We start from the raw sequence: 57,671 nt of genomic DNA, 5'->3' as shown, positions 1-57,671 counted from the left end.
AGGCATAAAGCCTATATTATAAGGAGGAACGTCATGAAAAAGAAACTGGTAAGTTTATTGCTTTGTACAGTGATGGCTGTATCAGCTTTGGCAGGATGCGGAAAAGCAGACCCAGAGGAAGAAGCGAAATCAAAAGCAGCAGCTCAGGGTGAGACAACTGCATCTTCAGAGGGAACAAAAGGAACAGATGGAATTTTTACTTATGCAATCGGTGGTGATACAGGAAATACATTGAATCCACTGACAGCAGATGACCGTTTTGGTCTGATGACATGTCATCTGTTATACTCACCGGCGTATTATATCTATCCGGATGGAAAGGTAGAATACATTTTAGCAGAAAGTATGGAGGCATCTGAGGATGGCCTGACATACACAATGAAGCTGAAACCGGATTTGAAATGGAGTGATGGCGAACCATTAACTGCGGATGATGTGAAATATACTTACGATACACAGAATGAAAACAGCCAGAATATGTATATTGAAGGAAAACCGATTGAAGTAACAAAAGTGGATGATCTCACATTGGAATTTAAACTTCCGGCAGTTTGTGCAAGTGCATTTGAAATTATGTCTTCTGAGGCAAGCATTCTTCCGAAACATATTTTTGAAGGAAAGAATACATTTGATATTAATATGCTTGAAGAAGAAGTTGTAGGAGCTGGTCCGTATGTATTAGAAGAATATAAGACAGGACAGTACTTAAAGTTTAAAAAGAATCCGAATTATGCAGGCGGAGAAGCTAATATTGATACAGTTGTTTACAGAGTTATTGAGAAAGATGATACAGCAACACTCGCTCTTCAGAATGGAGAAGTTGATGCATGGATCGCACTTCCGGATCTTCTGGACCCGTTTGCAGACAATGAGAATTTTAATATCACAAACTACAGTGAAGGTCGTGTAGCTTATATGCGTCTTAACCCGGTTGCGGAGAGCATGAAAGATAAGAGCTACAGAGAAGGTGTGTTAAGAGCATTGGATCGTGAAGAGATCATGCTTGCAGCATACAGCGATAAAGAGTTCTTTGAACTTGGATACTCTTTCCTTCCATATAACAACGCTTACTACACAGATGATGTTGAAAAATGGGATCAGGATGTGGAAAAAGCAAAAGAATTGACAGCCAATGGTGCAAAAGCTCTTAAACTCTGCTTCGTAGAGGAAGATTCCATCCAGCAGAGAATGGCGCTGACAGTTCAGGCACAGTTAAAAGAAGTAGGTATTCAGGTTGAACTTTGCGGAATGAACCAGGCTGCATATATGAAAGCTGCTTATGACCGTACAAATACAGATTACGATATCTTCTTTGGCGGATATGTTATGGGAGTTGATCCAGACATGTACTCTATGCTGTTTGTGTCTACAAAAGATGATATGATCAACTATACAAGCCCTGAGATTGATGAGTTGTTTGCACAAGGAAATGCCACATTAGATGAGGCAGAAAGAAAAGAAATCTACACAGAAGTACAGAAAAAGGTTTCTGAAGAAGCTATTTTCTATCCATTTGGAACAAACTTAAGAACACTTGTTACATCTGCTCGTGTAGAAGGTGTTGAAGATGCGGGACTTGTTCCGATCTATACATTCGGAGATATGGCGAAGCTGAAATTAAAATAGAGGCAGACGGTAGAAGGGAAGCACAAAGTTGCCTCCCTTCTATTTATGATTAAGAGTAGCTGGCAGGAAAGTGTAGGCGCTTCTGTCAGGAAAAGGAGAAGAAGATGTTAAAATACATTGGAAAACGAATTCTGCAGGCAATACCGTTATTGCTTTTGATTACCGTAATCTGTTTTACATTGATCAATCTGGCGCCGTATGATGCGATTGATTCCATCACGACACCGGATATGACACAGGCAGAGATAGAAGCAAAGAAAGAAGCCTATGGATTAAATGACCCGATGATCGTTCAGTATGGACGGTGGCTTGGGAATATTATGCAGGGAGATTTTGGTTATTCTCTGTTATCTCACACAAGTATTAAATATGATTTAAAAATCCGTATTCCGGCAACAATTCAGCTTGTGCTGCCGGCATATTTAACAGCATATTTTCTGGCAATTGTGCTTGGACTGGTTGCAGGAAGTCATAAAAATAAATGGCAGGATAAAGTGATTGACGGACTTTGTTCTGTGGGAATTTCTATGCCGACTTTCTGGTTTGCAATGATTCTTATGTATTTCCTGGGATATAAATTTAAAATATTCCCGATTATGGGGATGCATACCATTGGTTTGGAACATTCTATTGCAGACTATTTCAGACATTTTGCAATGCCATACATCGTGTTGACAATTGGTTTCCTTCCGGATCTGACAAGATATGTAAGGGGTTCTACAATTGGACAGCTGAAAGAAGATTATGTAATTGTACAGCAGGCATTTGGTGCTAAAAAAGCAGAGATACTTTTGAAACATGTAGGGAAAAATGTACTGATTCCGCTAATTACGAAACTTGGAATGGCGCTTCCGATGCTTGTGACAGGGGCGGTGATCACAGAAACAATCTTTTCTTGGCCGGGAATCGGACCTTATTTTGTGAAGGCAATTCAGGCAATGGATTATCCGATTGTTATGAGTGTGCTTGTACTTTCAGGAACATTGGTCATTCTTGGAAATTTACTGTCAGATATTTTATATTGTCTGGTGGATCCGAGAATTAAATCGATGAAATAGGTGGGAGAAGAGTATGAAGAAAAATAGAAGACTGGAAAATGTCAAATATGAATTTAAAAATAATAAACAGGCTATTTTCGCAGCGATATATCTTGTGGTGATCATTCTTGTCAGCATTTTTGTTGTGTTTATCAATATTGATCCGGATGCTATAGATGTAGTGCATAAACTTCAGCCGCCATCATCAGAGCATTGGTTTGGAACAGATGAAATGGGACGAGACTATCTGATGCGTGTATTATACGGCGGAAGAGTTTCTCTTGTAGTAGGAGTACTTGCAATGTTGACGTCTATTCTCATTGGGATTGCAGTTGGGATGTCAGCCGGATATTTTGGAGGTATAGTAGATAATATCCTTATGAGAATTGTTGATGTATTTTCATCTATTCCGTGGATTATTATGGTTACTGTAGTAGGATTGCTGTTTAAACGGGGAATTGTTTCTATCATTATTGTAATCGGTCTGTTCAGCTGGATGGAGATTGCGAGACTTGTGCGTTCAGAAGTGCTTTCAGCGAAGGAAAGAGAATATGTGCAATATTCTAAATTTATTGGGGTTAATGCAGTTGAAATCATGGTTAAACATGTGCTCCCTTCTGTATTTCCTACAATTATTACAGCGGCGACAGCAGCAATAGCAAGTGCAATCATGGTAGAAAGTTCATTGAGCTTCCTGGGACTTGGTGTTGCGGCTCCAATGTCAAGCTGGGGAAGCCTCCTGCAGAGTTCTCAGCAGTATCTTCAGAAGGCACCGTATATGGCAATTCTTCCAGGTGTGCTGATTATTTTGACAGTATATTCTTTCAATAAGCTTGGAGATGTACTAAGAGTATTTGTAGAACCGAAGATAACGGCAGGTGAGAAAAATGAGTAAAAATGTGTTAGAAATCAATAATTTAAAAACGGTTTTTAAGAGCAGAGGACAGGAAGTGCAGGCAGTCCGCGGCGTGAGTTTTTCCGTAGGAGAAGGAGAGATTGTCGGTTTAGTAGGAGAATCCGGAAGCGGGAAATCTGTTACAATGAAAGCAGTACTTGGCATTCTGCCGGAGAATGCTGAAATTTCCAGTGACAGTCTGATGTTAAATGGAGTAGACCTCTCAAAGTTGAATGAAGATGAATACCGCAAAATGAGAGGGAAAGATATGACAATGATTTTCCAGGATCCAATGACCGCACTGAATCCGCTTGTGAAAGTTGGTAAACAGCTGGAAGAAGTCATTCTTAGACATAGTAACTGCAGTAAGGCTGAGGCAAAGAAAAAAGCAGTAGAAATGCTGGATAAGGTTGGAATCCCAACTCCGGAACAGCGTGTAAAACAGTATCCGCATGAGTTCTCAGGTGGTATGAGACAGAGAGTGCTGATTGCTATGGCGCTGGCATGTGAGCCGAAACTCCTGATTGCTGATGAGCCTACAACAGCGTTGGATGTAACGATTCAGGCTCAGATTCTTGATTTGCTAAAAGAACTGGAAGGAGAATATCATACATCTATCGTTTTGATTACACATGATATGGGCGTTGTGGCAACGGTTTGCAGTAAGATTGCAATTATGTATGGAGGGCTGATTATGGAGGCGGGAACGGCAGAAGAGATTTTCTATGACCCAAAACATCCATATACAAAAGCGCTGCTTCGTGCAATTCCGTCACTTGATCTGAAAGAGGGAGAACGGCTGCAGTCAATTGATGGATTGCCACCATCACTTGTAAATCCTCCAAAGGGATGCCCGTTTGCGGAGCGATGCGAATTTGCAACCGAAAGATGTCAGACAGCCATGCCGGAATACAAACAATTTAGTGAAACACACCGCGCAATGTGTTTCCTGAACGGACAGGAATAGGAGGACGGACAATGAATCAGGAAATTTTGATATCAGCAGAAGATTTAAAAAAATACTTTCCTGTCAAAAAGCTGCTTGGGGGAAAGACGCAGTATGTAAAGGCGGTAGACGGTGTTAACCTTGATATTTATAAAGGAGAAACGTTTGGTCTTGTTGGTGAATCCGGTTGTGGTAAATCTACGCTTGGACGAACATTGATCCGTATGTATGATGTTACCGGAGGAAAGCTTAGCTATAAAGGAAAAGATATTACAAATGCAAAACCGTCTGAAATGAAGGAATTTCAGAACAAAATGCAGATTATTTTTCAGGATCCGTATTCTGCACTGAATCCATTCTGGAATGTAGAAGAAATTTTAAATGAACCTTTGAAACAGATTGGAATGCCAGAAGCAGAACGAAAAGAGCGAATGGAATATCTGCTGAATAAAGTGGGAATGAAGACAGATGATCTTATTAAATTCCCGTATGAATTTTCCGGCGGGCAACGTCAGAGGATTGGAATTGCGAGAGCATTGACCGTGAATCCGGAATTCATTATGTGTGATGAACCGATTGCAGCGCTTGATGTTTCTATTCAGGCACAGGTTGTAAATATGCTGGAAGATCTCCAAAACGAATTTGGGCTGACATATCTGTTTGCAGCACATGATTTATCTATGGTACGATATATTAGTACACGTATTGGTGTCATGTATCTTGGAAATCTTGTGGAAGTAACGACAAGTAATGAGCTTTATGACAATCCGCTTCATCCGTATACACAGGCATTGTTGTCAGCAATTCCGGTAGCAGATCCACGAAAGGCGAAGAAAAGAGAGCGGATTAAATTAAAAGGTGAGTTGCCAAGTCCGATGAATGTTCCGGAAGGCTGTCATTTTTCACCGCGCTGTCCGTATGCGACAGATCAATGCCGGGAAGTGTGTCCAAAGCTGCGTGAAATTGAAAAAGGTCATTTTGTTGCCTGTCATCTGGCGGAGAAAATTTCATAGACAAGAAATGGATGTTTAGCCATGTAGCGAATTGAGCTATATGGCTAAATTTGTCCGAAAATATTGAGAAAAAAAGTGATTTTCCCCACTTGACAGTTTGGGAAAACCATACTACAATAAGAAAAGCGTGCACAGGAATGTTGCGTCATTTTTGTGTGCGAAGCAAAATTAGATTTTGCCAGGCAACCAACAGAAGAACCATAGGAGGTGAAAAGAATGCCAACATTTAACCAGTTAGTAAGAAAAGGACGTCAGACAGCAGTTAAGAAATCTACAGCTCCGGCACTTCAGAAAGGATACAACTCCCTGAAGAAGAAATCAACTGACACATCATCACCACAGAAGAGAGGTGTATGTACAGCAGTTAAAACAGCTACACCTAAGAAGCCTAACTCAGCTCTTAGAAAGATCGCCAGAGTTCGTCTGTCTAACGGAATCGAAGTAACAAGTTACATCCCGGGTGAAGGACATAACCTTCAGGAACATAGCGTTGTTCTTATCCGTGGTGGAAGGGTTAAAGACTTACCAGGTACAAGATACCACATCGTTCGTGGAACACTTGATACAGCAGGTGTTGCTAAGAGAAGACAGGCTCGTTCCAAATACGGTGCTAAGAGACCGAAAGACGCTAAGAAATAGAAAATCACTGATTTTCGGTAACAAATTAAGACAGAATCGTATCACAAACAGAACTATGATTCCTGTAGGTTGCGGGTTGACGCCTGCCGTAAGGCTGGCGGGATAGATAAAGTCCCGCACGAACACATTATCATTAGAAAGACACATGTGAGTACCGATGAATTAATCAGATCGCATTTCTGAATGGGAAATAGCGGAATAATGTTTAAGGAGGGAAGAACCGTGCCACGTAAAGGACATACTCAGAAAAGAGACGTATTAGCAGATCCGTTATACAACAACAAAGTGGTTACAAAGCTTATCAATAACATCATGTTAGACGGTAAGAAGGGCGTAGCTCAGAAAATCGTATACGGTGCATTTGAAAGAGTAGAAGCAAAAGCTGATAAGCCAGCTATCGAAGTATTTGAAGAGGCTATGAACAATATCATGCCAGTTCTTGAAGTAAAGGCAAGACGTATTGGTGGTGCTACTTATCAGGTACCGATCGAAGTACGCGCTGACAGAAGACAGGCTTTAGCTCTTCGTTGGATCACATTGTATTCTCGCAAAAGAGGCGAAAAGACAATGGAAGAAAGATTAGCAAACGAAATCCTGGATGCAGCTAACAACACAGGTGCATCTGTAAAGAAAAAAGAAGACATGCACAAAATGGCAGAAGCAAACAAAGCATTTGCTCATTACCGTTTCTAAATTTTGTGTTACAGAATTCCCGGCTGCGTGCAGCCGTGGAATTACTCTATATCAGAGGGAAATACTCATATAGAGACGTATCGATTATTATAGGAGGAAAAAACCTTGGCTGGAAGAGAATATCCATTAGAGAGAACCAGAAATATCGGTATTATGGCTCATATTGATGCTGGTAAAACAACAACAACAGAGCGTATTCTTTACTATACCGGTGTTAACCATAAAATCGGTGACACTCATGAAGGTACTGCAACTATGGACTGGATGGAGCAGGAGCAGGAAAGAGGTATCACAATTACTTCTGCTGCTACAACATGTCACTGGACACTTCAGGAAAACTGCAAGCCAAAAGCTGGTGCATTAGAACACCGTATCAATATCATTGATACTCCAGGTCACGTTGACTTCACAGTAGAAGTTGAGCGTTCCCTTCGTGTACTTGATGGTGCTGTAGGTGTATTCTGTGCTAAAGGTGGTGTAGAACCGCAGTCAGAAAACGTATGGCGTCAGGCTGACACATACAATGTACCTCGTATGGCATTCATCAACAAGATGGACATCCTGGGTGCTGACTTCTACAACGCAGTAGAACAGATCAAAACAAGATTAGGAAAGAATGCAATCTGCATTCAGCTTCCAATCGGTAAAGAAGATTCTTTCCAGGGAATTGTCGACTTATTTGAAATGAAAGCTTACATCTACAATGATGATAAAGGTGATGACATTTCTATCGTTGATATTCCGGAAGATATGAAAGAAGATGCTGAATTATATCGTACAGAATTAGTAGAGAAGATCTGCGAATTAGACGACGATTTAATGATGGAATATCTGGAAGGTGAAGAACCTTCAGTAGATGCTCTGAAAGCAGCTTTAAGAAAAGGAACATGTACATGTGCATGTGTTCCGGTATGCTGTGGTACAGCTTACAAAAACAAAGGTGTTCAGAAGCTTCTGGATGCTGTAATCGAATTTATGCCATCTCCGTTAGACATCCCGCCGATCACAGGTGTTGATGAAGACGGAAATGAAGTTGAAAGAAAATCTTCTGATGAAGAACCTTTCGCAGCTCTTGCATTCAAGATTATGACAGACCCATTCGTTGGTAAGCTGGCATACTTCAGAGTATACTCTGGTACATTGAACTCAGGTTCTTATGTATTAAATGCAACAAAAGGCAAAAAAGAGCGTGTTGGACGTATCCTTCAGATGCATGCTAACAAGAGACAGGAACTTGATAAAGTTTACTCAGGAGATATCGCTGCAGCGATCGGATTCAAATTCACTACAACAGGTGATACAATCTGTGACGAGCAGCATCCGGTAATCTTAGAGTCTATGGAATTCCCGGAACCAGTTATCGAGCTGGCTATCGAGCCTAAGACAAAAGCTTCTCAGGGCAAACTTGGTGAATCTCTTGCAAAACTTGCAGAAGAAGACCCGACATTCCGTGCTCATACAGATCAGGAAACTGGTCAGACAATCATCGCTGGTATGGGTGAGCTTCACCTTGAAGTTATCGTTGACCGTCTGCTTCGTGAATTCAAAGTAGAGGCTAACGTAGGTGCTCCTCAGGTTGCTTACAAAGAAGCAATCACAAAACCAGTTGATATCGACAGCAAATACGCTAAACAGTCAGGTGGACGTGGACAGTACGGACACTGTAAAGTTAAATTCGAGCCAATGGATGCAAACGGTGAGGAAACTTACAAGTTTGAATCTACAGTTGTTGGTGGAGCTATTCCGAAAGAATACATCCCGGCAGTTGGAGAAGGTATCGAAGAAGCTATGAAAGCTGGTATCCTTGGCGGATTCCCGGTTGTTGGTGTACACGCTAACGTATATGATGGTTCTTACCATGAAGTCGACTCTTCTGAAATGGCATTCCACATTGCAGGTTCTCTTGCATTCAAAGATGCTATGAAGAAAGCAGATCCGGTACTTCTTGAGCCAATCATGAAAGTAGAAGTAACAATGCCTGAAGAATACATGGGAGATGTTATCGGTGATATCAACTCTCGTCGTGGACGTATCGAGGGTATGGATGATTTAGGCGGCGGAAAGATCGTTCGTGGTTTTGTACCGCTTTCTGAAATGTTCGGTTACTCAACAGACTTACGTTCCAGAACACAGGGACGTGGTAACTACTCAATGTTCTTCGAGAAATATGAGCCGGTTCCGAAGTCTGTTCAGGAAAAAGTGTTATCTAATAAGAACGCTTAATAAATTATAATCAACAGGGATTAGCATTTGCGCCGGTCAGCGTAGGCTGACCGAAATCCCTTGATCAGCCTCATTTGCAGGCCTGAATATACAAAATTCAAGAAAACTCTTGAAAAAGTGTATAAGATGAAATATAATCAGAATTAGCTGATTAAATTCAAAAATGTAATTATTATCTGCTCATAAGCAGGTATATTAAGGAGGATTATTCAAAATGGCAAAGGCTAAATTTGAAAGAAGCAAACCACATTGTAACATTGGTACAATCGGACACGTTGACCACGGTAAAACAACTTTAACAGCTGCTATCACAAAAACTCTTGCTGCAAGAGTAGAAGGTAACGCTGCTGTAGATTTCGAAAATATCGATAAAGCTCCGGAAGAAAGAGAACGTGGTATCACAATTTCTACTTCTCACGTTGAGTACGAGACAGAAAACCGTCACTACGCTCACGTTGACTGCCCAGGTCATGCTGACTACGTTAAAAACATGATCACAGGTGCTGCTCAGATGGATGGTGCTATCCTTGTTGTAGCTGCTACTGATGGTGTTATGGCTCAGACAAGAGAGCACATCCTGCTTTCTCGTCAGGTAGGTGTACCTTACATCGTTGTATTCATGAACAAATGTGACATGGTAGACGATGAAGAATTACTTGAATTAGTAGAGATGGAAATCCGTGAATTATTAGACGAGTATGAATTCCCGGGAGATGATACTCCAATCATCCAGGGATCAGCTCTGAAAGCTCTTGAAGATCCTAACAGCGAGTGGGGCGACAAGATCATGGAACTTATGGCAGCTGTTGACAGCTACATTCCAGATCCGGAACGTGCTACAGACAAACCATTCCTTATGCCAGTAGAGGACGTATTCTCTATCACAGGACGTGGTACAGTTGCTACAGGTAGAGTAGAACGTGGTACACTTCATGTATCTGACGAAGTTGAAATCGTTGGTATCAAAGAAGAGACTCGTAAAGTAGTTGTAACAGGTATCGAGATGTTCCGTAAACTTCTTGATGAAGCTCAGGCTGGTGACAACATTGGTGCACTTCTTCGTGGTGTTCAGAGAACAGAAATCGAAAGAGGACAGGTTCTTGTTAAACCAGGCAGTGTAACATGCCACCACAAATTTACAGCTCAGGTTTACGTTTTAACAAAAGATGAAGGTGGACGTCATACACCATTCTTCAACAACTACCGTCCACAGTTCTACTTCAGAACAACAGACGTTACAGGTGTTTGTGAATTACCAGAAGGTATCGAAATGTGCATGCCTGGTGATAACGTAGAAATGACAGTTGAACTGATCCACCCAGTAGCTATGGAGCAGGGTCTTCGCTTCGCTATCCGTGAAGGTGGACGTACAGTAGGATCAGGAAAAGTTGCTACAATCATCGAGTAATTATAATCTGTAATCAGAATATTAACTCAAATATAAGCCCGGGAACTTCGGTTTCCGGGGCTTTATTCTTATTTTTGTTTTTGGTGATTTCTCCATTCTCTTGGGGAGACACCGTATATTGTTTTGAAGGCACGAGAAAAGTGCAGCTGATTCTCGTAGCCAACAGCAGAGCCGATTTCTGCGATAGAAAGTGATGTCAGCTTTAGCAATTCGGCAGCTTTTAACATTCTGTAATGCATCAAAAATTCCTGAGGAGAACGTCCGATGGATTTCTTAAATATTTTCCCAAAATAACTTCGATTAATTCCGCAGACAGAAGCGATCTCTTCGATGGAAATATCGTTTTGAAAATTCTGCTCAATATAGTGGATAGCTTCTTTAATGTAATAGTCGCTCATTTTGCTTGAAGAAATAGATTCGGTCCGTTTCGAGGACTGGATTAAATAATCAAGAAAGAGATATAAATGTCCGATCAAATGGAAAGGAGATTCCTCTGTATGATGTGTGATGTAGAGCATTTCTTTCATCATTTCTTCCCGCAGATCTTTTGAGTGAGAGCGATAAACAGGACTATCCGGGGAAAGAGCGGTTACTTGAAGCATTTCTTTTACTTTCAGACCATCAAATTCAATCCAGACATATTCCCAGGGAAGTTTTTCATCAGCATAGTAAGTTGTGATCTGTCCTGGAAAAATGAGAAAGCCCTGTCCGCTTTTGATGGAATACGTCTGGGTAATCCCTTTTGTATCATCGGCCATCAGTGTTCCGGTTCCGGAAATAATATAGTGGAAAAGATAGTGGTTTCTGGCCACGGGACCAAAGGAATGACCGGGGTCACACTGTTCATATCCATACTGATACATACCAAGATCAATAAAATTTTCATGGGGAAAAATATGAAAAAATGTATTGCTCATAATGGCTCCTTTCAGCAAATATACCTTAATGCGTCTTTAATTGCTATTATAACATAAAAAGTTGTATTGTGGTATAAAACAAGAAAAATACTGCTATTTTCTGATAGCATAAAGGTATGTTACTATTAGTTTGATGAAAACGGAAGAAAAAACAATGCGAAAGGGGCTTGTGATATGTCAAAAAGAAAGGTTGTCGGAAGGTTCTCTCTGATCATGGGAGCTGTGCTTGGAATGGCATGTCTTGTAGGATGTGAAGGGAAAACTTCAAGTGATCAGACAGAAGTCGAGATGGTGTGTTATAAACAGGAAGCGGTAGAAGCATTTGAAAAAATTGAAGAACAATTTAATGAAACGCATGAAGATATCCATCTGACGATTTCTTCTCCGAATGAGGCAATGACGATTTTGAAAACAAGATTTATTCGGGAAGATTACCCGGACATTATCGGAATCGGAGGGGATATTAATTATTCCAATTTTTTGGATGCGGATCTATTTCTTGATATTTCAGAGTTGGAAGAACTAGACAAGGTAAAAGAGTCCTATCTTGAAATGGATAAAGAACTGGAGTTTGTTCCGAGAGAAGGCGTTTATGCACTTCCATATGCGGCAAATGCGGCTGGAATCCTCTATAACAAAGAGATGTTTCGGGAACATGGTTGGGAAATTCCGAAAACATGGGAAGAATTTACTGAGTTGTGTGATCAGATTCAAAGCAGTGGAATACAGCCGCTGTATTTCGGTTTTAAAGATGTGTGGACGTGTCTGGCGCCGTGGAACGCTCTGGCGGTTGGTCTTGCCGATTCGGATACTTGCAGCCAGGTAAATCAAAGTGAGACAACATTTGCAATGGCTTATCGGGAAACAGCTGAGAAAATAAAAGAACTTCTCGCATATGCAGAACCGAATCCGTATGCCTATAGCTATAATGATGCCTGCACTGCATTTGCCAGGGGGGAAGCTGCTATGTATCCGATCGGAAGCTATGCAATTCCTCAGATCCGGTCAGTGAATCCCGAGATGGAGATTGATTCATTTGTGTTTCCGGCAAATTCTTCAGTGGAGGAAAATGTATTGAATTCAGGAATTGACCTTCAGTTTTGTGTTATGAAAAATACAGAACAGAAGAAGGCAGTCTATGAAGTGCTTCGTTTTCTGTATGAAGATGAAGTGATTCAGATCTATTTGGAAGATCAGGGCGGCATTGCCTGTAAAGAAGGTGCATTTACGATTCCGGATGAACTAGAGGGAATGAGAGATTATATCGAAAATGATAAAATGGCAGATTTTCAAGACCATCACTATCCGAGTGAGATGAGTGTGGATGCGATGATCCAGACGTATCTGCTAGATGAAAGTGAGGATGCGACAGATAAATTTCTGGAACGGTTTGATACGGAATGGAAACGCTATAACAGAGATTTGATCCGCAAAGTACAGGAGTATCAAAAAGAGATGGAGGATGCACAATGAAAAAGAAAATGAGTAACCGAGATAAGACATTTCTGGCAATTGTGATACCGGTAGTGCTATTGTTTTTTATGTTCAATACGCTGCCGATGCTAAAAGGAGTTGTTTATAGTTTTACGAATTATAAAGGCTATGGTTCCTATGAATATGTAGGACTGCGGAATTATATCGACTTGTTTACGGATGCGAGAGTAGGCAAAAGCTATTTGTTTACATTTAAATATGCGCTGGTGGGAACGGTTCTTGTAAATGCGCTGAGTTTGATTATGGCTCTGGGACTGAATAGTCAAATTCGTTTTAAAAGTGCGCTTCGCGGTATTTATTTTGTACCGAATATTCTTGGAGGACTTGTGATTGGATATATTTTCAGTTTTATTTTTACATATATCCTTCCGACAGTCGGAGATGCGTTTCAGATCGGATTTCTGCAGGATAGTATTCTTGCAAGTGAAAAGTATGCATGGATCGGTGTGCTGATCGTTGGAGTGTGGCAGGCAGTTGCGATGAATACGATTATTTATATTTCTGGTCTGCAAACAGTTCCGTCGGATGTTTATGAGGCAAGCATGTTGGATGGCGCTGGAAAATGGAAAGAATTCTGGAAGGTGACATTTCCTCTTGTAATACCGTTTGTGACAATCAATCTTGTATTGAGTACGAAGAATTTTTTGATGGTATTTGATCAGATTATGTCTTTGACAAAGGGAGGACCGGCACAGAGCACCGAATCTATTTCTTATCTAATTTATAAAAATGGTATGGATGGAGGTCAGTTTGGATTCCAAAGTGCAAATGCGGTACTGTTTTTTGTTGTCATCGTGGCGATTTCTATTTTTCAGATGACGGTTATGGGGAAAAAGGAGGAACAGTTATAATGCAAAAAAAGAAAAAAGCAAATTGGATGTTAACGATTGTATTGCTGCTTGGAACAGTAACGGTGTTCTTCCCGCTTTATATGGCAATTCTGATTGCATTTAAACAGCCGAGCGAAATGACGAATGATGTGGCCGGGGCACTGGCGTTTCCGGAAAGATGGAGTTTAGAAAATTTTCGTCAGGCGATGGAAGTAACAGATTTTTGGCATTCTCTCGGAAATAGTTTACTGATTACGATTGCGACAATCGTGTTGGCAATTCTGATCCATTCGCTTGCCGGCTATGTGATTGGAAGAGGAATGGCAAAAAAGAAAAGTTTCCGGGTAATTTATTTGTATATTGTAAGTGGAATGTTTGTTCCGTTCTCTATTTTGATGATGCCGCTTGTGAAACAGACGTCGCAGATGGGACTTGGAAATCGTGCAGGAGTAATTCTTTTGTATCTCGTATTTTATATGCCGATGAATGTATTACTCTATACAGGGTATTTGAAAAATATACCGGAGGCTCTGGAAGAGGCGGCAGATATTGACGGAGCGAGCGCCTGGAAAACATACTGGCAGATTATTTTTCCGATGATGATGCCGATGCACGCAACAGTTGCAATCTTGACAGCTCTCGGTACATGGAATGATGTGATGACGCCGCTTGTTATTATGGCGGGAACGGGGCAGAATACACTTCCGCTGGCACAGTTGAATTTCCAGACACAGTTTGGGACAAATTATAATCTGGCATTTGCATCATATATTCTGGCGTTGATTCCGATTCTGATCTTTTATGTAATTTGCCAGAAACAGATTTTAAATGGTGTGGCAAACGGCGCAGTGAAAGGATAGAGATAAGATGAAGCTTGAAAATAAAATTATGTTAATTACATATGCGGACAGCATGGGAAAGAACTTGAAAGAACTGCATCAGGCGTTGAATACCTACTACAAAGATGCGGTGGGAGGAGTTCACATTCTGCCATTTTTTCCATCTTCGGCCGATCGGGGATTTGCACCGATGCGGTATGATGTGGTGGATGAATCGTTTGGAACTTATGAGGAGATTGAGGCAATCGGGAAAGAATATTATCTGATGTTTGATTTTATGGTAAATCATATCTCAGCGTCATCAGAGTATTTCAGGGATTTTGTGAAAAGAAAAGATGCATCTCCTTATCGGGATTTTTTTATCCGGTATGAAGATTTCTGGACAAATGGAGCTCGACAAAAGAACAGTTAGATAAGATTTATAAAAGAAAACCGAGAGCGCCATATCTGGAGGTGGAATTTCAGGATGGGACAAGAGAGAAGATATGGTGTACGTTCTGCGAAGAACAGATTGATCTGGATGTGAGAAAAGAAGCTGTGAAGGCATTTATCAAAGAAACACTGGAAGATATGTGTCAGAAAGGAGCAGCAATGATTCGTCTGGATGCATTTGCCTATGCGGTCAAAAAAGAGGATACGAACTGCTTTTTTGTGGAACCTGATATCTGGGAACTGCTTCATGCAATTGAGAAAATTGTCCAAAAGCATGACGTGGAAATTCTGCCGGAAATTCACGAGCACTATACAATACCGATGAAAATTGCAAGGCAGGGGTTCTGGATCTATGATTTTGCGCTGCCGGTACTGACGCTTCATGGACTTTACAATCATACAGGAGTTTATTTGAAACGATGGTTGGAAATGTGTCCGATGAAACAGTTTACGACTTTGGATACCCATGATGGAATCGGAATTGTGGACGTGAAGGATCTGCTTCCGGATGAGGCGATTGAGACGGTAAAAGAACAAATGTATCGTCAGGGGGCGAATGTAAAGAAAATCTATAGCTCGGAAGCGTACAATAATCTGGATGTGTATCAAGTGAATACAACATATTATTCGGCGCTTGGTAACAGGGATGATGCTTACCTGCTGGCGAGAGCAATTCAGTTTTTTGCACCGGGAATTCCACAAGTGTATTATGTGGGGCTTCTTGCCGGAGAAAATGATCTGGAATTGATGGAGAAGACAAAAAATGGACGGGACATTAACCGTCACTATTATACGCTTGAGGAGATTGGGAAAGAACAGAGCCGTCCGGTTGTGCAGAAATTGAAAGCGCTTATGGAACTTCGGAATACAGACCCGGCATTTCATCTGGAGGGGGAAATTCAGGTAGAAACGGCAGGAGAGCAGCTTGTGATTACGAGAACTTATAAGGAAAATCGGATAAGACTGTCGGCGGATCTAGGATCATATGGGTTTGTGATTACCAGATACGGAGAGTGTTATAAAAATGGAAAGGAAATGACAGTATGGCAATAACAGTAAATGAGCATGTGTTTTCTCTGGAAACAGAAAATACACTTTATCAAATGAAGGCGGATGTATTCGGGGTGCTGAAACACTTGTGGTATGGGAAAAAGACAGAAGAGTGTATGGAATATCTTTTGGATTATCCGGATGTGGGATTCGCAGGAAATATTTATGAAGCAGAACATGACAGAACGTACTCATTGAATACGATGCCTCTTGAGTATGCGGGGGGAGGAACGGGAGATTTTCGGGTACCGGCTGTGACAGTTGTACATAAGGATGGAAGCCAGGCGTTGGACTTGCGATTTCAGAGGTATTCTATCCGGAAAGGGAAATATAGTATTCCGGGACTTCCGGCGGTGTATGCAGAAGAGTCAGAATCAGAAACACTGGAAATTTATCTGAAGGATACAGCGTCCGAGACAGAAGTGGTGCTTCTCTATGGTGTGCTAGAAAAAGAAGATGTGATTACGAGAAGTGTGTTTGTCAGAAATAAGGGGAATACTCCGATAGTGCTTGAACGTGTGCACAGTCTTTGTATGGATATCCCATATGGAGATTGGGAGTGGATACATTTTCAGGGACGACATACGATGGAGCGTCAGACAGAACGGCTTCCTGTGTTCTATGGTATTCAGGAGAGCAGCAGTACGAGAGGGACTTCAAGTCATCAACAGAATCCAGCAGTGCTGCTCTGTGGGAAAAACTGCACGGAAACAGTGGGTGAATGTATGGGGGCGCTGCTGATGTACAGCGGTGGATTCCAGACGCAGATTGAGAAAGATCAACTTGGACAGACAAGAATGGTAATGGGGATCCATCCAGATACGTTTTCGTGGATGCTAGAACCAGGACAGGAATTTCGAGCGCCGGAAGTGATTCTGTCCTATTCAGAACATGGAATGGCAAAGTTATCGCAGCAGTTTCATCATGTAATCCGTCATCATGTATGCAGAGGAAGTTATCAGTTGTCAAAGCGCCCAGTGTTAATCAATAACTGGGAAGCGACGTATTTTGATTTTGATGAAAAAGCAATAGAGCAGATCGCAAAGCAGGCATCGGAGCTTGGTATTGATATGATGGTGCTGGACGACGGATGGTTTGGAAAACGGGATACGGATATATCCGGACTTGGGGATTGGAAGGTAAATGAGAAGAAGCTAAAAGGAGGCCTGGGAGCGTTTGTGAAGAAGATCAATGCAATGGGAATGAAATTCGGGCTATGGTTTGAACCGGAAATGATTTCGGAAGACAGCGATCTTTACCGCACTCACCCAGACTGGGCTATTCGCATTCCAGGAAGAAATCCGATGCGCAGCAGATACCAGCTTGTACTTGATATGGCAAACCCGGATGTGGTGGAATATCTGTATGAGTCTATTAGCAGTATTTTGAGAGAGAACCGGATTGAATATGTGAAATGGGATATGAACCGCAGTATTTCTGACTGGTATACGTCTGTCCTTCCGGCAGAACGTCAGAAAGAGATGCCGCACAGATATGTGCTTGGGGTTTATGAACTTCTGGAACGTCTGACAAGTGAATTTCCAAATGTACTGTTTGAGGGCTGCAGCGGAGGCGGAGGAAGATTTGATGCCGGAATGTTATATTATTGCCCTCAGATCTGGTGCAGTGACAATACAGATGCACATGACAGAACATTTATCCAGTATGGAACAAGTTTCTTTTATCCGGCATCTGCAGTCGGTTCTCACGTATCGGCAGTGCCGAATCATCAGACAGGGCGGATCACGTCTCTTGATACAAGGGGGACAGTGGCAATGGCGGGCAGTTTTGGTTATGAACTTGATCTGAATACGTTGAGTCAAGAGGAAAAGAAGAAGGTTGCAGAGCAGACAGCAAATTATAAGAAATACCAGGACTTGATTTATCAAGGGCGCTATTACCGGCTGAGCAATCCGTATCAGGACGAACTGGCGGCGTGGGCATTTGTCTCGGAAGATCAGTGTAAAGTTCTTGTGCAGGGGGTAGTATTTCGAGCAAAGTCCAATGTCCTTCGACATCGGATCACGCTTCAGGGGCTGGATGAGAACGCAAGTTATCAGTTTGTGAAAGGCGGGACAAAGGAGAAAGCTATCAGTGGAAAAGCGCTTCTGGCAGGAGGTCTTCTTCTTCCTGCTGTGAAAGGCGATGATACAGCGTTTGAATATTATCTGGAGAAAATATAATACTGAGTGGTGATGCAGAGACTGCGGTTGTTCTTTCTTTTTTGGTTGTTATGCGATATACTCGAAGAAAACAGAAATGTAATCGAGGCGGTGAAACGGAATTGAAAGAGATAGAAATGACGGAAACGTATACATTTCAAAGTCCGATAGGATATTTGACAATAGCGACAGAAAAAGACAGCGTAAGCAAAGTACATCTGGAGCAGAGAAACGGCGTGATAAGTGTCAACCAGAAGATCTCACACTTACAGCATTCGGATCTTTTATATGAGACATACTGTCAGCTGCGGGAATATTTTGAAGGGCGTCGCCGGGAGTTTCGGCTTCCTATCCGGGAAGGAGGAACCGATTTTCAAAAGCAAGTTTGGGCTGCGCTTAGGGAAATTCCTTACGGAGAGACAAGAAGTTATCAGGAGATAGCAATGGCAATCGGGAATCCGAAGGCGGTGCGGGCAGTTGGACAGGCAAATAATCGGAATCCACTTCTGATAGTGACTCCATGTCATAGAGTGATTCACAAGAACGGAGATATTTCAGGTTTTGCCTGCGGAGTTGAGGTAAAGAAATATCTTCTGGAGCTGGAAAGAAGACATCAATGATAACGGACAGCATGGGGATGGGCTTATGTATATGAACAGCATGTGGATAGTATAGGGAGAGAGTGTGGATGAAGAAGACAATGAAAGGATGCGTTGTGGATAAATGTATTCGACTTACATCCGTTTTCACAATTTTTGAGGCAATCTACCAGGAAGATTATTATTTTGGCGGGGAAACCCATGATTTTTGGGAGTTTGTCTGTGTGCTGGATGGCGTACTCGGTGTGACGGCAGGAGAAGATGTATTTCTGTTGGAACGAGGACAGGCGGTACTTCACAAGCCGATGGAATTTCACCGGTTATGGGCAGAGCGGAAAACGCGCCCCCATATTGCTGTGATTTCCTTTGCAGCAGATGTGATGCCGGATATGAAAGAAAGACGTTTTGCGCTGAAGGAAGAAGAATTGGATACTCTGAGCAAATTAATGCAGGCGCGGGATGATATTTTTGAAGTAGAGCAAGGCTTACTGATTCATAAGATCAAAGCGGGAGCAGAGATAGAAGCACATCGTTATGTGGCTCAGTTCGAAATGCTTCTTCTGAAAGCGCTGCAGGAAAATACATCGACCGTGTTGCCCTATGTTTCTTCGGGAGCAGAAAATTACCGTAAGATTGTCCAGGTATTAGAAGAACATTTGGAAGAGCGGCTGACACTGGGGAAAGTGGCGGAACTTTGTCAAATGAGCGAGGCTGCGGTAAAGAAGACATTTTCCAGATATGCAGGAATCGGTTTAATGACATACTTTAATCAAATTAAAATCCGGAGAGCGATCCGCTTGCTGGAAGAAGGGAAGAGTGTGAGTCAGACAGCTCAGATGCTTGGATTTGCAGATCAGAATTATTTCAGTACGGTGTTTAAGCGGGTAACCGGGAGTGCTCCGACGAAGTATCTGAAGTAGAGATGGATGACAGGAGAATTTTTAAGCAGCCCCTGTCTGAGAGAAATTTTTCGGAGAAAACTTCAGGTAAATAAAAAGATGTAAAGAAAAAAGAAAAAATTCCTTGACAAGAGAATAACATTATGTTAGTCTATTTTAGAAAGCTGCCGAAGACAGTAGGTGCCGTAAGGCATAAGGTGATGACGCCTACCGAGGAAGATTTGAATTCGATTTATAAGAATTTACAGAACTTCCAGGTCCGAGGGCGTGGAAGTTCTTTTTTTTGGCAGTGCAAAATCTATAAGGAGGTGCACTAATCATGGCAAAAGTTGAGTAAAACAGCCAGTAGTAGCAGCAATTGCAGAAGACATCAAAGATGCTGCATCTGTTGTGTTAGTTGACTACCGTGGACTTACTGTAACAGAAGATACAGCTCTTCGTAAACAGTTAAGAGAAGCTGGTGTGATCTACAAAGTTTGCAAAAACACAATGATGAGAAGAGCTTTTGAAGGAACAGAGTTCGCTGGATTAGACGAGTTCTTAAACGGACCGAGCGCTATTGCAATTTCTAAAGATGATGCAACAGCTCCGGCAAGAATCCTTTGCAAGTTCGCAAAAGATGCGAAAGCATTAGAGTTAAAAGCAGGTGTGGTTGAAGGAGAAGTTTACGATGTAAACGGTTTAACAGAGTTATCCAAGATTCCTTCAAGAGACGAGCTTATTTCCAAATTACTTGGAAGCTTACAGTCACCAGTTACAAATCTTGCTCGTGTTCTTAATCAGATCGCTGAAAAAGGTGGAGCAGAGAATTGTGAAGCAGCGCCGGCAGAAGCAGAAGCTCCTGCAGCTGAATAATTACAAAATGTAATCAATTTAAAAAGAACCCTAAAATTAACGGAGGTAAATAAAATGGCAAAATTAACAACAGCTGAATTTATTGAAGCTATCAAAGAATTATCTGTATTAGAATTAAACGAATTAGTAAAAGCATGTGAAGAAGAATTTGGTGTATCTGCAGCAGCAGGTGTAGTAGTTGCAGCAGCAGGCGGAGAAGCTGCAGCAGCAGAAGAAAAAGATGAGTTCACAGTTGAATTAACAGCAGCTGGTGCTTCTAAAGTTAAAGTAATCAAAGTTGTTCGTGAAATCACAGGACTTGGATTAAAAGAAGCTAAAGAAGTAGTTGACGGAGCTCCAAAAGCAATCAAAGAAGGCGTTTCTAAAGCAGAAGCTGAAGAAATCAAAGCTAAATTAGAAGCAGAAGGTGCAGAAGTTACATTAAAATAATCTAACCTTTAGATTTATAAAGCAGGTTCCAAATGGGACCTGCTTTTCTTTTCAAAGTGGTGCAGGGGTTATAAGGAAGCCCGGCTCAAGAAATTTCTATTATTATTTTGGAAGAAAATGATATCAGAATCCTATCATAAGCCATATAGAATCCTGTTGGATCATACATATCGGAATATCTCGGAATTTATTTCAAAAATATTTTAAAAATGTGAAAATATATATTGACAGTCTTGACAGATTTGTGCTATATTATAAGTTGCATTATTGTGGAAAATCATGCCATAAATTTGCGATTAAACAGGTAGTACAAATCCTTTTTTGATGGAAAAACCCGATAAACAGGGCGTTTACATCAAGGGAGAGGAAAAATATATAAGGAGTGAAACGTCAATGGAGAAAAACAGAATTCGTCCCATCAATAGTGGAAAAAGCATGCGAATGAGCTATTCCCGACAAAAAGAAGTATTACAGATGCCGAATTTAATTGAAGTCCAGAAAGATTCTTATAAGTGGTTTCTGGATTATGGATTGAAAGAAGTATTTGAAGATATTTCACCAATTGCCGACTACAGCGGTCATTTAAGTTTGGAATTTGTAGATTTTACATTCTGTGAAGAAGATGCAAAGTACACGATCGAAGAATGTAAAGAGCGCGACGCTACTTACGCAGCACCTCTGAAGGTGAAAGTAAGACTCTATAATAAGGAAACAGACGAAATTAATGAACATGAGATTTTTATGGGAGACCTGCCGATCATGACAAAGACAGGTACATTCGTAATCAATGGAGCTGAGCGTGTTATCGTCAGCCAGCTGGTTCGTTCTCCTGGTATTTACTATGCGATTTCTCATGATAAGATTGGTAAAAAATTATATTCTTCCACAGTTATTCCGAACCGTGGTGCATGGCTTGAATATGAGACAGACTCTAATGACGTTTTCTATGTACGTGTTGACAGAACAAGAAAGGTGCCGGTTACAGTTCTGATCCGTGCACTTGGAATCGGCACTAATGCTGAGATTCTGGAATTATTCGGCGAAGAACCGAAGATTCTGGCAAGCTTTGGAAAGGATACTGCTGAGAATTACCAGGAAGGTCTTCTGGAATTATATAAAAAGATCCGTCCGGGCGAGCCGCTTGCAGTAGACAGTGCAGAAAGTCTGATCACAAGTATGTTCTTCGATGCAAGACGTTATGATCTTGCGAAAGTAGGACGTTATAAATTTAATAAAAAACTGCTTCTTAGAAACCGTATTACCGGACATGTTCTTGCAGATGATGTAGTGAACCCTCTGACAGGCGAAGTGATCGCTGAAAAGGGTGAAGAAGTCACAAAGGAAAAGGCAGATGCGATTCAGAACGCAGCTGTTCCGTTTGTCTGGATTGAAGGTGAAGAACGCAATATCAAAGTGCTGTCTAATATGGCGGTAGAGCTTGATAAAATTGTAGATATCGATCCGGAAGAAGTGGGAGTGGCAGAGCTTGTTTACTATCCGGTACTTGCACAGCTTCTTGAAGAGACAGCAGGCGATATTGACGAGTTAAAAGAAGCAATTCATAAGAATATGCATGAACTTGTTCCGAAGCATATTACAAAGGAAGATATTCTTGCTTCCATTAACTACAATATGCATCTGGAATATGGCTTGGGCAATGACGATGATATCGACCACTTAGGAAACAGACGTATCCGTGCGGTTGGAGAACTTCTTCAGAACCAGTACAGAATCGGTCTTTCAAGACTGGAAAGAGTTGTTCGTGAGCGAATGACAACACAGGATCTGGAAGGAATCTCTCCACAGTCTTTGATCAACATTAAACCGGTTACAGCAGCCGTGAAAGAATTCTTCGGTTCTTCCCAGCTGTCACAGTTCATGGATCAGAACAACCCGCTTGGTGAGCTGACACATAAGAGACGTCTTTCCGCACTTGGACCAGGAGGTCTTTCAAGAGACCGCGCCGGATTCGAGGTTCGAGACGTTCACTATTCTCACTATGGAAGAATGTGTCCAATTGAGACACCTGAAGGTCCGAACATCGGTCTTATCAACTCCCTTGCTACTTATGCGAGAATTAATGAGTATGGTTTTGTTGAAGCGCCATACAGAAAGATTGATAAAACAGATCCGAAGAATCCGCGTGTTACAGAAGAAGTTGTTTATATGACAGCGGATGAAGAGGATAATTATCATGTAGCACAGGCGAATGAGCCGCTGGATGAAGAAGGACATTTTATTCGTAAGAATGTTTCCGGTCGTTACAGAGAAGAGACACAGGAGTATGAACGCACAATGTTCGATTACATGGACGTGTCTCCGAAGATGGTGTTCTCTGTTGCTACAGCCCTGATTCCATTCCTTGAAAATGACGATGCGAACCGTGCGCTCATGGGATCAAACATGCAGCGTCAGGCAGTGCCGCTTCTGACAACAGAAGCTCCGGTAGTCGGAACTGGTATGGAAGCAAAGGCAGCGGTTGACTCAGGTGTATGTGTTGTTGCTGAAGAGGCCGGAGTTGTAGAGCGTTCTTGTTCTAATGCGATCACAATTCGTCATGATGACGGAACAAAGAAAGTATATAAGCTGACAAAATTCATGCGAAGCAACCAGAGTAACTGCTACAATCAGAGACCGATCGTATTCAAAGGTGAGCGAGTAGAGGCAGGACAGGTAATTGCTGATGGTCCTTCTACATCTAATGGAGAGCTTGCGCTTGGTAAGAACCCATTGATCGGTTTCATGACATGGGAAGGTTATAACTACGAGGATGCGGTTCTCTTAAGTGAAAGACTTGTTCAGGATGATGTTTATACATCTGTTCATATCGAAGAATATGAAGCAGAAGCCCGTGATACAAAGCTTGGACCGGAAGAAATTACAAGAGATATTCCGGGTGTGGGCGATGATGCGCTGAAAGATCTGGATGACAGAGGTATCATCCGTATCGGTGCAGAGGTTCGCGCAGGAGATATTCTTGTTGGTAAAGTAACTCCGAAGGGAGAGACAGAGCTGACAGCAGAAGAGAGACTGCTTCGTGCGATCTTCGGCGAAAAAGCCCGCGAAGTAAGAGATACTTCTTTGAAAGTACCGCATGGAGAATACGGTATTGTTGTGGATGCGAAAGTATTTACAAGAGAGAACGGAGATGAACTGTCTCCGGGAGTAAATCAGGCAGTCCGCATTTATATTGCACAGAAGAGAAAGATCTCTGTTGGAGATAAAATGGCCGGCCGTCACGGTAACAAGGGTGTTGTTTCCCGTGTACTTCCGGTAGAAGACATGCCGTTCCTTCCGAACGGACGTCCGCTGGACATCGTGTTGAACCCACTTGGTGTGCCTTCACGTATGAACATCGGACAGGTGCTTGAGATTCACTTAAGTCTTGCGTCAAAAGCACTTGGATTTAATATTGCAACACCGGTATTCGATGGTGCAAACGAAATTGATATTATGGATACACTTGATCTGGCAAATGACTATGTAAATCTTGAATGGGATGAATTCAAGAACAAACATGGCGAAGAATTATTGCCGGAGGTACTTGATTATCTGTATGAGAATAGAGAACACAGAAAATTGTGGAAAGGCGTACCACTGTCACGCGATGGTAAAGTTCGTTTAAGAGACGGACGTACGGGAGAATATTTTGACAGTCCGGTAACAATTGGACACATGCACTACCTGAAGCTTCACCACCTGGTAGATGATAAGATCCATGCACGTTCTACAGGTCCTTACTCATTAGTTACACAGCAGCCGCTCGGTGGTAAAGCACAGTTCGGTGGACAGCGTTTCGGTGAGATGGAGGTTTGGGCACTTGAGGCTTATGGTGCATCTTACACATTACAGGAAATCCTGACTGTAAAATCTGACGATGTTGTCGGACGTGTGAAGACTTATGAGGCGATCATCAAAGGTGATAATATCCCTGAGCCGGGTATTCCGGAATCCTTCAAGGTATTGCTGAAAGAGCTTCAGTCTCTCGGACTGGATGTTCGTGTTCTCAGAGAGGACAATACAGAGGTCGAGATCATGGAAGCGTCAGATTACGGCGAGACAGATCTGCGTTCAATCATTGAGGGAGATAAAGGCTTCCGCAAAGAAGAGCAGTACGGAGAACACGGATTCAGTCAGCAGGAATTCGATGGAGAAGAGCTTGTTGATATAGAAGAAGATTTCCCAGAAGATTTTGACGAAGCTGATGATTTTGATGATATTCTCGACGAAGAATAGAAGGGAGTGCCAATATGACAGCAACAAATAATGAAACATATCAGCCAATGACATTTGATGCGATCAAAATCGGACTGGCATCACCTGAGAAGATTCTGGAATGGTCAAGAGGTGAGGTTACAAAACCTGAGACGATCAACTACAGAACACTGAAGCCAGAGCGTGACGGTCTGTTCTGCGAAAGAATTTTCGGGCCGAACAAAGACTGGGAATGTCACTGTGGTAAATATAAAAAAATCCGCTACAAAGGCGTTGTCTGCGACCGTTGTGGCGTTGAAGTAACAAAAGCAAGTGTACGTCGTGAGCGCATGGGTCATATCGCCCTTGCTGCTCCGGTGTCACACATCTGGTATTTCAAGGGAATTCCAAGCCGTATGGGACTGATTCTTGATCTGTCTCCAAGAACACTTGAAAAAGTGCTCTACTTTGCTTCTTATATTGTACTTGATAAGGGAGAAACAAGCCTTCAGTACAAACAGGTATTATCTGAACAGGAGTACCAGGAAGCAAGAGAGACATGGGGAAGCGCTTTCCGTGTCGGAATGGGCGCAGAGGCCATTCAGGAACTCTTACAGGCAATTGACCTTGAAAAAGAATATGAAGAATTACAGGCAGGACTGAAAGGCGCTACTGGACAGAAGCGTGCAAGAATCGTAAAACGTCTGGAAGTAGTTGAGGCGTTCCGCGAATCAGGCAATAAGCCGGAGTGGATGATCATGAATGTGATTCCGGTTATCCCGCCGGATCTTCGTCCAATGGTTCAGTTAGACGGAGGACGTTTCGCAACATCTGACCTGAATGATTTATATAGAAGAATCATCAACCGTAACAACCGTCTGAGAAGACTTCTTGAACTCGGCGCTCCGGATATTATTGTCCGCAACGAGAAGAGAATGCTTCAGGAGGCTGTTGATGCGCTGATCGATAATGGCCGCCGCGGCCGTCCGGTAACAGGACCTGGAAACAGAGCTTTGAAATCACTTTCTGATATGCTGAAAGGTAAATCAGGACGTTTCCGTCAGAACCTTCTCGGTAAACGTGTTGACTATTCAGGACGTTCTGTTATCGTTGTAGGACCGGAACTGAAGATTTATCAGTGTGGTCTTCCGAAAGAAATGGCAATTGAGCTGTTTAAGCCGTTTGTTATGAAAGAACTTGTGGCAAATGGTACAGCACATAATATTAAGAATGCAAAGAAAATGGTAGAGCGTCTGCAGCCGGAAGTATGGGATGTCTTAGAAGACGTTATTAAAGAGCATCCGGTTATGCTAAACCGTGCTCCTACACTGCACAGACTTGGTATTCAGGCGTTTGAACCGATCCTTGTAGAAGGTAAGGCAATCAAATTGCATCCGCTTGTTTGTACAGCGTTCAACGCCGACTTCGACGGTGACCAGATGGCTGTTCATCTTCCGTTATCTGTAGAAGCACAGGCAGAGTGCCGTTTCCTTCTGCTCTCTCCGAACAACCTTTTGAAACCTTCTGATGGTGGTCCGGTAGCCGTTCCTTCACAGGATATGGTACTTGGTATTTACTATCTGACACAGGAAAGACCTGGTGCAGAAGGTGAGAGCAAGTTCTTCAAGAGCGTGAATGAAGCAATTCTTGCTTATGAAAACGGTATCATCAAATTGCATTCCAAGATTAAAGTTCGTATGACAAAGACACTTCCGAACGGAGAGATAAAGACAGGAACCATTGAGTCTACACTTGGACGTCTTCTGTTCAATGAGATCATTCCGCAGGATCTTGGATTTGTTGACAGAACAATCGAAGGTAATGAGCTTCTTCCGGAAATTGATTTCCTTGTTGGTAAGAAACAGTTGAAGAAGATTCTTGAAAAAGTTATCAATACACATGGTGCAACAGCAACTGCAGAAGTATTGGATAATGTAAAGGCGATCGGATACAAATATTCTACGAGAGCTGCTATGACGGTATCTATTTCTGATATGACAGTGCCGCCGCAGAAACCGCAGATGATCCAGGAAGCACAGGATACTGTAGACCGTATCACAAAGAACTTCAAACGTGGTCTTATTACAGAAGAAGAGCGTTATAAAGAAGTTGTTGAGACATGGAAAGCAACTGACGAGGCGCTGACAGAAGCCCTGCTATCCGGTCTTGATAAATACAACAATATTTACATGATGGCTGACTCCGGAGCCCGTGGTTCTGACAAACAGATCAAACAGCTTGCAGGTATGCGTGGTTTGATGGCTGATACAACAGGACGTACGATCGAGCTTCCTATCAAGTCTAACTTCCGTGAAGGACTTGACGTATTGGAGTACTTCATGTCTGCCCACGGTGCTCGTAAAGGTCTTTCCGATACAGCGCTTCGTACAGCCGACTCTGGTTACCTGACAAGACGTCTTGTTGACGTATCTCAGGAATTGATCGTGCGTGAAGTGGACTGTGCAGGAGAAGGCGAAGAGATTCCGGGAATGTATGTACATGCATTTATGGACGGAAATGAAGAAATCGAAAGTCTTCAGGAACGTATTACAGGACGTTATTCTTGTGAGACAATTAAAGATAAAGATGGCAATGTCATCGTAAAAGCAAACCATATGATCACACCAAAACGTGCAGAAGCCGTTATGAAATATGGTGTGGATGAGAATGGCGAACACCTGACAAAAGTAAAGATCCGTACAATCTTAAGCTGTAAGAGCCGTGTCGGAATCTGTGCAAAATGTTATGGTGCCAACATGGCAACAGGTGAGCCGGTACAGGTAGGTGAGGCTGTCGGAATTATCGCGGCACAGTCTATCGGTGAACCAGGTACACAGCTGACCATGCGTACATTCCATACAGGTGGTGTAGCCGGTGACGATATCACACAGGGTCTTCCTCGTGTCGAAGAGCTTTTCGAGGCAAGAAAACCGAAAGGTCTTGCAATCATCACAGAATTTGGCGGCGTAGCTACAATTAATGATACAAAGAAGAAACGTGAGATCATCGTTGAAAATAGAGAAACAGGTGAGACAAAGGCATATCTGATCCCATACGGTTCCCGTATTAAGATTCAGGATGGTGCTGTTCTGGAAGCCGGTGATGAACTGACAGAAGGTAGTGTAAACCCACATGATATCTTAAGAATCAAAGGCTTGAGAGCAGCTCAGGATTATATGATCCAGGAAGTTCAGAGAGTATACCGTCTTCAGGGTGTAGAAATCAATGATAAGCATATCGAAGTCATTGTGCGTCAGATGCTGAAGAAGATTCGTATCGAAGAAAACGGAGATTCTGAATTCCTTCCGGGAACAATGGTTGATATTCTTGATTTTGAAGCAACGAATAAAGAGCTGGTTGCAGATGGAAAAGAACCGGCAACAGGCGAGCAGGTAATGCTTGGTATTACAAAAGCTTCTTTAGCAACAAATTCATTCTTATCAGCTGCTTCCTTCCAGGAGACAACAAAAGTTCTGACAGAAGCTGCTATCAAAGGAAAAGTCGATCCGCTGATCGGTCTGAAAGAAAACGTTCTGATCGGTAAGCTGATCCCAGCCGGAACAGGTATGAGAAAATACCGTGACGTTAAACTTGATACAGGCATGGAAGAAGAAATGGACGCCTTCGAAGAAGGCGAGGAAACTGCAGCAGCCGTAGAAGAAACAGTGGAATTTGCAGACGGATTTTCTGATGAATTTGTATTAGAAGAAACAGAAGAATCTGCTGTGGAAGAGGAAGCGATTGCTTCAGAAAATGAGGAATTATAAGATCACTGCAATGGTGATTAATTAATTGAATCAAGGAAATAAATGATGGGTGCAGTCCGAAAGGGCTGTGCCCATTTTGTATATAATTTTGAGAAAATTTCATGCAGTTTGTCTCTGGGAAATCCATGTACTTTTCTATTTCTATGTGATAAACTTGACAGTAGCGAAGTAAAGTTTTAGCAGATGATTCGAATGATTATCTCAAAAATCAGCCAGAAGGAGGCAGGGAAATGAGTATTTGTGTTCGGAAGTTTGAGGAAGAGGATTTAGATCAGATGATCAGAATCTGGAATGATATTGTGGAAGAAGGAATTGCATTTCCACAGGAAGAAGAATTGACAAGAGAAACCGGGCTGGAATTTTTTAAGAGTCAGACATATACCGGGGTGGCAGAAGAGAAAGAGACCGGAAGAATTTACGGATTATATATTCTGCATCCAAATAATGTGGGAAGATGCGGACATATTTGTAATGCAAGCTATGCGGTAGACAAGGAGAGCAGAGGAAAACACATCGGTGAGATGCTTGTACGAGACTGTATGGTGCAGGGGAAGATTTATGGGTACAGAGTATTGCAGTTTAATGCGGTTGTTCGTACAAACGGCGCGGCAAGACACTTATATGAAAAGATTGGATTTGAGCAGCTTGGCGTGATTAAAGGCGGTTTTCGAATGAAAGACGGTCACTATGAAGATATTTGTCCATATTATATTACATTATAGAAAATGACTGGGAGGAAAGAGACATGGAAGAAAAGCAAGTGGAAATAGAGAAACAGAGAGAGATAGGGAGACTTGCATTTAATGTAATGCAGAAACTGAGTTTTGTCCGGGAAAGCTGTACACCGGCAGAGTTAGAAGCAGTTCAGCTAATCTGCAGTGAAATCCGTAAAATCGGAATCGTACCGGAAGTAGAAGAATTTATGATGGATCATGCAGTGATTCACCAGGCATCGCTTAAGTTTGGCGGCAAAACCTATGAGGCAGGAGGATACATGATGTCTGGTTCTACACCGGAATCCGGAATCTGGGCGCCGTTTCATTATGCTCAGGATGCAGAAGAAGCAGATCTGATGGATGCGAAAGGAAAGATTGTTCTCCTGAACCGCAGACTGACACCGGAAGTATATGAAAGGTTGATTCGGGCACAAGTAAAAGGCTTTATTACATTTACCGGGACAATTATTGATGACCGCAGTAAAACAGATCTTCCGGACTGTGAACTCTACGACTGGGCAAGGAAATTCGGAGTCATTCCGGGAATCAATCTCCGGGCGGAAGATGCGCTGGCGCTTGTGAAAGAAAATCCGAAAGAAGTTGTGCTGAAGCTTACACAGGAAGAAGGACAGTGGCCGGCTCATAACATTATTGCAGAAGTGCCTGGAACAGAAGAAAACGGGGAAACAATCGTGCTTGGCGGACATTATGATTCGGCACAGTTTAGTCCAGGAGTGTACGACAATGGAGCCGGCTCGGCAATCTTGATTGAACTTTTGAAATATTTTAAGGAACATCCGGCAAAACGAAATCTGAAATTTATCTGGTTTTCAGCAGAAGAGAGAGGACTTGTGGGAAGCAAGGCATTTGTGAAAGCCCATGAAGAGGAGCTGAAACAGATTCGTTTTATGATCAATGTAGATCTGGCAGCGCCGCTTCTGGGAGCAGATAAGGCGTGTGTTATGGCAGACCAGAGCCTTTGCCATATGATTGATTACCTTGCAAAGGAAGTAGGTTTTCCAATCACAGTAAGACAGTCCATTTACTCAAGCGATTCGATTCCGTTTACGGATGCCGGAATCCCGGCGGTAAATTTCTTCCGCGTAGGAATCGAGGGAGGCGTTAAGATCCATCACCGAAATGATGATCTGAATCAGGTGGGATTTGATAATCTTTCCCGCACAACAGCATTTATTCTGCTGTTCTGTCAGCGGATGTTAAATTCAGCAGTATTTCCGGTACCTGAGAAGATTCCGGAGAAAATCATCGAAGATATCGACGTTTATTTAAAACGAAAGACAAAAGAGGAAGCATAATGAAGTCATTAGTAATTGCGGAGAAACCATCTGTAGGCCGGGATATTGCCCGGGTACTTGGATGTAAAAAGCAGATTCAGGGAGCAATTGAAGGAGAGAAATATATTGTCACATGGGGACTTGGGCATCTCGTAACGCTGGCAGATCCGGAGGAATATGAAACAGGCTGGAAAGAATGGAAGATGGATTATCTTCCGATGATGCCAAAAGAATGGAAGCTAGTAGTGATTCGTCAGACAGGGAAGCAATACCAGCTTGTAAAAGCACAGCTTTTTCGAAAAGATGTATCTCAGATCATTATTGCGACAGATGCAGGACGGGAAGGAGAGCTTGTGGCGCGGTGGATTCTTGAGAAAGCCCATGTGTCAAAGCCAATCCGGCGATTGTGGATTTCTTCTGTAACAGATAAAGCAATCCGGGACGGATTTGCTAATTTGAAGGATGGAAAAGATTACGAGAATCTTTATCATGCTGCATCTGCCAGAGCGAAGGCTGACTGGCTCGTTGGAATGAATGGAACGAGAGCGCTGACTTGTAAATATAATGCCCAACTTTCCTGCGGACGTGTACAGACACCGACACTTGCCATGATTGCAAAGAGAGAAGAGGAGATTAGGAATTTCAAACCTCAGAGTTATTATGGTATGAGGGCAGTATCAAAAGGAATTACGTTCCAGTGGCAGGAGGAGCGGTCGGGAAGCGGACGCACGTTTGATAAAACACGGGTAGAACAGATGAAGAAACAGCTGGAGAGAGAAAGTCTTGTCATAACAAAAGTGGATCGGACATCAAAAAAGACGTATGCGCCGGGGCTTTATGACTTGACAGAACTTCAAAGAGATGCAAATAAGCGTTTCGGATTCTCGGCAAAGGAAACATTGAATATTATGCAGAGGCTGTATGAGAACCATAAAGTGCTGACTTATCCGAGAACGGACTCCAGATATTTAAGTTCCGATGTTGTCGGAACACTGAAAGAACGTTTAAAAGCGTGTAGTGTCGGACCATACCGGAAAGTGGCGGAACCGCTGATCAACCGGGAGATCCGGGCGGACAAGCGTTTCGTGGATGATGCTAAAGTAAGCGATCACCATGCAATTATACCGACAGAACAGTTTGTACAGTTGGAGCATATGACGAGTGATGAGAGAAAAATCTACGATCTTGTCGTAAGGAGATTTGTAGCAGTGCTTCTGCCGGCAGCAGAATATGAGCAGACAGTGCTTAGGGCAGAAGCTGCCGGTGAGACATTTGCGGCAAAGGGAAAGGTCATGAAGAAGTCTGGCTGGCTGGCTGCGTATGAAGAGGAATGGGAGCAGGAAGAGGAAACAGATGATCTGAGAGATCAAACGCTTCCGAATGTAGAAACCGGCGACCAGATTCCGGTACTGCGCTATGAAATTACAGAGGGAAAGACGAAGCCGCCGGCGCCGTTTAATGAAGCAACTCTTCTTTCTGCGATGGAAAATCCGGTAAAATATATGACAACGAAAGACGCAAAGGCGGCAAAGACATTGGGAGAAACTGGAGGACTTGGAACGGTGGCAACCCGCGCGGATATTATCGAGAAGCTGTTTAACAGTTTTTTAATGGAGAAGCGGGGCAAGGACATTTTTATTACATCAAAAGCAAAACAGCTACTGGAACTCGTACCGGAGGGATTAAAACAGCCGGAGCTGACTGCAGACTGGGAGATGAAGCTTTCTAAGATCGCGAAAGGTCAGATGAAAGCAAGTACATTTATGCGGGAAATTGATGCATATACGCAGGAAATCGTAGAAGAGATTAAGCTGGGGAAAGGTACATTCCGACATGATAATGTAACGAATAAGAAATGTCCGCAGTGTGGGAAACCGATGTTGGCGGTAAATGGAAAAAACAGCAGGATGTTAGTCTGTCAGGATAGAGAATGTGGTTATCGGGAGACGGTGGCCCGTACGACAAATGCAAGATGTCCGAAATGCCATAAACGAATGGAACTTTATGGAAAAGGCGATGCTCAGACATTCATTTGCGCATGCGGTTATAAGGAGAAACTGTCTGCATTTGAAGCGAGACGGGCGAAGGAAGGAAAAGGCGTCAGCAAGAGAGACGTACAGAAATATCTAAACCAACAGAAGAAAGAGGCGGCGGAGCCGATCAATAATGCATTTGCAGCAGCGCTTGCAAACTTAAATCTGCCGGAGAAATAAAAATACATGATACGGAGGCATAAAGAAATGAACCACAGATTTGAAGTAAAAGATAAATTGTATCTGGATGGAGAACCTTTTCAGATTATTTCAGGAGCAATCCATTATTATCGCGTTGTGCCGGAATATTGGCGTGACCGTCTGGAAAAATTAAAAGCGATGGGCTGTAATACTGTGGAAACGTATGTGGCCTGGAATGTACATGAACCAAGAGAGAACGAATTCTGCTTTGAAGGAATAGCAGATCTTGGAAGATTTATCAGGACAGCCGGGGAGCTTGGACTGTGGGTCATTGTGAGACCGTCACCGTATATTTGTGCGGAGTGGGAGTTTGGCGGTTTTCCATCCTGCTTTTGACAAAGCCGGGAATTCGCCTGCGCACAGACAACCCGGTGTACATGGATTGTGTTGCAAGCTATTATAAAGAGCTGTTCAAAATATTGACGCCGCTTCAATGCACAAAGGGTGGCCCGATTATTCTTATGCAGGTTGAAAATGAATATGGCTCCTACGGAACAGATAAAGAATATCTGAAACATCTGGCATCTCTTATGCGGGAAAACGGTGCAGAAGTTCCATTTTTTACTGCGGATGGACCGCGAAAAGAGATGATGGATAAGGGAACGATGGAAGGCGTATGGGCAACAGCTAATTTTGGCTCGAATACAAAAGACAGATTTCAGTTTCTGAAAGAATATATCGGTGATCAGCCACTTATGTGTATGGAGTTTTGGGCAGGATGGTTTGATCACTGGGGCGGAGAAACACATATGACATCGGATTTGGAACAGAATGTAAAAGATCTGGATGAGATGCTGCAGCAGGGAAATGTTAATTTCTATATGTTCCACGGAGGCACAAATTTTGGATTTATGAATGGTTCCAATTATGCCTCATGTCTGACACCGGATACGACATCTTACGATTATGATGCGGTACTGTCAGAAGATGGACGCATGACAGAGAAATATTTCCGTTTCCGTGATGTGATCAGTAAATATACAGAGATTCCGGAAGTAGAGTTTACAACAAAGATTAAACGAAAAGCTTATGGAAACGTACAGGCAGATAAGAAAGTGAGTCTTTTTTCTGTCCTTGATGATCTTTCAACACCGGTACATAGTCAGTGGACACAGTCCATGGAAGAAGTGGGACAAGACTATGGATTTATCCTTTACCGGACAAAACTTGGCACACAGAAAGATTTCAGTGAATTTAAAATCATGGGCGGAGGTGACCGGGCAAATATCTTTGCAGATGAGAAGCAGGTAGAAATCCGATATGACAAAGAACTGGAGAAAAATGGAGAACTTCATCTGGAGCGGGAAGGCGCACAGTTTGATATTTTGATGGAGAATCTTGGCCGCGTCAATTACGGGCCGCAGATTGAAGATCAGAAGAAAGGGATTACGAAAGGCGTCTGGTTTAACTGGGCATTCCAGAATGGATGGGATATTTACCCGCTTCCTCTGAATAATATTGAGAAAGTGGATTTCTCAAAGGAATATAAAGAAGGTCCGGCATTTTATCATTTTGAATTAACAGTTGATGAGCCAGCGGATACGTTTCTGGAGCTTCCGGGATTTGGGCATGGCTGTGTACTTATCAATGGAAAAAATCTGGGACGTTTTTGGGAGATCGGACCACAGAAACGGCTGTATATTCCGGCGCCGCTTCTTCGAGAAGGAAAGAATGAGATCATCGTATTTGAAACAGATGGAAAAGCCGGTGACGGTATCCGGTTTGAGGAAGAACCGCTGCTGTCATGATTGACAGAACTGAAACAACGGAAGAAAGGGACTACTTATAAATATTCATAAAAAAGCTTTCGGCAGAACCATATGAGATTCTGCCGGAGGCTTTTTATTCGTATTCTTCTAAAAGTTCTTCAAGAACTTCTTCCACGGTGGCGGTAGTAGCCGTGGCAAAACGGTCAACGCCGGGAGCACAGGTCTTCATGGCATAGCTTGAGCCGGCAGTAAGAAGCATTTCCACATCGTTATATTCATCTCCGAATGCCATACATTCCCGTTTCTTCACATGAAGCTGATCCATTAGGCTCTGTAATGCCAGACCTTTGTTGGCGTTTGGTGCGATGAAATCAAACCAGAGATTACCGGAGGTAACTACATTAATCCGCTCTTTGAAGAGTTCACGAAAATGACTGTCATAGCGGGAACTGCCCTGAAAGTCACAGACAGCGATCTTTAAAAATGGATCTGTGACAGAAGAGAAGTCATCCACCGGAGTGATGTCGTATTTTACTTCTTCGCGCAGATAGCGAAGAAATTCAGGATTTTTATGTTCTACATAAGTAGTTCTCTCGCAGGCGAGAGCGATTTCCAATTCAGGTATTTTTTTGATTTCTTTAATAATTTCAAGTCCGAGAGAATGATCGATTTCGCCTTGATAGAAAATTTTTCCTTCGTGAGTACAGAGAGAACCGTTTTCTGCAATGTAAGAAATCTCATTCTGGATCGGACCAAAGAGGCGGCGAAGATTCTGATACTGGCGTCCGCTGGCAGCAACGAAATGAACTCCGCAGTCTTTCAGACGCAAGATCAGATCAGTAAATCCTTCCGGGAGTTCCTGAGCTCCGTTTCTCAGAACAGTGCCGTCCATATCGCTGGCAATTAATTTTATCATGTTAAAGTATCCTCCATTTTAATATTCCATTATTTTGTATGAGCAAGATCGGTTGAAAATAGTATCAGCGGATATGCTGGGCAAGATTTTCGTCATCAAAATCAAAGACACAGCGTTCAAATGCATTGATGACGTGGGTTTCTTCAAATTTGTCATAGCGCATATGCTGACGGCCGTAGCTTAAATGAACATGTCCGTGCAAAAAGAAGCGCGGCTGGTATTTCTGCATCAGTTTATTAAAAATCCGGAATCCCTGATGCGGGAGATCCCGACCGTCATTGAGCTGATAGGCCGGAGCGTGAGTGAGAAGAATGTCAAAGCCCCGGCGCCGCTTGAGTTTCCACCAGAGTTTTCTTACCCGCGCGGACATTTCCCGGTCCGTATATTGGTATTTTCCAGGACAATAGCGCATAGAACCGCCAAGTCCGAGGATTCGAATTCCGTTGTGTACATAAATATCATCATCTATGCAGATACAGCCTTCCGGCGGAACCGTGTCGTAGATGGAATCATGGTTTCCGTGGACGTACAGAACAGGCGCATGAGTAAATGTGGCGAGAAATGACAAGTATCGCGGATCAAGATCCCCGGCTGAGAGTATCAGGTCAATTCCCTCCAGCTTGCTCTTATCGAAGAAATCCCAGAGATACCGGGATTCTTCGTCTGCAATAGCTAGTATTTTCATTTGCTGTGTTACTCCTTTGATGTTGTAGTGCCGATGCCCTGAGATAAGATGACAGGTTTGGCATGATCGACCAGCTCATCCGGTTTTGGAATATGTCCAACGACATTTTCTGCCAGCCAGTCCATTGTAATGATCTCCTCAGGAGAGAGAACAGCAGATTCATCCTTCTGCACAATTCCGGTCTGGGAGTATAGTACACCGCGGAATGGTGTGAATTCTCCCTTGCAGATTGTCTCTTTGAGAAGTTCAACAAGGCGGTTTGTGCCAAGTGGAAGATGCTGAGAGCAGATAATCTCAATTACATCCGAAGACATTCCCCACCAATAATTCACAGCCCCGGTAGCTGTTTTGCTTTCATCGTTTTTCCAGGAGCCGTTTAAAATGGTATCGATCATTTTCTCATAAAATTTTCCCCAATGCCATACCGGAATTGCCAGATTGGTAATGTGTTCCTCCTGCATTTTGAAGAGACCGAAATAGCGGGAAGCCTGGCCCGGAATAATCATGTCCTGGCCGAGGATACAGGAGATTCCTTCTTCTTCAAATTCATCAATAGGATGCGAGTCTTTGAGGGTAGACCATTTCAAATGTACTTTAGCCCGTGGGTTAATCATCTTGGCTCCCAATGCAAAGGCATTAATATTTGCAACCATACCATAGATCGGGTAATCGGCGATATAGCCAAGGTCATTGGATTCTGAAACCGCACCGGCAATGGCGCCCATGAGGAATTTGGCCTCGTACATGCGGGCATAGTAGGTGCGGATGTACTGATGAGAGGCATTGAGCGAGCAGTTCAGGATCTTGACATTAGGATGATCGATGGCTGCTTTAATACTTGGAAGCAAAAGCGGAGGGGAAGTAGTGAAAATGATATCATTTCCCTGGGCGATCGCATCCTGAAGCAGTACGTCAATGTTGTCCGGAGTAGCATTATTGTAGGCGAACGTCTCAATCTGTTCTGCAAATGTATCATCCAGATGCATGCGGCCTAATTCATGGGAATAGGTCCAGGCAGAGGTTTCAGAAGATTTTTCATGGATAAATGCTACCCGCAATGTAGATTTTGTTCCCGGGAGAAGAAGTTTTAAAAGATTTGTTTTCTCCTCGGTCGGATTCATGCGAAGCTGAAGCGGCTGATTGCTGGCAAACGCTTCCAACTGTTCCTGACGATTCTTGATCAGACGCTTGAGAGAAGAAGTAGGCATATTGTATACCTCTTCATAGCCATAGAGTTCGATGAAAGATAAAAATGCATCGCCAATGGTCAATTCACCGAGGTCATCGGTATCGTAAAGCGCTGTAAAGCGGGACAAGATAGAGCTGAATTTCAAACGATCTTCCGTTGTCCAGCGTTCGTCCGGCATTTTTCCGACGAGACGCTGTAATTTTGCAAAACTTTTTTCTTTTGTAAACCAGATATAGTTAATTTCTGACAGTTCATAAAAATCAAGAAATTCAAAATAAATCTTGTTTTCTTTTTCTTCTGTTCGCTGCGGAATGAGACGGATTACTTGCCCTACAATGGAAACTGCACCGAAGTACTTCAAAACGCTGACACGCTTATTGCCTTCCTGGACATAGAATTTGTTCATATATTCGTAAGCCTTGATCGGGTCCCGAATCCCTTCCTGAATGTGGGATTCACAGAGGGAGATCCATTTAATAGCAAATTCAGATCTTTCTTCAAGTACCGGCATGAAATTTGCAGCAAATGCATTGCGGCGATCACTTGATTTCGTACCTACGATCCGGTCAGTAGGATCTGTACGATACCGAGGGGAACTTCTGAGGCAATATCTCCGCGTTTGATGATATCGTCTAAAGATGGGAGGTAAGGATTCTCTCCCTTGAGTGTGCGGAGATTCATTTCCCGTTTGCCCATTTTGGCAGCCTTTTGGTAATCATTTAATGACATGCGATTCTCTCCTTTTTTATTGCGTAAATGCCGCCGGAAAAAGCAGGCATTCTGACTTCTTTCGCTTAAAATGTTTTCATAGAAATAGTTTTCTTCCATATTCATAATACTTGCAGAAGGAGCAAAGTGCAAGAGGAAAACTGACTGAATTATTTTAGGAAAACTGCACGGGTTCTGGCGTTTGGCATATAGTAAAATGAAGAAGCATATAAGGGGCCTGAAAGTATGGCTTATACGGTAATGATCGATGCCGGACACGGGGGAAAAGATCCGGGAGCTGTTTACCAGGAGAGAAGAGAAAAAGATGATACACTAAAGCTTGCTATGGCGGTGGGACAGATCCTGCAGGAGAATGGAATCCGCGTGGAGTACACAAGAACAACGGATGTGTATGAAACTCCATATGAAAAGGCGATGGAAGCCAATAATGCCGGAGTAGATTTCTTCGTATCGATCCATCGCAATTCTTATCCGCAGGCGAATGCAGTTTCCGGCGTGGAAGTGCTTGTTTATGATAAGAGCGGTTTAAAAAATGAGATGGCAGAGGAAATTGCAGACCAGTTGGAGACTGTCGGATATGTAAATCTGGGAGTGAAAGAACGTCCGAATCTCGTAGTACTTCGCAGAACGAAGATGCCTGCAATTCTCGTGGAAGCAGGATTTATCAATTCAGATACAGATAACAAACTGTTTGACCAGAATTTTGACGCAACTGCAAGAGCGATTGCAGACGGAATTCTTGATGTACTTCAAGAAGATACCGGTGAAAGCGAAGAGAAAGTTTATCGTGTACAGACAGGGGCCTTCCGAAATCCGGATAATGCTAACCGGATGCTGAATGAGTTATTGGAAGAAGGATATTCGGCAGCTATTTATGAACGGGATGGACTTTTTCTCGTTCAGGCAGGGAATGAATCCAGCCTTGCAGATGCAGCGGCATTGGAGCGGCGTTTGAAACGGGATGGGTATGCGACTGTTCTTGTAACCAAATAAGATGAAAAAGAATGATTCAAAGGAGTATCTGGCAGAGATAGGTCTTGCATATCTTATGAAAGGTTACTATAATAAAGCGTAGGGAGAATGGAATTATAAAGTATGTTTTAATTGCCACAGTTCTTGTGGCAATTTTTAAATTTGCCCAGAGGAACTGAGCGCCAGAGAAAATGAAAACCTGAGGGGGAGGAAGCTATGGACAGAAGAAAAAGAGGTCCGGGCAGTACGGTAGTTTGGAAATATATTTTTGCCGGATGTATTATTATTTATACTGCACTTGTGTTTGTATATATGAGCGGTAGTAACAGACCGTTCAAAGAAGTAAAACAGGCGATGGAGAAAAAAATCGATACAGAGCACATGAAGGATGTGAGCAGTCAGGGACTGAAAAGATATTACGGCTTGAATGGCGCGGATTACGATGGAGTAATGATGTATGTTTCCACATCAAGTATGTCAGCGGAAGAAGTGTTAGTTGTGAAAGCGAAAAACACAGAACAGGCAAGAGAACTTGAGGATGCGATTGAAAAACGAATCGAAGAACGGAAAAATGTCTTTGAGGGTTATGCGCCTGAACAGGTAAAAATGCTGAAAGAAGCGCAGAAAAGTGTCCGGGGAACTTATGTATTTCTTGCAATATCGCCGGACAGCAATAGTTATCGGGAAGCATTTACAAAAGCACTTTAGGAGGGAAAGAAAATGCTGTTTAGCAGTATTACATTTATTTTTATATTTCTTCCGGCTACGATTGCGCTGAATCTGATTGTTCCGGAACGTTTCCGCAATGTGATTCTTATGTTTGCGAGTCTGTTCTTCTATGCATGGGGAGAACCGGTTTATGTTATTTTGATGATCTTATCGATCTTTCTGAATTATTTTTGCGGAAAAGAAATTTTTGAAAATCTTGGAGAAAAGGCAAGGGCGAAACGAAGTCTGATCTGGGCTTTGGCAGCGAATTTACTGTTGCTTGGATTTTTTAAATACTGCGGTTTCTTTATTGAAATTGTAAATGCAGTGCTTCCGGTTAATATTTCTTACCGGGAATTAGGATTGCCGATTGGAATTTCCTTTTATACCTTTCAGGCAATCTCTTATCTGATTGATGTATATCGGGGAGAAGTAAAGCCGCAGAAAAATATTTTGAACTTTGCGCTTTATATCTCAATGTTCCCACAGCTGATCGCAGGTCCTATCGTTCGTTATATTGATATTGAAGAGCAGCTGCGGCATCGCAAGATGTCTCCGGCGAAATTCGGTGCAGGCGTCAGATTCTTTATTATCGGGTTGAGCAAAAAGGTGATTCTCGCGAATGGAATGGGAAAGATCTTTGAAGAAATCTACGGAGCATTTTCAGGAGGGACTTCCTTATATCTTCTGACAGCATGGATTGGAGCGGCAGCTTATGCGCTTCAGATTTATTTTGATTTCAGCGGTTATTCAGATATGGCGATCGGTCTTGGCAAAATGTTCGGTTTTGAATTGAAGAAGAATTTTGATTATCCTTATACAGCAAATTCTATTACGGATTTCTGGCGCAGATGGCATATCTCTCTCAGTACATGGTTCAGGGAATATGTATACATTCCGCTTGGAGGCAACCGGGTGCCGAAAGAAAGACATATTTTTAATCTGCTTGTCGTCTGGACATTGACCGGATTCTGGCATGGAGCAGCGTGGAATTTTATGTTCTGGGGATTTTACTATGGAATCTTTTTGATTTTGGAAAAATATATTTGGGGAAAATGGATAGAGAAAATGCCGGGGGCAATGCGTCATCTGTATGCACTTGTGGTTGTACTTGTGGGCTGGGTATTTTTCTTTAGTACAGGACTTCAGGAAGCATTCCGTTATCTGGGAATGATGATCGGGATTGGAACGAAAGGAGTTGCAGGGGCAGTAACTGTGTTTACGCTGACATCTCACTGGCTTTTGTGGATTGCAGGAATTCTTGGCTCAACGAAGATTCCGATCAGGCTGCTGAATCATTTTGGATATGAGACATCTTCCAAATGGATTACGGATGGGATCTATCTGTTTCTGTTTTTGATATCGATATCATGTCTGATTACCGATTCATTTAATCCATTTTTGTATTTTAGATTTTAAGGAGGGACAGATGCTGTGGGAAGAGAAAAACGAAAGCAGCAGAGAAGGAAAGCAGATATCATGCTAGGTTGTCTGTTTCTTGCCTGCATCTTGCTATTCCTGGTTGTGAATGTATTTGTAAAGGATAAGGCAGTTTCTGAAGAAGAAAATCGATCGCTGACACAGAAACCAAAGCTGACAGCGGAAAGTGTTTTGAATGGAAGCTACATGAAACAATTTGAGTCATGGCAGTCTGACCAGTTTGCCGGAAGAAATCTGTGGCGAAAAATGAATGTATCTCTGAAGCAGTTTGGCGGAAGCGTCTGGAAAATGGAGTTTTCCATGGAAAAAGGGGCAGCTGATGGAAGAACTTGTCGTGCCGGATGCGAAGCTTTTGAAGGAAAATATTAAGGCAGTCAATGAATTTGTCAAGAGCAGAAGCGAGATACGAACTTCATTTCTTCTTGTACCGGATGCATCTGAAATCCTGCAGGATGCGTTGCCAGTATTTGCAGAAAAGAAAGATCAGGCGAAAATGTTTGAAAAGGTGAAAACGCAATTGGCAGACGAGGTACACTGGATTGATGGAGTTACTCCGCTGAGCAAGGCAAAAGATAAGAAAATTTATTATCAGACAGATCACCATTGGACGAGCCTGGGGGCGTATAAGACATTTCTGGCAGCGGCGGAAACATTAGAGATTGACACAAAGGCAGCAGGCGGTTATGATAAATATCCGGTTACGACAAAGTTTAATGGAGTGCTGGCTAGTACAAGTGGTTTTGAACAAAAAGAAATGGAAGAAATAGAAATCTATATTCCGAAAGAAAATAATGTTGATGTAATTGTAAATTATGTGGAAGAACAGAAACGGCGCACATCTTTATATGATTCTTCTAAATTAAAGACGAAGGATAAGTATGGCGTATTCTTGGGAGGCAATGCGTCTCTGATTGATATTAAGACGACAGCAGCGAGTGATAAGACGCTATTATTGCTAAAAGATTCTTTCGCAAATAGTTTTGTTCCGTTTCTGGCGCCGTATTATAAGGAGATTGTTATGGTAGATCCGCGCTATTATGCGGGAACAATGAGCGAGATACTGGAAACTTATCCGATTACAGACGCTTTGTTTTTATATAGTGGAAATACATTTTTTCAGGATAATAATCTGCAAGGGTTTCTGAGAGAAGAATAGAAGATAGAAAGAAGAAAAGAGGTTATGGTATGGACGGTCGAATGGAATTTCGTGAAAAACTTTCCGGTGTTCTGGCAGCTGCTTTTGAGCAGGGGATGCGGATCACAATGGACGAAGTAGAGAAATATTTTGAAGAAGATCATTTATCAGAGGAGCAGATTGAATTGGTATGTGATTATCTGCTCTCCCAGAAAGTTGTTGTCAGTGGCTATGAGAAAAAAGGCGGAACAGTCACTGCGGCAGGAGAAGAAGCGGTATTTACAGAAGAAGAAAAAGAGTATCTGCGTGAATATGAGAGAGATCTTGCAGCATTGCGAAGGGCAGAGAAAGAAGAATTGCCGGAATTATTTGCCCGGGCGGCGAAGAAAGAGGAAGCAGCAAAGCAGCGTTTGACGGAGAGTTATCTTCCGGTTGTTGTGGAGATTGCCAAGACACAGAGACACCCGGAAATTTTTCTGGGAGATATTATCCAGGAGGGAAACTTAAGTCTGATTACGGCAATTGAAATGTTAGATACTGCAGATCATGGAGATGAATTTCTGCGAAGAGAGATACTGCAGGGAATTCAGGCGCTTCAGGAAACATTGGAGGAAGAAAAGAAGCGTGATCACCGGATGGTGGAAAAGGTCAGCGACTTGGACGAGTCTATTACGAAACTGACAGAAGAGATGGGGCGGAAGATTACAATTGAAGAATTATCAATGTTTATGGATCTTCCAGTAGACGAAATCGTATCAGTTATGCAGCTGGCAGGAGAAGATGTAGAAGTCGGAGAGGTAGATCCGGATGAAATCTTCCATGTAGCAGGAAAAGACGAGATGAAAGAGACGGATCAGACAGTGGAAGAAGACAGCCGCGAGAATGCACAGAAGATGCTTGAAAATTATGCTGAGAAGCTGACGGATGGGTTTGACGATATGGAATATCGGCCGGGAGAGTAAAAAGGTTTGTAAAAGAGAAATAAGCAACAAAAAAGTAAAAGGGCAGCCGCAAATTAACTAAGGTTAATGGAAAGCGGCGCCCTTTTGTTTACTCATCTAAAAGATCAAGGTCAAGACTCTTTTTCTTCTTTTTCTCATAGTAATCTTCCGGAAGATAGAGATGTACTTTCTCTACCCGGTTCTTGTCTAACTTTTCTACAACAAGACGGATGCCATCTGCAGTCATAATCTCGTCATTGAGTTCCGGGAGGCGGTCAAGATGTTCAATGATGAAGCCGCCGAGAGAGTCATAATCTTCGGAAGAAAATTCCAGTTCAAGCTGATCATTAAGATCATCGAGGTTCATGGAACCTTCAATAATATATTCCTGTTTGTTGATTTCCTTGATGAATTCTTCTTCATTCTCATCGTATTCATCGTGAATCTCGCCGACAATCTCCTCAAGAATATCTTCCAGGGTAATCAGACCGGCAGTCTCGCCATATTCATCAAGAACAATAGCGATATTGAAAGAAGCATCACGCATCTCAACAAGCAGTTCAGAAATATTTTTATATTCATAGGTGAAATATGCTTCACGTAAAATATCTTTCACATGGAAATCCTTCTTGTTGTCGTACAGCAAGAGGTCTTTCATATTGATCGTACCGATGACATTATCGGTCGTCTCTTCAAAAATAGGAAGACGTGTAAACTTGTCTTCACGGAAAATTTCGATCAGTTCTTCATAGGAACTGTTTACATCGGCAAATGTCATGTGTACACGAGGTACCATTACATCTTTAGCTTTTGCATCGCCAAGATCGAATACATTATAGATCATTTCCTTTTCTTCAGATTCAATGATTCCGTCTTCATGGCTGACATCCACGATTGTACGCAGCTCGTTCTCTGTCATTGCGTCATTCTTAGCGCTTGTATCAATGCGCAGAATAAACATCACGCATTTGGAAAGGCTATTGACAACAAAAATAACCGGAGTCGCAATCTTCATTAAGAAAAGAATAATCGGTGCATAAATTAATGCAAGCTTTTCTGAATGAATTGTCGCTGCAGTTTTAGGGGTAATCTCTCCGAACAGAAGAATCAAAAGAGTAATAATACCCGTAGCAACAGCGATGGCAGAACCGCCGAAGTTATAAGCGATCATCGTGGAAATAGAGGATGCGGAAAGGTTCACGATGTTATTGCCAATTAAAATAGCGCTTAACATCTTTCCGGAATCTTCCGTAACTTTCAGCAGTGTGAGAGCACGCTTATTTCCCTCTTCAATCAACGTACGGATGCGAATCTTGTTAATAGTTACAAGGCAGGTCTCTGCAGATGAAAAAAATGCAGACAGACCAAGTAAGATGATTAGAACAATAATCTGTATGACGACACTCGAGTCCAATGATCTGTTCACTCCTTTTTTTATTATATTTTCGTATACCTATAAATATAGCGTATTTACTACTTTTTTGCAATAGAAATGCGAGAGAGAAACATTGAATTTGAAAGGAGATTGTTGTATGATAAAGACGATTCAATTTAAGAATAAAGAAAAAGAAAATAGGAGATGAACTATGAATTTTGATATATATAAAGAGTTGAAAGAAGCAGCAGGGAAGTCAGAGGTTCTGACGCAGGAAATGCTTTCCGGGCATACAACTTTTCGGGTTGGCGGTCCGGCAGATTATTTTGTGGCGGCAAAAGATGCACAGGCAGTCCAAAATGTAATTGCGTTATGCATATCGAAGCAAATTCCGTACTATATTCTAGGGAATGGAAGTAATATTCTTGCCGGAGATGGAGGGTATCGCGGAGTGATCCTTCAGTTCGGGAAAGAAATGAGTGAAGTTGAAGTATTGGAGGACGGAACAATCCGGGCGCAGGCAGGAGCGTTGCTTTCTAAGATTGCGAATGCAGCATATGAGAAAGCTCTAGGAGGATTTGAATTTGCAGCAGGAATTCCAGGCACGATTGGAGGCGCTATGGTTATGAATGCAGGCGCCTATGGCGGAGAGATGAAAGATGTTGTGACTTCTGTTAAAGTGCTGACAAAAGAAAATGAAATCCGTGTTCTTATAAATAAAGAAATGGAGTTTGGTTATCGAACAAGCGCTGTGGCAAAGAATGGATATATTGTTCTTGAGGTGGAACTCAAGCTTCACGAAGCTTCTCAGGAAGAGATTAAAGAGAAGATGGATGATCTGAAGAATCGAAGAATAACGAAACAGCCGCTGGAATTTCCAAGTGCAGGCAGTACATTTAAACGTCCTGAAGGAAATTTTGCGGGAAAACTGATCGAGGAGGCAGGGCTGAGAGGATTTGGAGTCGGTGGAGCTCAAGTGTCTGAGAAACATTGCGGTTTCGTAATCAATCGTGGAAAAGCTACTGCAAAAGATGTGACAGAGCTTATGAATGAAGTGATCAAAAGAGTAAAGGAGAACTCCGGTATTGAACTTGAACCGGAGGTAAAACGGTTAGGAGAATTCTAAAGATGGAAATTATGATTGTCACAGGAATGTCCGGGGCTGGTAAAAGTACAGCGCTGAAGATGTTGGAAGATGTGGGATACTTTTGTATTGATAATCTTCCGGTGGATCTGATGCCAAAGCTTCAGGAACTTTTGATGATTCCGGGAACAAAGGTAAATAAAGTAGCGCTGGGAGTTGATATTCGAAGCGGGGAGAAACTGGAGTCACTGGAAGAGATACTGGATCATTATAAGGAAGAAAATGTTTCTTACAAAATATTATTTCTGGATGCCGAAGATGAAATATTAATCAAACGCTATAAAGAAACGAGGAGAAGCCATCCACTGGCATCGGGAGAACGGATCGATAAGGGAATCTTCAGAGAAAGAGGACGCATTCGTTTTCTGAAAGAGCGGGCAGATTATATTGTGGATACAAGCCATATGCTCACAAAAGAGCTGCAGCAGGAATTGAAAAGAGTCATTGTGCTTGATAAAGATTATAAAAATCTTTACATGACAATTCTCTCTTTTGGGTTTAAATATGGTATTCCAAATGATGCAGATCTTGTATTTGATGTCAGGTTTCTTCCGAATCCATATTATGATCTTGAACTTAGACCAAAAACCGGGAATGAAAAAGAAATTCAGGATTATGTTATGCAGGGGGGACTGGCAGAAGAATTCCTTGACCGTTTGACAGATCTTATGAAGTTTTTGATTCCGAACTATATTAATGAAGGAAAACATAATCTCGTTATTGGAATTGGATGTACAGGAGGAAAACATCGTTCAGTTACGATTGTGAATGCCCTGTATGAGAGACTAAAACAGTTGGATGAATATGGGGTGAAAGCGGAACATCGCGACATTCGAAAGGATTCGGCGGTGAAATAAAAGGAGGACGCATGTCATTTTCAGGGAAAGTGAAAGAAGAGCTGTCGCAGCAGTTACCGACGGCAAGACATTGCCAGATTGCAGAACTGGCAGCGATTTTAAGCTTTTGCGGCAGTGTCATAATTGACAGCAGAGAGCGGTTTTCCATTAAAATTCATACGGAAAATATAGCTGTTGCAAGAAAGTGCTTTACATTAATCGAAAAAACCTTTAATATAGAGACTGAAAACGCGATTCGCAGAAATCAGGCAAGAGGGAGTACGATTTATTCCGTTGCTGTGAAAAGCCATACAGATGCAGTCAGAATTCTTCAGGCAGTGAAGCTTCTTGACAGAGAAGGGGAAGTGTTTGAGGAGATGTCAGTTGTAAAGAATATCGTTGTCCAGCAGATGTGCTGCAGACGGGCATTTCTTAGAGGGGCATTTCTGGCAGCAGGTTCCATGAGCGATCCTGAAAAATCATATCATTTTGAAATTGTATGTGCTTCGGAAGCGAGAGCAGTACAGCTTCAGACGATGATGGACAGCTTTGGGGTGGATGCGAAGATTGTTTTGCGTAAGAAGACATATGTTGTATATTTGAAAGAGGGTTCTCAAATTGTTGACATGCTGAATGTGATGGAAGCGCATGTAGCATTAATGGATCTTGAAAATGTTCGCATCTTGAAAGAGATGCGAAATTCAGTCAATCGGATCGTCAATTGTGAAACAGCAAATATTCATAAGACAGTTTCGGCAGCGGTAAAACAGCTCGAGATATTAAGTATATCCAGGATACGATCGGATTAGATGTTCTGACAGAGGGGCTGAAAGAAATGGCGCTTGTCAGGCTGGAACATCCGGAAGCTACGTTGAAAGAGCTTGGACAGCTGCTTTCGTCACCTGTTGGAAAATCAGGGGTGAATCATAGACTGAGGAAGCTGAGTGAGATTGCTGACAGAGCAAGAGAGAACAAGGAGGAAGTATTATGATTAAAAACCAATCACTATTAAACTGGATGACGGTTTGGACGCAAGACCAATTGCTTTGCTTGTGCAGGAGGCAAGTCAGTATACAAGCCAGGTATATATAGAGATTGATAACAAAAAGATTAATGCAAAGAGCATTATGGGAATGATGAGTCTGAAACTTGCCGGAGGAGAAAAACTGATGGTTGTAACAGACGGTGTGGATGAAGGCGAGGCAGCTCAGGGAATTGAGGCGTTTTTCGCAAACAGATAAGAATTTCGCAGTGAAAGGCGTGTACAGATTCGTGTACATGCCTTTTTAGCCAATGTAATACGAGAAGGAGGCAGCATAAATGAAAAAAATGATTTTTATTTATAATCCGAATGCTGGGAAAGGTGCTTTGAAATCCGGACTTTCGGATATTCTTGACATTTTTGTGAAGGCAGATTACGAAATCGTAATTTATCCGACACAGAGATATAAAGATGCATATCAAAAGGTAAAGCATTTGCCGGATGGTTACGATCTCGTTGTGTGCAGTGGAGGAGACGGCACGCTTGATGAGGTTGTGACGGGAATGATGAAGCGGAAAGAGCGGATACCGATCGGCTATATCCCAACGGGAACGACAAATGATTTTGCAAACAGCCTCCATATTCCTAAGAACCGTCTGGAGGCGGCAGACACAGCAGTAAACGGAAAGTTATTTCACTGTGATGTGGGAAGATTTAATAAAGGAATTTTTGTATACATTGCAGCCTTTGGATTATTTACGGACGTAGCTTATCAGACAAAGCAGGAAGTGAAAAATGTGCTTGGACATCTGGCTTATGTGCTGGAGGGAGCAAAGAGAATTTTTAATATTCCTTCTTATAAAATAAAGGTAACATATGATGAGGGTGTAATTGAAGACAAATTTATTTTTGGAATGGTTACAAACTCTAAATCTGTCGGGGGCTTCCGGGGAATGGTTGGAAAAGAAGTGGTATTTGATGATGGGAAATTTGAAGTAACATTAATTAAGATGCCGAAAAACCCATTGGAATTGAATGAGATTATTGCCGCGCTTCTTGTCGAGCAGGTAAATACAAACCATATGTACACGTTCCGTACAGGCGCTATTCGATTTGAGTCAGAAGAGGAAATTCCGTGGACGCTTGACGGCGAATTTGGAGGAGAGCATGATCAAGTGGAAATTGAAAATCTTCAGCAGCAGCTTCAGATCATGGTTCCGGCAGAAGAATTGTCGGCGCTGACAGCCAATCCGGATCTGGTATGCATTTCAGACGAAGAGATTTAGGAAACGGTATGTAAGCGAATCCTGATAGAATATTTACAAGTTTCGCAGGAGAAAGTCAAAATCGACTTTTTGTTTTGACTTTCCCGGCAAACTTATCAGGGATTTTATTCTTGTTCCTCAGGTTTTATGTATCCGCTTTCCGCATACATGCTCGGATATTTTTTAAATTTTTCAAAAAATATAAAAAAATGCTTGCATTTCATTCAAAAGTGTTATATACTAAGCAAGTAATCAATCAGGCCCCTTGGTCAAGCGGTCAAGACGCGACCCTCTCACGGTCGAATCAGGAGTTCGATTCTCCTAGGGGTCATTACGCAAAGAACAGTAGCAATTACTGTTCTTTTTTTGTGTTGTTTGACGAAAGCTGTCTGCTTGCATTTTCTACGTCAATGCGCTATAATGAAATGCATCAAAATGTTGAATTTTAGAAATCGGAGGGAAAGATTATGTTAGTTTCAGCAAAAGAAATGCTTGATAAAGCAAAAGCAGGCCATTATGCAGTTGGTCAGTTCAACATCAACAACCTGGAGTGGACAAAGGCAATCCTTTTGACAGCTCAGGAATGTAATTCTCCAGTCATTCTTGGTGTATCAGAGGGTGCAGGAAAATATATGACAGGCTTTAAGACAGTTGCAGATATGGTGAAAGCTATGATTGATGAGCTGAATATCACAGTACCTGTAGCACTTCATCTGGATCACGGCACATATGAAGGATGCTATAAATGTATTAAAGCAGGATTTTCATCTATCATGTTTGATGGTTCTCATTACCCGATCGAAGAGAACGTTGCAAAGACAAGAGAGCTTGTAGCAGTGTCTCATGCACTTGGACTTTCTATCGAAGCAGAAGTTGGTTCTATCGGTGGTGAAGAAGACGGAGTTGTGGGAGCAGGAGAATGTGCAGATCCGAACGAATGTAAGATGATCGCTGATCTCGGTGTAGACATGCTTGCAGCAGGAATCGGAAATATCCACGGAAAATATCCGGCAAACTGGCAGGGATTAAGTTTTGAGACTCTGGATGCAATCCAGCAGCTTACAGGAACTATGCCGCTTGTTCTTCACGGTGGAACAGGTATCCCGGCAGAGATGATCAAGAAAGCGATCGATCTTGGCGTTTCTAAAATCAACGTTAACACAGAGTGTCAGCTGGCTTTCGCAGAAGCTACACGTGAATATGTAGAAGCAGGTAAAGATCAGCAGGGCAAAGGCTATGATCCGCGTAAATTATTAGCACCTGGATTCGAAGCAATTAAAGCAACTGTAAAAGAAAAAATGGAATTATTCGGTTCCATTGACAGAGCTTAGTTTCAACTAGAGAAGAATAATAAGGCATTCCAGTGATTGGAATGCCTTTGCAATTTCAAAAGCAACGATATAGTGAATAACGAGAGGATGAAATGATGGGAGAATTCATGAATGTAGCGGCGATTTTTGGAGAGAATGTATTTAACGATACAGTGATGCAGGAACGTCTGCCGAAGAAAGTCTATAAAGATCTGAAAAAAACGATCGAAGAGGGAAAAGAACTTGACCTGGAAACTGCGGATGTAATCGCGCATGAGATGAAAGAATGGGCGATTGAAAAAGGAGCAACACATTATACACACTGGTTCCAACCATTGACAGGGGTAACAGCAGAGAAGCACGATTCATTTATTTCTGCTCCGATGGCGAATGGGAAAGTTCTAATGAGCTTTTCTGGAAAAGAACTGATCAAGGGTGAACCGGATGCATCTTCTTTTCCGTCAGGAGGACTGCGTGCCACATTTGAAGCGAGAGGCTACACGGCATGGGATTGCACGTCGCCGGCATTTGTGAAGAAAGATGAAGCGGGATGCATCCTCTATATTCCGACAGCATTTTGCTCTTATACAGGCGAGGCGCTTGACCAGAAGACGCCGCTTTTGAGATCAATGGAGGCGATTAATACACAGGGGCTCCGTTTCCTGCGTTTGTTTGGTAATACAACAGCTAAGAGAGTTAAGGCATCTGTCGGTGCCGAACAGGAATATTTTCTCGTAGATCGGGAGAAATATCTTCAGAGAAAAGATTTAATCTTTACAGGACGGACGCTGTTTGGAGCGATGCCGCCTAAAGGACAGGAGCTGGATGATCATTACTTTGGAAGTTTGAGAAACCGTATCGCTGCATTTATGAAGACGACGAATGAAGAGTTGTGGAAGCTTGGAGTAACTGCTAAGACGCAGCATAATGAGGCAGCACCTGCACAGCATGAACTTGCACCGATCTATATGGAATGCAATGTAGCAGTTGACCACAATCAGCTGATTATGGAAACACTCAAAAAAGTTGCTTCCAGACAGGGACTGCATTGTCTTCTCCATGAGAAACCATTTGCCGGAGTGAACGGTTCCGGAAAGCATGATAACTGGTCGCTGATCACAGATGACGGAAAGAATTTATTTGATCCGGGAAAGACACCGCATGAAAATATTCAGTTTCTTTTGCTGATGATGTGTATGCTGCGGGCAGTTGATAAACATGCGGCGCTTCTTCGGGAATCTGCGGCAGATCCGGGGAATGAAGAGCGTCTTGGGGCAGCAGAAGCTCCGCCGGCAATTATTTCTATTTTCCTCGGAGAACAGCTTGAGGATGTGCTGGAGCAGCTTGTAAGTACAGGAACAGCAACTCACAGTATTAAAGGAAGCGTTCTGGAGACAGGTGTACGCACACTTCCGGACTTTACAAAAGATGCGACAGACAGGAACCGTACGTCACCATTTGCTTTTACCGGAAATAAATGGGAGTTCCGTATGGTCGGTTCAAGAGATTCTGTCGGAGGACCGAATGTTGTACTGAATACAATTGTTGCGGATGCACTTTGTGATGCGTGTGATGAATTGGAAAAAGCAGAAGATTTTGATCAGGCAGTTCATGATCTGATTAAGCGCTATGCAACAGAACATCAGAGGATTGTATTTAGCGGCAACGGATATTCACAGGAATGGGTGGAGGAGGCGAAACGCCGCGGTCTTCCGAATCTTCCGTCTATGGTAGATGCAATCCCGGCACTTGTGTCAGAGGAATCCGTTCGTGTTTTTGAGAAATTTGGTGTATTTCGACGGGCAGAGTTGGAATCCCGCATGGAGATCAAGTACGAAGCTTATGCGAAAGTTATTAATATAGAAGCGAAAACGATGATCGATATTGCGAGAAAGCAGATTCTTCCGGCAGTAATGAACTATACGAAGACAGTAGCTGAGACCGTTGTTGCCGTTCGGGGTGCAGGAGCAGAACCACTTGTGCAGATGGAAGTTCTGACAGAGACGAATAATCTTCTCAAAGAGGTAAAAGATGCGCTTGTACATCTGGAAGAAGTGACGGAAGAGGCCGGAAAAAGAGCGGAAGGCTGTGAACAGGCACATTACTATCATGATGAGGTTGTTCCGGCTATGAAAGCATTGCGTGAGCCGGTGGATCATCTGGAAATGATTGTTTCCAAAGATATGTGGCCGATGCCATCATACAGTGATCTTCTGTTTGAAGTGTAAGATGAAATAGAAAAAGAGACGTAAGGAATCTGTATTTTTCTTAAAGAAAAGTTCATAAATCTTATAAAAACTTAAGACTCCTCAGACTTGGAATTGCAGTGGAAATATGCTATTCTTTGTCTGAGGAGTTTTCATAAAAAGGATAAAGGAGAGGAATGAATGACGCGCAGTGAATTTTTAGAAAAGCTGAAAGAAGCATTGGCTGACGGAATGGATAGTTATATAATCCAGGGGCATTTGAATTATTATAGAGATTATATTCAGGAAGAAGTACAGAAAGGACGCAGTGAGGAAGAAGTTTTGAGTGAGCTTGGAGATCCGTGGGTTATTGCCAGGTCACTTTTGGAAGCGCCTGGACAGGGAAGTGCAGGAGAAAGTTATAGCGACGCACAGGTATATCATGATGATCGAAAGGAAGACAGCGGTTATTATGGAGGCAAACATAAGGTATATCGGTTGAATTCTTTCTGGGGAAAACTAGCGGTAATCCTTGTGGTGGTAGGAATTATTTTTCTCATATTCTCGATTGTATCAGGTATTATTACTTTGCTTGCACCGGTAGTAGTTCCGGTAATCATAATTGTATTACTGATTAATTTCTTTAAAAATAGGAGATGAAAGCAAGAATAATATTGCTAAAGAAAATATAGAGATATGTATAAAGTAAAAGACCGATGGGGGAGCCATCGGTCTTTTGAGGGGAGTATAAATAATTAATAAGGGGTTGTAGAAAGAATACTTCCTACAGTTAGTAGTATAATATAATGGGTTAAAAAAAGCAAGAAAAAAATTTAAAAATCTCAAAATCTTCCTTTTTGATTCTATGTATAAAAAATAGTTTCTTCTGAGATAATAAGGGTGTAATAAAAAAAACAGGAGGAATTATATTATGGCAAAGAATAAAAACACAAACACATTTTCAGATGAGATGAACAAGAATAAAGCTGTTAGCAATACGGGCAGCAATGCGAAGAATCGAACAGAAGGCCGTGCAAAGAATCGCTCAGCCAGTTCAGCTTCCAGCAGCTGTCATAGAGGCGGAGAAAGCAATTATGCAGGAACAAATTCTTCAAGCAAAACTGCATCAGGAAAGAACAGATCTCAAAACGAGTATAATGGATATTAAAAAACGAAATAGGACAATTTGGGAATAAATAAAAAGCTGTGTACCGATGGAATCATCCATCGGGCACAGCTTTTTATGTAACTCGTTTTGAAAATTCTTTACGAAGATAGCCGATAAACTCATGTTCACGAGGATTTAAATCAGAATTCTTCGCTTTTACATAACATGAATTTAAATAAAAACCAGGCTCTGAAAAAGGACGCAACACAAACTCGTGACTGGAAGGAGTTTCTATAATACTTGTTATAGAAATATAGTTTCCTGTGGCAATGGCATCCAGAAGACTTCCCCGGTCAGACACTTGAAGGATCCGTTTGTTATTTTTCAGTCCCAAAATATTCAAATATTTTAAGGAAGAACTGTCATTATAACATACATAATTGAAATCATTGATTTCCTTTCGTGTAACCGCAGAAAAAGAGGCAAGCGGATGCTGGTTTGCAGCGAGAACGTATAAAGGAAATGGTGGGAATAGATCCTGGCATATGCAGTGATATTCTTCTGCCATTTTCAAATAATTATTTCGTTTAGACGGAGAATAGAAAAAAAATTCCAAGAGAATTTTCTCCGGATAAAATCGATTGAAAAATATTGCGTACACCCATTTCGTTTAAGCCATCAGAATCTAGATGGAGAGAATTTTGAATAAAGTTGAGAAACATTTTGGTAACAAATGTTGAATAGTATGAAGCGACTTTTAAAGGCATATCTGAATGTGCTGAAGATAATTCATTAATTTTATGGAGTTCAAGTAAAATTCGGCAGGAACTGGAAATGAAAGCCTGTCCTGTTTCGGTTAATGTAATACCTTTTCGCGTTCGATTAAAAATGGAAAAGCCGAGTTCATCTTCCAGTTTTTTTATTGTGCTGCTGAGATAGGGTTGGGAGATAAAAAGAGCTTGTGCAGCACGACTTATAGAGCCATGTTTGGCAACAGTGACAGCGTATTCTAAATGCGTGAAATTCATATGAAACCTCCATGACAGTATGTAAATTTAGCAAACTGATTTATCAAATCAATGCTACTATAATAGAATTAGTATATCGCTATAACGTATTCGGGAATGCCTGTGTTGATAACTGCAATGATATAATCGTTCACAAGAAGAATAATATTATCATAACAGACGGGTATTTTTTTATCAACAATATCCGCTCAAAGGAGGAAAAACTATGGTAAAAACATTACTTCAGGAAGCAACAGAATTTGCAGAGGAACTTACAAAGTGGAGAAGATATTTACACAGACATCCGGAATTGGATATGACTCTGCCAGAAACCGTTGCGTTTGTGAAAGAACAATTAAAAGAAATGGGGATTGCGTGCACAGTATCAGAAAAAGCAGGTTATGTAACAGCGCTGATCGGAGAGGGAAAACCTTGTTTTCTTTTGAGAAGTGATATGGATGCACTTCCGGTAAGGGAGGAATCCGGAGTAGAGTTTGCATCTGAAAATGGATGTATGCATGCATGTGGACATGATCTTCACGCCACGATTTTACTTGGCGCTGCCAAATTATTGAAGGCTCATGAAACCGAATTGAAAGGTTGTGTAAAATTACTGTTCCAGCCAGGAGAAGAAACATTTCACGGCGGCAAAGCGGCGGTAGAAGATGGGATTTTAGAGAATCCACATGTAGATGCTGCATTTGCAATGCATGTTTCCTCTACAGTACCGGTTGGTTTGATTGGATATGGTCCGGAACCAATGTCTTCTGTGTATGGGTTTAAAATTACGCTTACGGGAAAAGGAGGACATGGTTCCACACCGGAAATCTGTGTAGATCCGATTAATGCAGGAGTGCAGATTTATCTTGCGATGCAGTCGCTGATTGCAAGAGAATGTCCGTCAGCAGAAGAAGCAGTATTGACGATTGGACAGTTTGATGCCGGAAATGCAGCCAATATTATTCCGGAGCGAGCTGTGCTTCAGGGAACACTTCGTACATTTAAAAAAGAAATTGCAGAGAAAATGATTCATCGAATTGAAGAGATGATCAATACAGTTGCAGAAACGTATCGCACAAAAGCAGAGTTGGAAGTACTTTATAATGTACCGGCTGTCAACTGTACGGAAGATGTGATTAAGGAATGTGTGGATAGTATTCAGGAATTGAATCCGGATTTCCAGATTCTGCCGCTTTATCATGTTATGGGGTCTGAAGATTTTGCATTTATTTCAGAATGTGTGCCGAATGCATATTTTGCGGTTGGAGCAGGCGTAGATGATCAGAGTAAATGGGTAGGACAGCACAATCCAAAAGTACAGTTTCATGAAGCAAGTTTGCCGATTGGAGCTGCTGCATATGCAAAAGTGGCAATGGACTGGCTGGCAAAACACGCAGAGGAATAGAAGAGAGGAAGAAATAAAATGAACGGAAAGAAAAAAGTTTTTTATGGTTGGTTTATCGTTGTCAGCTGTGTATTGATTATGGCATTGGCTTATGCACCGCTTGTAAGTTGTGCAAGCCTTTTTATTACACCGATCACAGAAGATCTTGGTTTTGCCAGAAGTGCGTATACGCTGGCTAGTTCTATCAGTACACTGGTTATGATTGTGTTATCACCGTTTGTTGGAAAGATTATGTCACAGAAGTGTATGCATAAGGTATTAGTAATAAGTGTTGCAGGAGTTGCAGTAAGCTATGGAATGTTCTCTATTGCAAATACATTGGCGGCATTTTATATTATTGCAGTATTTGTGGGAATTTTTGCATCTGCATCAACGATGCTTCCGGTATCTATTGTAATTACAAACTGGTTTCAAAAGCAGCGAGGGCTGGCTATGAGTATTGCGATGGCAGGCTCAGGAATCGGCGGAGCTTTGTTAAGTCCGGTTATTGCGAAGCTATTACAGAACAAGGCTGGAGACAGACATATGTAATTCTTGCGGTGCTCATGTTTATTGTGCTTGTTCCGGTAGCAGCGTTGGTAATTCGGCAGAAACCGGAGGACAAGGGGCTTGTACCGTATGGCTATGGAGAGGCTGCTAATGTAAAAGCAGTATCAGACGAGAAAGAGTGGAATGTATCTTTAAAAGAGCTTCGCAAGATGTCAGTGTTCTGGATGTTTATTATAGGTATTGCATTGATTTCTGTAACCGGGGCGATTATCTCTCATATTCCGTCAGCGATTACTGATGCAGGATATTCTGCGGCAAAAGCCGCGTCTATCGTATCTTTATATCTGGCAATTGCAGTTCCGGGCAAGCTTGTGTTAGGGCATGTGTTTGACAAATATGGTGCGAAAGCAGGAATTCTGTTTGGAAATACAGTATTTATTCTTGCTGTGATTATGCTTCTTTTCATTGATCGCTCAGAGATGATGTTATATATTATGGCTGTTATTTTTGGGTTTGGGACTTGTATTGGAACGGTATCGGGATCAGTGCTTACAAGTAAACTTTTTGGTGCAGAGCATTATGCGGAAACTTATGGTTTTGTTTCTGTGTTTGTAAATGCAGGATTTGCGGTAGGCTCACCGATGATTGCCGCGACATATGATATGACAGGCTCTTATCATACAGCATGGATAATAGTGGCTGTGCTGGCAGTTTTGATGACAGTGCTTTTGTTAAGCAGTGCAGTTAAGGCGAAACAGAACGCACGGTAGAGAAAACAAAGTGAGATATTGGTGGATGAGTATGAACCGGATTGGAGAAGATTTTTTCAATCCGGTTTTTTGGTGCGCCTTGCGGCGCACGTCGCTAATGGGTGAAAGTCCCTAATCCGCCCTAGTAGTGGGAAGGATACAGCCAATGACAAGGGTGTCCACCGTGAGGTGGAATCTG

47 protein-coding genes, 1 tRNA gene, 4 pseudogenes and 1 other annotated feature are annotated in these 57,671 nt (G+C 42.2%); of the genes and pseudogenes, 44 read left to right on the top strand and 8 right to left on the bottom strand.

Translation table 11 applies throughout. The features are described 5' to 3' along the window. Positions 1–33 precede the first annotated feature (33 nt). The 9 genes from DWX73_RS02215 to tuf all read left to right on the top strand — a co-directional run bounded on the left by DWX73_RS02215 (position 34) and on the right by tuf (position 10,480). Positions 34–1,626: an ABC transporter substrate-binding protein gene (locus DWX73_RS02215; RefSeq protein ID WP_118346521.1), complete on the top strand. Its 1,593-nt coding sequence runs from the start codon at positions 34–36 to the stop codon at positions 1,624–1,626. Between the two features lie 104 nt (positions 1,627–1,730). Then, on the top strand, positions 1,731–2,684 hold the full coding sequence (locus DWX73_RS02210) for an ABC transporter permease (RefSeq protein ID WP_118346519.1): 954 nt from the start codon (positions 1,731–1,733) through the stop codon (positions 2,682–2,684). A 13-nt stretch (positions 2,685–2,697) separates the two neighbouring features. After that, a complete protein-coding gene (locus tag DWX73_RS02205; RefSeq protein ID WP_118346517.1) occupies positions 2,698–3,558 on the top strand; it encodes an ABC transporter permease in 861 nt (286 codons plus the stop codon). Further along, complete coding sequence (locus DWX73_RS02200; protein WP_118346515.1) at positions 3,551–4,525, top strand: ABC transporter ATP-binding protein; 975 nt, start codon at positions 3,551–3,553, stop codon at positions 4,523–4,525. Before DWX73_RS02205 ends, DWX73_RS02200 begins: the two co-directional genes overlap by 8 nt. A gap of 11 nt (positions 4,526–4,536) precedes the next feature. Then, a complete protein-coding gene (locus DWX73_RS02195; RefSeq protein ID WP_118346513.1) occupies positions 4,537–5,517 on the top strand; it encodes an ABC transporter ATP-binding protein in 981 nt (326 codons plus the stop codon). A gap of 216 nt (positions 5,518–5,733) precedes the next feature. Next, on the top strand, positions 5,734–6,156 hold the full coding sequence (rpsL, locus tag DWX73_RS02190; protein WP_118346511.1) for a 30S ribosomal protein S12: 423 nt from the start codon (positions 5,734–5,736) through the stop codon (positions 6,154–6,156). Between the two features lie 222 nt (positions 6,157–6,378). Then, positions 6,379–6,849 (top strand): 30S ribosomal protein S7, encoded by a 471-nt coding sequence (rpsG, locus tag DWX73_RS02185; RefSeq protein ID WP_207659336.1) that lies wholly within the window; start codon positions 6,379–6,381, stop codon positions 6,847–6,849. Positions 6,850–6,954: 105 nt separating this feature from the next. Beyond that, on the top strand, positions 6,955–9,072 hold the full coding sequence (gene fusA / locus DWX73_RS02180; protein ID WP_118346507.1) for an elongation factor G: 2,118 nt from the start codon (positions 6,955–6,957) through the stop codon (positions 9,070–9,072). A 214-nt stretch (positions 9,073–9,286) separates the two neighbouring features. Next, positions 9,287–10,480 (top strand): elongation factor Tu, encoded by a 1,194-nt coding sequence (gene tuf / locus DWX73_RS02175; RefSeq protein WP_118346505.1) that lies wholly within the window; start codon positions 9,287–9,289, stop codon positions 10,478–10,480. Between the two features lie 68 nt (positions 10,481–10,548). Here the strand turns inward: tuf and DWX73_RS02170 are convergent, their stop codons facing one another. Continuing rightward, positions 10,549–11,397 (bottom strand): AraC family transcriptional regulator, encoded by an 849-nt coding sequence (locus DWX73_RS02170; protein ID WP_118346503.1) that lies wholly within the window; start codon positions 11,395–11,397, stop codon positions 10,549–10,551. A 174-nt stretch (positions 11,398–11,571) separates the two neighbouring features. Between DWX73_RS02170 and DWX73_RS02165 the strand changes: the two genes are divergently transcribed. The 16 genes and pseudogenes from DWX73_RS02165 (at position 11,572) to DWX73_RS15395 (ending at position 34,940) form a co-directional block, all read left to right on the top strand. Beyond that, complete coding sequence (locus DWX73_RS02165; protein ID WP_118346501.1) at positions 11,572–12,870, top strand: ABC transporter substrate-binding protein; 1,299 nt, start codon at positions 11,572–11,574, stop codon at positions 12,868–12,870. Then, positions 12,867–13,742, top strand: a complete 876-nt coding sequence (locus DWX73_RS02160; RefSeq protein ID WP_118346499.1) for a carbohydrate ABC transporter permease — start codon at positions 12,867–12,869, stop codon at positions 13,740–13,742. Before DWX73_RS02165 ends, DWX73_RS02160 begins: the two co-directional genes overlap by 4 nt. Further along, entirely contained in the window at positions 13,742–14,581 is an 840-nt protein-coding gene (locus tag DWX73_RS02155) for a carbohydrate ABC transporter permease (RefSeq protein WP_118346497.1), read from the top strand. Before DWX73_RS02160 ends, DWX73_RS02155 begins: the two co-directional genes overlap by 1 nt. A gap of 7 nt (positions 14,582–14,588) precedes the next feature. Beyond that, positions 14,589–16,045 (top strand): annotated as a pseudogene (gene gtfA / locus DWX73_RS02150) (sucrose phosphorylase). Further along, positions 16,036–18,225, top strand: coding sequence for an alpha-galactosidase (locus DWX73_RS02145; protein ID WP_118346495.1), 2,190 nt, complete (start codon positions 16,036–16,038; stop codon positions 18,223–18,225). The pseudogene gtfA and the gene DWX73_RS02145 overlap by 10 nt, the downstream one beginning before the upstream one ends. A 101-nt stretch (positions 18,226–18,326) precedes the next feature. Continuing rightward, positions 18,327–18,824, top strand: coding sequence for a methylated-DNA--[protein]-cysteine S-methyltransferase (locus tag DWX73_RS02140; RefSeq protein ID WP_242996539.1), 498 nt, complete (start codon positions 18,327–18,329; stop codon positions 18,822–18,824). Between the two features lie 68 nt (positions 18,825–18,892). After that, positions 18,893–19,723 (top strand): AraC family transcriptional regulator, encoded by an 831-nt coding sequence (locus tag DWX73_RS02135; protein WP_118346493.1) that lies wholly within the window; start codon positions 18,893–18,895, stop codon positions 19,721–19,723. Positions 19,724–19,851: 128 nt separating this feature from the next. After that, positions 19,852–19,991: a sequence feature (ribosomal protein L10 leader region), on the top strand. A 30-nt stretch (positions 19,992–20,021) separates the two neighbouring features. Then, positions 20,022–20,557 (top strand): annotated as a pseudogene (gene rplJ, locus DWX73_RS02130) (50S ribosomal protein L10). A 54-nt stretch (positions 20,558–20,611) separates the two neighbouring features. Continuing rightward, positions 20,612–20,986 (top strand): 50S ribosomal protein L7/L12, encoded by a 375-nt coding sequence (gene rplL / locus DWX73_RS02125; protein WP_118346489.1) that lies wholly within the window; start codon positions 20,612–20,614, stop codon positions 20,984–20,986. Positions 20,987–21,379: 393 nt separating this feature from the next. Then, positions 21,380–25,222 (top strand): DNA-directed RNA polymerase subunit beta, encoded by a 3,843-nt coding sequence (gene rpoB, locus DWX73_RS02120; protein ID WP_118346487.1) that lies wholly within the window; start codon positions 21,380–21,382, stop codon positions 25,220–25,222. Between the two features lie 14 nt (positions 25,223–25,236). Then, on the top strand, positions 25,237–28,947 hold the full coding sequence (gene rpoC / locus DWX73_RS02115; RefSeq protein WP_118346485.1) for a DNA-directed RNA polymerase subunit beta': 3,711 nt from the start codon (positions 25,237–25,239) through the stop codon (positions 28,945–28,947). Positions 28,948–29,177: 230 nt separating this feature from the next. After that, on the top strand, positions 29,178–29,669 hold the full coding sequence (locus tag DWX73_RS02110) for a GNAT family N-acetyltransferase (protein ID WP_118346483.1): 492 nt from the start codon (positions 29,178–29,180) through the stop codon (positions 29,667–29,669). Between the two features lie 23 nt (positions 29,670–29,692). Continuing rightward, a complete protein-coding gene (locus tag DWX73_RS02105) occupies positions 29,693–30,979 on the top strand; it encodes a M28 family metallopeptidase (protein ID WP_118346481.1) in 1,287 nt (428 codons plus the stop codon). Then, positions 30,979–33,171, top strand: a complete 2,193-nt coding sequence (locus DWX73_RS02100; RefSeq protein ID WP_118346480.1) for a DNA topoisomerase III — start codon at positions 30,979–30,981, stop codon at positions 33,169–33,171. Before DWX73_RS02105 ends, DWX73_RS02100 begins: the two co-directional genes overlap by 1 nt. A 6-nt stretch (positions 33,172–33,177) precedes the next feature. Next, positions 33,178–34,109 (top strand): annotated as a pseudogene (locus DWX73_RS15400) (glycoside hydrolase family 35 protein); the annotation flags it as partial. Positions 34,110–34,127: 18 nt separating this feature from the next. Next, the gene (locus DWX73_RS15395) at positions 34,128–34,940 is read left to right on the top strand and encodes a hypothetical protein (RefSeq protein ID WP_334294644.1); all 813 of its coding nucleotides are present in this window, start codon (positions 34,128–34,130) and stop codon (positions 34,938–34,940) included. Positions 34,941–35,034: 94 nt separating this feature from the next. On the opposite strand, the gene DWX73_RS02090 is transcribed toward DWX73_RS15395, so the two are convergent. The 4 genes from DWX73_RS02090 to DWX73_RS14520 all read right to left on the bottom strand — a co-directional run bounded on the left by DWX73_RS02090 (position 35,035) and on the right by DWX73_RS14520 (position 38,420). Further along, positions 35,035–35,817, bottom strand: coding sequence for an HAD family hydrolase (locus DWX73_RS02090; RefSeq protein WP_118346479.1), 783 nt, complete (start codon positions 35,815–35,817; stop codon positions 35,035–35,037). A gap of 64 nt (positions 35,818–35,881) precedes the next feature. Beyond that, on the bottom strand, positions 35,882–36,502 hold the full coding sequence (locus DWX73_RS02085) for a metallophosphoesterase family protein (RefSeq protein ID WP_118346478.1): 621 nt from the start codon (positions 36,500–36,502) through the stop codon (positions 35,882–35,884). An 8-nt stretch (positions 36,503–36,510) separates the two neighbouring features. Continuing rightward, complete coding sequence (locus DWX73_RS02080) at positions 36,511–38,202, bottom strand: BMP family ABC transporter substrate-binding protein (RefSeq protein ID WP_330413384.1); 1,692 nt, start codon at positions 38,200–38,202, stop codon at positions 36,511–36,513. 44 nt (positions 38,203–38,246) lie between these two features. After that, on the bottom strand, positions 38,247–38,420 hold the full coding sequence (locus tag DWX73_RS14520) for a hypothetical protein (RefSeq protein ID WP_330413383.1): 174 nt from the start codon (positions 38,418–38,420) through the stop codon (positions 38,247–38,249). A 225-nt stretch (positions 38,421–38,645) separates the two neighbouring features. Here DWX73_RS14520 and DWX73_RS02075 point away from each other — a divergent pair, with 225 nt between their 5' ends. The 6 genes from DWX73_RS02075 (at position 38,646) to DWX73_RS02055 (ending at position 43,637) form a co-directional block, all read left to right on the top strand. Next, a complete protein-coding gene (locus DWX73_RS02075) occupies positions 38,646–39,413 on the top strand; it encodes an N-acetylmuramoyl-L-alanine amidase (protein ID WP_118346477.1) in 768 nt (255 codons plus the stop codon). A gap of 195 nt (positions 39,414–39,608) precedes the next feature. Then, positions 39,609–40,100: a DUF4358 domain-containing protein gene (locus DWX73_RS02070; RefSeq protein ID WP_118346476.1), complete on the top strand. Its 492-nt coding sequence runs from the start codon at positions 39,609–39,611 to the stop codon at positions 40,098–40,100. A 12-nt stretch (positions 40,101–40,112) separates the two neighbouring features. Continuing rightward, positions 40,113–41,519 carry an MBOAT family O-acyltransferase gene (locus DWX73_RS02065; protein WP_118346475.1) on the top strand — a complete coding sequence of 469 codons (1,407 nt, stop codon included), beginning with the start codon at positions 40,113–40,115 and terminating at the stop codon, positions 41,517–41,519. Positions 41,520–41,534: 15 nt separating this feature from the next. Next, a complete protein-coding gene (locus DWX73_RS13770) occupies positions 41,535–41,909 on the top strand; it encodes a DHHW family protein (protein WP_242996537.1) in 375 nt (124 codons plus the stop codon). Continuing rightward, on the top strand, positions 41,860–42,696 hold the full coding sequence (locus DWX73_RS02060; RefSeq protein ID WP_242996535.1) for a DHHW family protein: 837 nt from the start codon (positions 41,860–41,862) through the stop codon (positions 42,694–42,696). The genes DWX73_RS13770 and DWX73_RS02060 overlap by 50 nt, the downstream gene beginning before the upstream one ends. 29 nt (positions 42,697–42,725) lie before the next feature. Next, entirely contained in the window at positions 42,726–43,637 is a 912-nt protein-coding gene (locus tag DWX73_RS02055; RefSeq protein ID WP_118346474.1) for an RNA polymerase sigma factor region1.1 domain-containing protein, read from the top strand. Positions 43,638–43,725: 88 nt separating this feature from the next. On the opposite strand, the gene DWX73_RS02050 is transcribed toward DWX73_RS02055, so the two are convergent. Continuing rightward, positions 43,726–45,030, bottom strand: coding sequence for an HlyC/CorC family transporter (locus DWX73_RS02050; protein WP_118346473.1), 1,305 nt, complete (start codon positions 45,028–45,030; stop codon positions 43,726–43,728). Between the two features lie 172 nt (positions 45,031–45,202). On the opposite strand from DWX73_RS02050, the gene murB reads away from it, so the two are divergent. The 10 genes and pseudogenes from murB to DWX73_RS02000 all read left to right on the top strand — a co-directional run bounded on the left by murB (position 45,203) and on the right by DWX73_RS02000 (position 53,882). Continuing rightward, the gene (gene murB / locus DWX73_RS02045) at positions 45,203–46,117 is read left to right on the top strand and encodes a UDP-N-acetylmuramate dehydrogenase (RefSeq protein ID WP_118346472.1); all 915 of its coding nucleotides are present in this window, start codon (positions 45,203–45,205) and stop codon (positions 46,115–46,117) included. Between the two features lie 2 nt (positions 46,118–46,119). Next, entirely contained in the window at positions 46,120–46,992 is an 873-nt protein-coding gene (gene rapZ, locus DWX73_RS02040; RefSeq protein ID WP_118346471.1) for an RNase adapter RapZ, read from the top strand. An 11-nt stretch (positions 46,993–47,003) separates the two neighbouring features. After that, a pseudogene (whiA, locus tag DWX73_RS02035) lies at positions 47,004–47,962 on the top strand (DNA-binding protein WhiA). 10 nt (positions 47,963–47,972) lie between these two features. Next, on the top strand, positions 47,973–48,212 hold the full coding sequence (locus DWX73_RS02030; protein ID WP_118346470.1) for an HPr family phosphocarrier protein: 240 nt from the start codon (positions 47,973–47,975) through the stop codon (positions 48,210–48,212). Positions 48,213–48,291: 79 nt separating this feature from the next. Further along, positions 48,292–49,239, top strand: coding sequence for a diacylglycerol/lipid kinase family protein (locus tag DWX73_RS02025; protein WP_118346469.1), 948 nt, complete (start codon positions 48,292–48,294; stop codon positions 49,237–49,239). A 238-nt stretch (positions 49,240–49,477) separates the two neighbouring features. Beyond that, positions 49,478–49,549: transfer RNA gene (locus DWX73_RS02020), tRNA-Glu, on the top strand. A 136-nt stretch (positions 49,550–49,685) separates the two neighbouring features. Beyond that, entirely contained in the window at positions 49,686–50,549 is an 864-nt protein-coding gene (gene fba / locus DWX73_RS02015; RefSeq protein WP_118346468.1) for a class II fructose-1,6-bisphosphate aldolase, read from the top strand. A 95-nt stretch (positions 50,550–50,644) separates the two neighbouring features. Next, positions 50,645–52,756 (top strand): glutamine synthetase III family protein, encoded by a 2,112-nt coding sequence (locus DWX73_RS02010; protein WP_442871977.1) that lies wholly within the window; start codon positions 50,645–50,647, stop codon positions 52,754–52,756. A gap of 159 nt (positions 52,757–52,915) precedes the next feature. Beyond that, positions 52,916–53,374 (top strand): DUF1700 domain-containing protein, encoded by a 459-nt coding sequence (locus DWX73_RS02005; protein WP_118346466.1) that lies wholly within the window; start codon positions 52,916–52,918, stop codon positions 53,372–53,374. A 271-nt stretch (positions 53,375–53,645) separates the two neighbouring features. Then, a complete protein-coding gene (locus DWX73_RS02000; protein ID WP_118346465.1) occupies positions 53,646–53,882 on the top strand; it encodes a hypothetical protein in 237 nt (78 codons plus the stop codon). A 73-nt stretch (positions 53,883–53,955) separates the two neighbouring features. Here the strand turns inward: DWX73_RS02000 and DWX73_RS01995 are convergent, their stop codons facing one another. Beyond that, positions 53,956–54,438 (bottom strand): LysR substrate-binding domain-containing protein, encoded by a 483-nt coding sequence (locus tag DWX73_RS01995; protein ID WP_118346464.1) that lies wholly within the window; start codon positions 54,436–54,438, stop codon positions 53,956–53,958. Then, the gene (locus tag DWX73_RS01990) at positions 54,410–54,850 is read right to left on the bottom strand and encodes a LysR family transcriptional regulator (protein ID WP_118346463.1); all 441 of its coding nucleotides are present in this window, start codon (positions 54,848–54,850) and stop codon (positions 54,410–54,412) included. The genes DWX73_RS01995 and DWX73_RS01990 overlap by 29 nt, the downstream gene beginning before the upstream one ends. A gap of 205 nt (positions 54,851–55,055) precedes the next feature. Between DWX73_RS01990 and DWX73_RS01985 the strand changes: the two genes are divergently transcribed. From DWX73_RS01985 to DWX73_RS13760, 3 genes are read left to right on the top strand one after another with little or no spacing between them, the layout of a single operon-like run. Then, positions 55,056–56,234, top strand: a complete 1,179-nt coding sequence (locus DWX73_RS01985) for a M20 metallopeptidase family protein (protein ID WP_118346462.1) — start codon at positions 55,056–55,058, stop codon at positions 56,232–56,234. 18 nt (positions 56,235–56,252) lie between these two features. Further along, the gene (locus tag DWX73_RS13765; protein WP_278321061.1) at positions 56,253–56,765 is read left to right on the top strand and encodes an MFS transporter; all 513 of its coding nucleotides are present in this window, start codon (positions 56,253–56,255) and stop codon (positions 56,763–56,765) included. Between the two features lie 14 nt (positions 56,766–56,779). Further along, complete coding sequence (locus tag DWX73_RS13760; RefSeq protein WP_278321063.1) at positions 56,780–57,493, top strand: MFS transporter; 714 nt, start codon at positions 56,780–56,782, stop codon at positions 57,491–57,493. Positions 57,494–57,671 lie beyond the last annotated feature (178 nt).

The organism is Coprococcus sp. AF21-14LB (assembly GCF_003458885.1).
Classification (GTDB): Bacteria; Bacillota; Clostridia; order Lachnospirales; family Lachnospiraceae; genus UBA9414.
The sequence above is the reverse complement of the archived record's forward strand: the minus strand, read 5'-3'. Positions and strand labels throughout refer to the sequence as shown.

Bases quoted from the DNA above. Each gene is read 5' to 3' on its own strand.
- DWX73_RS02215 (WP_118346521.1), top strand. From the start codon at position 34: ATGAAAAAGAAACTGGTAAGTTTATTGCTTTGTACAGTGATGGCTGTA.
- DWX73_RS02210 (WP_118346519.1), top strand. From the start codon at position 1,731: ATGTTAAAATACATTGGAAAACGAATTCTGCAGGCAATACCGTTATTG.
- DWX73_RS02205 (WP_118346517.1), top strand. From the start codon at position 2,698: ATGAAGAAAAATAGAAGACTGGAAAATGTCAAATATGAATTTAAAAAT.
- DWX73_RS02200 (WP_118346515.1), top strand. From the start codon at position 3,551: ATGAGTAAAAATGTGTTAGAAATCAATAATTTAAAAACGGTTTTTAAG.
- DWX73_RS02195 (WP_118346513.1), top strand. From the start codon at position 4,537: ATGAATCAGGAAATTTTGATATCAGCAGAAGATTTAAAAAAATACTTT.
- rpsL (WP_118346511.1), top strand. From the start codon at position 5,734: ATGCCAACATTTAACCAGTTAGTAAGAAAAGGACGTCAGACAGCAGTT.
- tuf (WP_118346505.1), top strand. From the start codon at position 9,287: ATGGCAAAGGCTAAATTTGAAAGAAGCAAACCACATTGTAACATTGGT.
- DWX73_RS02170 (WP_118346503.1), bottom strand. From the start codon at position 11,397: ATGAGCAATACATTTTTTCATATTTTTCCCCATGAAAATTTTATTGAT.
- DWX73_RS02165 (WP_118346501.1), top strand. From the start codon at position 11,572: ATGTCAAAAAGAAAGGTTGTCGGAAGGTTCTCTCTGATCATGGGAGCT.
- DWX73_RS02160 (WP_118346499.1), top strand. From the start codon at position 12,867: ATGAAAAAGAAAATGAGTAACCGAGATAAGACATTTCTGGCAATTGTG.
- DWX73_RS02155 (WP_118346497.1), top strand. From the start codon at position 13,742: ATGCAAAAAAAGAAAAAAGCAAATTGGATGTTAACGATTGTATTGCTG.
- DWX73_RS02145 (WP_118346495.1), top strand. From the start codon at position 16,036: ATGGCAATAACAGTAAATGAGCATGTGTTTTCTCTGGAAACAGAAAAT.
- DWX73_RS02135 (WP_118346493.1), top strand. From the start codon at position 18,893: ATGAAGAAGACAATGAAAGGATGCGTTGTGGATAAATGTATTCGACTT.
- rplL (WP_118346489.1), top strand. From the start codon at position 20,612: ATGGCAAAATTAACAACAGCTGAATTTATTGAAGCTATCAAAGAATTA.
- rpoB (WP_118346487.1), top strand. From the start codon at position 21,380: ATGGAGAAAAACAGAATTCGTCCCATCAATAGTGGAAAAAGCATGCGA.
- rpoC (WP_118346485.1), top strand. From the start codon at position 25,237: ATGACAGCAACAAATAATGAAACATATCAGCCAATGACATTTGATGCG.
- DWX73_RS02110 (WP_118346483.1), top strand. From the start codon at position 29,178: ATGAGTATTTGTGTTCGGAAGTTTGAGGAAGAGGATTTAGATCAGATG.
- DWX73_RS02105 (WP_118346481.1), top strand. From the start codon at position 29,693: ATGGAAGAAAAGCAAGTGGAAATAGAGAAACAGAGAGAGATAGGGAGA.
- DWX73_RS02100 (WP_118346480.1), top strand. From the start codon at position 30,979: ATGAAGTCATTAGTAATTGCGGAGAAACCATCTGTAGGCCGGGATATT.
- DWX73_RS15395 (WP_334294644.1), top strand. From the start codon at position 34,128: ATGACAGAGAAATATTTCCGTTTCCGTGATGTGATCAGTAAATATACA.
- DWX73_RS02090 (WP_118346479.1), bottom strand. From the start codon at position 35,817: ATGATAAAATTAATTGCCAGCGATATGGACGGCACTGTTCTGAGAAAC.
- DWX73_RS02085 (WP_118346478.1), bottom strand. From the start codon at position 36,502: ATGAAAATACTAGCTATTGCAGACGAAGAATCCCGGTATCTCTGGGAT.
- DWX73_RS02080 (WP_330413384.1), bottom strand. From the start codon at position 38,202: ATGCCGGTACTTGAAGAAAGATCTGAATTTGCTATTAAATGGATCTCC.
- DWX73_RS14520 (WP_330413383.1), bottom strand. From the start codon at position 38,420: ATGTCATTAAATGATTACCAAAAGGCTGCCAAAATGGGCAAACGGGAA.
- DWX73_RS02075 (WP_118346477.1), top strand. From the start codon at position 38,646: ATGGCTTATACGGTAATGATCGATGCCGGACACGGGGGAAAAGATCCG.
- DWX73_RS02070 (WP_118346476.1), top strand. From the start codon at position 39,609: ATGGACAGAAGAAAAAGAGGTCCGGGCAGTACGGTAGTTTGGAAATAT.
- DWX73_RS02065 (WP_118346475.1), top strand. From the start codon at position 40,113: ATGCTGTTTAGCAGTATTACATTTATTTTTATATTTCTTCCGGCTACG.
- DWX73_RS02060 (WP_242996535.1), top strand. From the start codon at position 41,860: ATGGAAGAACTTGTCGTGCCGGATGCGAAGCTTTTGAAGGAAAATATT.
- DWX73_RS02055 (WP_118346474.1), top strand. From the start codon at position 42,726: ATGGACGGTCGAATGGAATTTCGTGAAAAACTTTCCGGTGTTCTGGCA.
- murB (WP_118346472.1), top strand. From the start codon at position 45,203: ATGAATTTTGATATATATAAAGAGTTGAAAGAAGCAGCAGGGAAGTCA.
- rapZ (WP_118346471.1), top strand. From the start codon at position 46,120: ATGGAAATTATGATTGTCACAGGAATGTCCGGGGCTGGTAAAAGTACA.
- DWX73_RS02025 (WP_118346469.1), top strand. From the start codon at position 48,292: ATGAAAAAAATGATTTTTATTTATAATCCGAATGCTGGGAAAGGTGCT.
- fba (WP_118346468.1), top strand. From the start codon at position 49,686: ATGTTAGTTTCAGCAAAAGAAATGCTTGATAAAGCAAAAGCAGGCCAT.
- DWX73_RS02010 (WP_442871977.1), top strand. From the start codon at position 50,645: ATGGGAGAATTCATGAATGTAGCGGCGATTTTTGGAGAGAATGTATTT.
- DWX73_RS02005 (WP_118346466.1), top strand. From the start codon at position 52,916: ATGACGCGCAGTGAATTTTTAGAAAAGCTGAAAGAAGCATTGGCTGAC.
- DWX73_RS02000 (WP_118346465.1), top strand. From the start codon at position 53,646: ATGGCAAAGAATAAAAACACAAACACATTTTCAGATGAGATGAACAAG.
- DWX73_RS01990 (WP_118346463.1), bottom strand. From the start codon at position 54,850: ATGAATTTCACGCATTTAGAATACGCTGTCACTGTTGCCAAACATGGC.
- DWX73_RS01985 (WP_118346462.1), top strand. From the start codon at position 55,056: ATGGTAAAAACATTACTTCAGGAAGCAACAGAATTTGCAGAGGAACTT.
- DWX73_RS13765 (WP_278321061.1), top strand. From the start codon at position 56,253: ATGAACGGAAAGAAAAAAGTTTTTTATGGTTGGTTTATCGTTGTCAGC.
- DWX73_RS13760 (WP_278321063.1), top strand. From the start codon at position 56,780: ATGTTTATTGTGCTTGTTCCGGTAGCAGCGTTGGTAATTCGGCAGAAA.